The following is a 56033-nucleotide window of genomic DNA, read 5'->3' on the forward strand; positions in this document are numbered from 1 at the left end:
CCTGCTGCTGCGCGACCCGCAGGTGCTGCTGCTGGACGAACCCACCGCGTTCCTCGATGCCGATACCGAAGCGGCGCTGCTGCGCAGCCTGGCCGCCTATGCACGTGGCCGCAGCGTGGTGGTCGCCACCCACAGCCCGGCGGTGATCGCCTGGGCCGATCGTTGCCTGCTGCTGCCGGAAGGCCGCCTGGTGGAACCGGCACAGGCGGTGCGCGCATGAGCCGTTCACCTGATTCGTTGCGTGCGGTGTTCCTGCGCCATCGGCCGCGCCTGCTGCTGACGATCCTGCTGTTGTGGACCACCATGCTGGCCGGCACCGCACTGCTGGGCCTGTCCGGTGGTTTCCTCACCGCCGCTGCATTGGCCGGTGCGGCCGGCCTCGGCCAGGGCTTCAACTTCTTCTCGCCGTCCGCGGGTATCCGCGGGCTGACCATGGCGCGCATCGTGTCGCGCTACTTCGAAAAGCTGGTGGGCCACGACGCCACCCTGCGCATCGCCCGCGACCTGCGCGTGTGGTTCTTCCGCCGCGCGCTGCCGCTGGCACCGGCACGGCTGGGGGCGACGCGCACCGGCGATCTGCTGGCCCGCCTGCTCGGTGACATCGGTGAAGTGGACGGCCTGCTGGTGCGTGCGATCGGGCCGCTGGTGGCGCTGGGTGCGCTGACGCTGGTGGCGGTGGCCTCGGCGGCGCTGATCCTGCCGTCGGCAGCGGTATTGCTGGCAGTGCTGGCGCTGCTGATCGCTTTCGGCGTGCCGTGGCTGGGTGTGCGCGGTCGTGACGATGAAGAGGCGGACCGTGCCGCGCATCGCGCCGCACTGCGCACCGCCGCCTTTGAAGGGTTGGAGGGCGCGGGCGATCTGGCCGCGCTGCATGCCGATGCGGCGTGGCAGCTGAAGGTGCGCGTGGCCGCCAAGCAGCTGGCTTCGCGGGATCGTCGGCGCCGCTGGCGCCTGATCGCGGCCTCGACCCTGCATGGCCTGGTCGCAGGGCTGGGGCTGGTGGCGATGCTGGCACTGGCGCTCCACGCGGCCGAACAGCAGCGTATCGCGCCGGAAATGGCCGCGGGCCTGGTGTTCCTCACCGTCGCGCTGATCGAACTGTGGGCCGGGATGGGCTTGGCGTGGCAGTCACTGCAGTCCGGGCGTATCGCCGCCGATCGGTTGCAGGCCATCGTCGAGCAGCCGCCGACGGTGGAGGATCCCGCCGTGCCACAGCCGGTACCGCAGGCTGCGCGCGTGCACTGGGACGACGTGCATTTCCAGTGGCCGGGCGCCGCGCGACCGGTGCTGTCCGGCCTGCAGTTGACCCTCGCGCCGGGCGAACGAATCGCCATCCGCGGCGACAGCGGCAGTGGCAAGACCACGCTGTCCAGCCTGCTGCTGCGGCTGTGGGATCCGCAGCAGGGGCGAATCACCTATGGTGGCATCGACCTGCGTGATTTCAGCCAGGCCGACTGGCATCGGCAGCTGGCCTGGTTGCCGCAGAACGCGCCGGTGTTCGCCGGCACCGTGGCCGAGAACCTGCGCCTGGGGGATCCCGATGCCAGCGACGCCGCCTTGTGGGCAGTGCTGCGCCGCATGCGCCTGGGCGAATGGGCCGAGCGCAACGGTGGCCTGCAGGCCTGGGTGGGCGAGAACGGCGCGACGATGTCGGCCGGCCAGGCGCGGCGGCTGGCGCTGGCCCGTGCACTGCTGCGCAATGCGCCGATCCTGCTGCTGGACGAACCGACCGAAGGCCTCGACGTGGATACCGCACGTGCGCTGCTGCAGGACCTTTCCGGGTTGCTGGACGGGCGCAGCCTGTTGATGATCACCCACGACGACCTGCCTGAAGGCGTGGTCGATGCGCAGTACCGGTTGCGCGATGGGGCGCTGGTCCGCGAACTTTGACCGATGCACATCCGCGCCTGGCGTGGATCTACTGTAGAGCCGAGCCCATGCTCGGCTGCCTCTGTACGGAGCCGAGCATGGGCTCGGCTCTACAGGTTGGCTATCGCGAGAACTCGCGCAGCATCACCGCGATCGAGGCCACGTTGGCCAGCACGCACAGCCAGAACACCCACTGGAACGAGGCTTTGCGGTGCTTGTGGCGGAACATCGCCTGGCCCAGCAGCGCGCCGGGCCAACCGCCGGCAAAGGCCAGCAGCTGTAATGTGCGCTCCGGAATACGCCACTGCTTTCTCTGCGCCGCGCGCTTGTCGTGGCCGTACAGGCCGAACGACACCGCGCTGGCGAGCAGGCACCACCCACCCAGCCACAGCGGCAGCACGCCGCTGACCGTCAGCGCGATCAACGCGCCGAACGCGGCCAGCGCGAGATTACGCCGCCATGCCACCTACAGCGCGTCGAGAAAGCCGCGCACGGCCGGGCCGAAACGCTCGAAATCGACGAGGAAGGCGTCATGGCCCTGTGGCGATTCCAGGCCGATGAAGCGCGCATCGGCGCCGCCGGCGCGCAGGCCGTCGGCGACCTGTTGCTGCTGCTGCACCGGGAACAGGATGTCGGTGTTGGCGCCGATCGCCAGCGCCTTTTCCACCCGGATCTTCGCCAGCCCGGCCAGCACGTCGCCGTCGGCATATTCAGCCAGGTCGAACCAGTCCATCGAGCGGCTCAGGTACAGGTAGCAGTTCGGATCGAAGAAACGCACGAAGCGCCGTGCGTGGCCTTCCAGATAGCTTTCCACCTGGAACTCCAGGCCGAACGGATCGTCGTCGGTCTGGTCCGAATCCAGCCGCACGCGGCCGAAGCGGCCATCCCATTCCAGTGCGGAGCGGTAAGTGATCACGCCCAGCTTGCGCGCCATGCGCATGCCGGACTCGGGGTATTCGGCATCGTCGTAGTGGCCACCATTCCAGCGCGGATCAAGACGGATCGCCTCGCGCTGCAGCGAACGGATCGCGATCGAGAACGGCAGCGCCTGCGCACTGCCGGAAATGTTGACGTGGCTGCGCGCGATGCCCGGCTGCAGCATCAGCACGGCCAGTGCGGTCATGCCGCCCATCGAATTGCCGACCACGCAGGCCAGCTGCTCGATGCCCAGGGCGCGCACGACCTCGATGGCGGCGCGTGCGCCGTCTTCGATCGACAGCTCGGGGAAGTCGAGGCGATACGGTTCGCCCGTGGCCGGATTGAGCGAGGCCGGACCGGTCGAACCCTTGCAGCTGCCCAGCGAGTTCACGCAGACCACGAACCAGCGGTCGGTATCGATCGGCTTGCCGGGGCCGACCATGCCTTCCCACCAGCCCGGTGCCGGATTGGCGTCGTTGGCCGCGGCATGCGCATCCGGCGAGAGGCCGGTGACGATCAGGATCGCATTGCTGGCGTCGGCCGCCAGTGTTCCCCAGGTTTCGTAGGCCACGCGCGCGCCGTGCAGGGCGCCCCCGCGCTTGAACGGGAAGGGCGAGGGCAGGGCGTGGAAGCGGGTGCCGGGCGGGATGAATTCGGTCATGCAGCCATTCTAGCGGGGCCGCATGTGGAGCTGGCGACACGCTGGTTTCCAGCAGCGGTTGGACGCGGACCGGACCGTCGTATCCACGCATGGCGTGGATCTGCTGTAGAGCCGAGCCGATGCTCGGCTGGCGGGCGCCGGCAACCCAATCGCAGCCGAGCGTGGGCTCGGCTCTACAAGTCAGGGAAACCGCAGCTCAACCACGCCGTCATGCGGCAGCGTCACCCGCACCACGTCGCTTTGCAGGTCCCCCTCGCTGCGATTGGCGCTACCAGTACGCGAGATGCGTGCCAGCACTTCCACGTCGCGATGTGCCGACAGCGGCGCGGTCGGCATCGGGCTGTCAGCGTCGCCCAGCCCGACCGTGGCCGGGAAACCGGCCAGCGGCAGCTTGCGTGCGGCCACCGGCATCGGCGGTCCACCCACGGCGCGGGCCAGCACGAATACCCGGGTGCTGGCCGGCCACTCGGCATTCTCCAGCGCAGGCAGCTGCACGCGTACCTGCAGCAGCGCCGCTGGTGCTGCAGGGGCGGCATCGGGTGCCAGGCCTGCGGCTTCGCGGGCGATGGCGATCTGCGCCTGCAGCGCCTGCGCGGCGCCGGGCTCAAGCCGTGGCAGCAGGCCGCTCCACACATCCGCGGCCTCGGCATTCTTTCCGCGCTGGCGCAGGGCGATGCCCAGCAGCCAGCTGGCGCGCTCGGCATCGGGTGCCTGTGCACGCGCCTGTTGCAACCAGGCCATCGCGGTGTCATCGAACTGCTTGCCGGCATCGGCCTGCGCACGTGCCTGCGCCGCTTCCACCAGCACGCCGGGGTCTTCCGGGGCGAGAGCGGCGGCACGTGCGAAGGCGTCCGCCGCGGCTGCGGCGTTGCCCAGTTCGGCCTGCGACCGGCCCAGCAGTGCCCAGCCATCGGCCCGCTGTGGGTCACGCTCCAGTGCATCCTGCAGGGCCTGTACGCCATCGCGCAGGGTGGCTACCGACGGCGTCGGTTGCACCTGTGCTGCACGCGGATCACCGACCAGCAGATACAGGCAGGCACCGGCCACGCCCAGTGCGAACACGCCGACCGCGAAACCGCGACGACCGTGGTGGCGCAGCGGCCACAGCACCAGCGCTGCCATCAGCGCAGCAACCAGACCGGCCAGCACCGGCAGCCAATGGCTCACCATCCGTCTCCTTCATCGGCCTTGCCGGCCGGTGCTGCGCCGACCGTACGGCCACGACGGCGGACAATGCCCAGCACCACCAGTGCGCCGGCGCCGAGCATCAGCAGGGGACCGCCCCACAGCAGCCAGGTGCCCGGCTGCAACGGTGGTTGATAGAGCACGAACTCACCGTAGCGGGCGACCAGGAACTGCTTGATCTGTGCATCGTCGTGGCCCTGCTGCATCAGCTGCAGCACCTCGCGGCGCAGATCCTGCGCGATCTGCGCGTTGGAATCGGCCAGCGACTGGTTCTGGCACTGCACGCAGCGCAGCTGCGCGGCCAGGTCATGGAAGCGGCGTTCTTCGGCGCCATCGCGGAACTGCAGCGGCTGCGGATCGTGCAGCGGCTGCTGTGCCACTGCGGCCAGCGGCAGCATCAGAAGCAGCAACGCCAGCAGCCAGCGCATGGGCTCAGGGCGCCGTGTGCAGCGTGCTGCCGGCATTGCCCTGGGCCTTCTCGATCTTTTCCAGCGCCGGGATCAGCTTCTCGTCGACTACGCGCTGGGTCATCGCACCGCTGTACTTCCAGCGCACGATGCCGCTGCCGTCGACAAGGAAGGTCTCCGGTGCAGCGGTCACGCCCCAGTCGATGGCGGTGCGGCCTTCAACATCACTGAGCACGACCATGAACGGGTTGCCCAGCTGCTCCAGCCAGTGCAGGGCATCGGTCGGCTCGTCCTTCCAGTTGTAGCCGATCACGCGCACGCGCTTGCTCTCGGCGAAACGGGTCAGCACCGGGTGTTCCTCGCGGCAGGCCGCGCACCAGCTGCCCCATACGTTCAACAGGTAAGGCGCGCCGCGCAGTTCGTCGCTGTGCACGATCATCTCCGGGTCGTGCAGCACCGGCAGGGCGAACGCCGGCGCCGGCTTGTCGATCAGCGCCGAGGGCAGCACGTCGCGCTGCGGATCACCCGATTTCATCACCCCGTAGATCATCAGCCCGAGCAGGCCGAAGAAGAACAGCACGCCGATCACGATGGCTACCGGCGGCAGCGGGCGGGAGGGGCGCGGGGCGGGGGACTCGGACATGGAAACTCCTACGGACGACGGAAACGGCGGTCGGCGGCGGTGATGAATCCGCCCAGGGCCATCAACAGCGCGCCCAGCCAGATCCAGCGCACGAACGGCTTGATGTGGACCCGGACCGCCCATGCATTGTTGCCCAGCGGCTCGCCCAATGCCACGTAGACGTCGCCGTCGAAGCGTGCATCGATGCCGGCCTCGGTCATCACCTGACCACCACTGGCGTACTGGCGCTTCTCCGGATGCAGCAGGGCCAGTTCGCGGCCGTTGCGGAACACCCGCAGGTGACCGCGGTCGGCGATGAAATTGGGACCTTCGCGATGGTCCACGCCCTCGAAGCGCACTTCGTAGCGGCCGACCACCAGTTGCTGGCCAGGTGCCAGCGCCACTTCGCGCTGCACGTTCAGGGCTTCCACCAGCAACGCACCGGCCAGGAACACGGCGATGCCTGCGTGGGCGACGATCATGCCGAGCATCTCGGCGGTGAAGCGACCATTGCCACGCAGGCGCTGCCAGACGAAGCGTGCGGTACCGAATCCGACCCAGGCCGCGGCGGCGACACCGAGACCGGCCTTCCAGCCGTTCTGCGGCGCCTGCCACCAGGCCAGCGCGCCCAGCAGCACCGCCAGCCCCAGCCAGGGCGCCAGCAGGGCGAATGCACGCGAAGGTTGGTCGCGCTGCCACTTCACCAGCGGGCCGAACGGCAGCAGCAGGATCATCGGCGCCATCAGCAGCAGGAACAGGCTGCCGAAGTAGGGCGGGCCGACCGAGATCTTGCCCAGCGACAGTGCATCTGCCAGCAGCGGATACAGCGTGCCGAGCAGGACCATCGCGCAGGCGGTGGCCAGCAGCAGGTTGTTGGCCAGCAGCAGGGTCTCGCGCGAGGTGGCGGTGAAGCCACGGCGCGGGTCGTCGGCGTCCACGCTGAGCTGGCTGGCGCGCAGCGCGTACAGCAGCAGGCTGCCGCCGATCAGCACCGACAGGAATACCAGGATGAACAGGCCGCGCGACGGATCGGCGGCAAACGAATGCACGCTGGTCAGCACGCCGGAGCGCACCAGGAACGTGCCCAGCAGCGACAGCGCAAAGGCGGCGATCGCCAGCAGCAGGGTCCAGCTGCCGAACGTGCCGCGCTTTTCAGTGACGGCCTGCGAATGGATCAATGCCGCACCGACCAGCCAGGGCATGAAGCTGGCATTCTCCACCGGGTCCCAGAACCACCAGCCGCCCCAGCCCAGCTCGTAGTAGGCCCACCAGCTGCCCAGCGCGATGCCCAAGGTCAGGAAGCCCCAGGCGACGTTGGTCCACGGCCGCGTCCAGCGCAGCCAGCGCGCATCGATGCGCCCCTCCAGCAGGGCCGCCACCGCGAATGCGAACGGAACGGCAAAGCCCACGTATCCGATGTACAGCATCGGCGGATGAATGATCAGCCCTGGGTCCTGCAGCAGCGGGTTGAGGTCGCGGCCTTCCAGCGGCGCCGGGTTCAGGCGCAGGAACGGATTGGAGGTGAAGATCAGAAAGGCGAGGAAGCCGACGCTGACCACGCCCATCACCGCCAGTACGCGCGCCTGCACGTGTGCCGGCAGGTGCCGCGAGAACAGCGCCACCGCGCCGGTCCACAGCGCCAGCACCAGCGCCCACATCAGCAGCGAGCCCTCGTGGGCCCCCCACACCGCCGAGTAGCGGTAGATCATCGGCAGCAGCGAATTGGAGTTCTCGGCCACGTAGCGCACCGAGAAATCCTGCTGCACGAACGCGGCGGTCAGCACCGCGAACGCGCCGGCGAGCAGCAGCAGCTGTGCGAAGGCGGCCGGCCGTGCCACCGCCATCCATGCCGTATTGCTGCGATGCGCGCCGACCAGCGGCAGGCCGGCCTGCAGCAGCGAGGCCAGCAACGCGCACAACAGCAGGATCTGACCCAGTTCGGGCAGCACTCAGCGCACCTCGGGTGCCGTCACCGGCACGTCATGCTTGCGATGGGCATCGCCCATCTTGTCGGCCACTTCCTTCGGCACGTACTTTTCATCGTGCTTGGCCAGCACTTCGTCGGCAACGAAGACACCATCCTGCAGGCGGCCACTGGCGACCACCGCGGTGCCTTCGGCAAACATGTCCGGAAGAATCCGCGACGTGGTCACCGCCAGCTGGGCATCGCCGTCGGTTACTTCGAAACGTGCTTCCAGCGAACCGACCGGGCGGTTGAAGGAGCCCTTCACCACCATGCCGCCCAAGCGGAACCGCGACTGTGCATCGACATCCCCGCGCAGCACTTCCGAGGGCGTGTAGAGGTAGGCGATGTTGCGTTCCAGCGCCATCGCCACCAGTGCGGTGGCCAGCCCGGAGGCGAGCAGGGCCAGCAGTACCCAGGCCAGGCGGCGGCGTTGTACCGGCGTCATCGTTCCAGCTCCGTCGACAGCGGCGCCGCAGCTTCCTGTTTGACGGCGCGGGTCTGCTGCCGCTGCTGGCGTGCCAGCGCCAACCGGCGTGCCATGCGCAGGCGCAGCCACGAACCGATGGCATCGGCGCCGAGCACCAGCACGAACACGGCGTACGCGCCGATCACATAGGGCAGGTGGGTCATGGCTGGGCCTCCCCGGCCGCGCGTGCGGCATCGACCCGGCCACCGACCCAGGCCTTGCCGGCCTCGCGGTCGAGATTGTCGGCGCGGGCCTTGGCCAGCACCGAACCGGCGAACCAGAACTTGGTGCCGATGACCATCCACCACAGTGGCGCGATCATCGCGCTGCTGATTGCCGATTCACCGAACACGTTGATCGACTGGCGCTGATGCAGGCCGCCCCACCAGTCCACCGAATAGCGGATCACCGGCAGCAGGCTGACACCGACGATGGCCAGCAGGCCGGCCGCGCGCGCGGCGCTGCGGCGGTCCTCGATGGCGTGGTACAGGCCGATCACGCCCAGGTACAGGAACAGCAGCACCAGTTCACTGGTCATGCGCGGGTCCCAGTCCCACCAGGTACCCCAGGTACCCTTGCCCCAGATGCTGCCGGTCAGCAGGGTGATCAGGGTGAAGCCGGCGCCCATCGGCGCACAGGCCATGGCCAGGATCTCGCAGACCTTGATCCGCCAGATCAGGGCGATGGCGGCATACAGCGCCATCAGCGCGAACACGAACAGGCTCATCCAGGCACTGGGCACGTGGATGTAGAGGATGCGGAAGCTGTCCAGCTGCTTGGCTTCCGGCGGCACCACCAGCAGCGCCTGCCACATGCCGACCAGCAGCACCGGCACCGCCGCGAGGTAGAACACCCGCGACCAGCGGGCAGCGAATCGGTCGAACGTGGGGGGCGAACCGAGTTGGTGGAACCAGCGGACAATCGGATTCATGCGTGGCGGCTATCCAGCAGGGGTGGATTGGCTCTCAGCTCGGTCAACTCAGAGAAATACGTATTGCAGCGGCGGTGGCCAACGGCGCCAGCACCAGCGCGACCAACAGGCCGGCGCCCAGCATCAGCAGCGCACCGACCGGATCCTGTCCGCGTCCGGCTGCCGCCAGACTGCCTGCGCCGAACACCAGCACTGGCACGTACAGCGGCAGCGACAGCAACGCCACAAGAATACCAGAGCGTCGGATGCCTACGGTCAGCGCGGCGACCACGCCACCAATCAGGCTCAGCAACGGCGTTCCCAGCAGCAACGATGCCAGCAACATCGGCAGCTGGTCATGCGGCAGATGCAGCATTTCGGCCAGCAGCGGACTGACCACGATCAACGGCAGGGCGGTGGTGGCCCAGTGCAGCAGCACGCGCACCAGCACCAGCCAGGCCAGCGGCACCGGCGCCAGCAGCCATTGTTCCAGCGAGCCGTCTTCGGCATCGGAGCGGAACAGTGAATCCAGCGACAGCTGCCCGGCCAGCAGCACCGCAAGCCACAGCACTGCGCCTGCGGTGGCGGCCAGCAGTTGCGGCTCGCGACCCTGCGCCAGCGCGAACAGCACCACCACCAGCACCGCGAACAGCAGCGGCTGCAGCGCATCGCCGCGGCGGCGCCAGAGCAGGCGCAGGTCGCGCTTGAGCAGGGCGCCCGCGGTCTGCCACAGGCCCGGTTCGGTGCCTGGCGCGATCATGCGGCACCGCCGAGGTCGAGCTGGCGGGTACGCACCGGCGGTGCGGCATAGGCGCCATGGGTGGTGACCAGCGCAGCGCCACCGGCGCGCAGGTGCGCCGAGATCATCCGGTTGACCAGGGTGATGCCCTCCAGGTCGAGGTTGGCATAGGGTTCGTCGAGCAGCCATAGCGGCGCCGGCGACAGCCAGATGCGCGCCAGTGCCAACCGCCGCTTCTGTCCGGCCGACAGATGCCGTACCAGGGTGTCTTCGTAGCCGGCCAGGCCGACGATGGCCAGCGCGTTGCCGGGCATCTGCCGCGCACGGCGGCCGTGCAGGCCACACAGGAAGTGCAGGTTCTCCAGCGTGTCCAGATCGGGCTTCAATGCGGGCAGGTGGCTGAGGTAGGCGACGTAGCGCGCGCGCTCGGCATTGCCGGCCGGTCGGCCATCGATCTGCACCTGCCCGGCACCGGGCCGGGCCAGGCCGGCCAGCACGCGCAACAGCGTGGTCTTGCCGGCGCCGTTGCCGCCCTGCACCAGCAGGGCTTCGCCGGCGTCCACATGGAAGTCCAGCGGGCCGAACACCGGCTCGTCATTGCGGGAGAAGCTCAGGCCGCTGGCGGCCAGCAATGCAGGGGTGTTCAAGGGGCAGGGGTCTTCATGCCGGAGTGCGGCGGCAATTGTAGCGGTGAATGCTGTCCCGGTAGCGCCGGGCGATGCCCGGCGGCCGCAAGGCATATGCAAAGAGCCGCCGGGCATGGCCCGGCGCTACCGGCTGAACCCACAGTCGCAGCGTGGATTTCGTACACTTCTGGGCCTCGTTCCCCCAGATTCCAGGCCGATGCAACCCAACACCAAGCTGCCCAAGGTCGGTACCACGATCTTCACCGTGATGTCCCAGCTCGCCGCCGAACACGGCGCGGTCAACCTGGGCCAGGGTTTCCCGGACTTTTCCGCGCCGCAGCGCCTGATCGATGAGACGGCCAAGGCGATGGCCGCCGGGCTGAACCAGTACCCGCCGATGACCGGCGTGGCGCCGCTGCGCCAGGCCATCGCACAGAAGGCGCTGGACTGCTACGGCGCACAGGTCGATGCGGACAGCGAGATCACCGTCACCAGTGGCGGTACCGAGGCCATCTTCAACGCCATCCACGCCGTGGTGCGTGCCGGCGAAGAAGTGATCGTGCTCGACCCGGCCTATGACTGCTATGAACCGGCGATCGATCTGGCCGGTGCCAAGGCCGTGCATGTGTCGCTCGATCCGCAGACGTTTGCGGTCGACTGGGACCGCGTGCGTGCGGCGATCACCCCGCGCACCCGCATGCTGATCGTCAACACCCCGCACAATCCGTCCGGCGCGATGCTGTCGGCGCAGGACATGCAGGCGCTGACTGAGCTGCTGCGCGGCACGCAGATCTACCTGATCTCCGATGAGGTGTACGAACACATCATCTACGACGGCCGCCGCCATGAATCGGCGCTGCGCTACCCGGAACTGCGCGAGCGCGCGTTCGTCATCTCCAGTTTCGGCAAGACCTACCACTGCACCGGCTGGAAGATCGGCTATGCGATCGCCCCGCCGGCGCTGACCGCCGAGTTCCGCAAGGTGCACCAGTACAACACCTTCACCAGCTTCGGTCCGGCGCAGTATGGCTTCGCCGCGATGATCCGCGATGAGCCCGAACACCACCTCGAGCTGGGCGCGTTCTACCAGGCCAAGCGCGACCGTTTCCGCGAGCAGCTGTCCAGCACCCGCCTGAAGGCGCTGCCGGTCCCCGGCGGCTACTTCCAGCTGGTCGATTACTCGGCCATCAGCGACCTGCCGGACCACGAGTTCGTGAAGTGGCTGACCATCGAGAAGGGCGTGACCGCCATCCCGCTGTCGCCGTTCTACGAGAATCCGCCGGCCGGTCAGCGCCTGGTGCGCCTGTGCTTCGCCAAGAATGAAGCGACCATGGACGCGGCGATCGAACGCCTGCGCCTTCTTTGAGCGGAGCAGTGACCATGCAGGACCTGCGCATTTCCCTCGTCCAGGGCGACACCCGCTGGCATGATCCGGCGGGCAACCGTGAGTACTACGGCGCACTGTTGGCACCGCTGGCCGGCACCACCGACTTGGTGATCCTGCCGGAGACCTTCACCAGTGGCTTCTCCAACGACGCCATCGCCCAGGCCGAAGGCATGGACGGCCCGACCGTGGCCTGGGTCCGCGAGCAGGCCAGGGCCTTGAACGCGGCGGTGATCGGCAGCGTGCAGTTGCGTGATGGCGATGGCGTCTACAACCGCCTGCTGTTCGCCACGCCCGATGGCAACCTGGAGTACTACGACAAGCGCCACCTGTTCCGTTACGGCGGCGAGCACGAGCGCTATGCTGCCGGTCGCGACCGCCTGAGCGTGGAATGGAAGGGCTGGCGGATCAATCCGCAGGTCTGCTACGACCTGCGTTTCCCGGTGTTCTGCCGCAACCGCTACAACGTGGAGCGTCCGCAGCAGCTGGATTTCGACCTGCAGATCTTCGTTGCCAACTGGCCGTCGGCACGCGCCTATGCGTGGAAGACACTGCTGCGTGCACGTGCGATCGAGAACCTGTGCTTTGTGGCGGCAGTGAATCGCGTGGGCGTCGATGGCAACCAGCTGCATTACGCCGGCGACAGCGCGGTGCTGGATTTCCTCGGTCAGCCGCAGGTGGAGATTCGCGAACGCGAACAGGTGGTCACCACCACCGTCTCGGCCGAGGCGCTGGCAGCACACCGCGCGCGCTTCCCGGCCATGCTTGATGCCGATGCCTTCCATCTGGACGAGCAGGCCTGAGCGACGGCCTGAACGCCGCCGCACCAGCGCGCGCGCCTGCATTCAACGTGCACGTGCGCGCTGTTAGATTCGCCGCCAGTCCGACCGAACTGGAAGTCCCGCCATGAACAAGCCCTTCGCCCTGCTGCTGGCGCTGTCCGCCGCAGCGTTGGCCCCCGCCGCGCACGCTGCCGGCAACCTCGATTGCGAGCTGCGCTACAACCTGTCCGGCTGGTCGTTGATCTACAAGACCGCATCCGGTAATGGCACGGTCACCTGCAGCAACGGCGCCAGCCTGCCGGTGCGCATCCAGATGAAGGGTGGCGGCCTGACCGTCGGCAAGTCGAAGATCACCAACGGGCGTGGCAGCTTCACCGGCGCGGTCAGCGTCGACGAGCTGCTGGGCACTTACGCCTCGGTCGGCGCGCATGCCGGTGCGGTGAAGTCCAGCAACGCGCAGGTGATGACCAAGGGCGACATCTCGCTGGCCCTGTCCGGTACCGGCAAGGGCTGGGACCTGGGCGTGGACGGCACCGCGTTCACCCTCAACCGGCGCTGAGGCGCGACGGCGCGGCAGTTCCCCAGTTGATGCGGATGTAGTGCTGTTCGGAATCGCTCAACAACCGTTCAACACCGAAACCATTCTTCAGCAGCTGTGCGACCAGGTCTTCGACGAGCTGCTCGCTGGCCATCATCTGGCTGAAGCCGAACACGACGTAGCGGCGGCCATTTTCCGAGCCGATCTGGATGGCGTTGTCGAGATCGCGATAGAACAGTTCGATCGGGCGCTTGGCGGCATCGGCGTTGGCGCGGGCCTGTTCGGCGGTGATGGTGATCATGGGCATCTGCCTTGTGTGGGAGAGCGCGCACGATAGCCAGCGCGCTGATGTGAATTCCGGGCGTGGCGCACAATGCTCCGTGTTTGCAGCAATTCCTAACATGAGCTGGGGACGTCGAGACGCACCGGAAAAGTGCCGCGCGCCGGTGAGCATCCTGCATCGACATGAAGTCATCGGGAAGGGATAGGGGCCAACCGCAGTGGAGGCGCGCAACGCACCGCCCAGAGGGGGTTCTGCAGCTATCCGATGCTGTGGGCGCGCAGTGCATTTACGTTTCCTTGACCCTGCAGTAACCCCGCAATGCCTAACAGGGACGTCCCAGCGATTCTGCTGGGATGATTGGAGACGCTGGAATGGAGTTCAGAACGTCCGTGCTGCTCGTGGCCCTCATCGCCACGCCCGCCATCGCCCACGCCGAGGTCTGTCTGTCCGACAGCGGACTCGTTGTGCCCTGTCCTAGCCTGCTGCCGCATCCGGTAACGGCCAGATTCGAGATCGGGACTCTGCCGCGTGTGGCTGGCTCGCCGTCGGAAATCTACATCACAGGCGGCGGCCAGGTGGATGGAACGAGTAATTTCTCGGTCTATGCCAATGGTCAGTTCCTGTGCCGTACCAATGACAATTACGACGGTGGCAACACCACGCCCATCCGCCATTGCACCGCGACCATCGCAACACCCGGGACCTATGTGATCTCGGCGTCGCGCAACAGCCCTGGCAACTTCCTTGCGCCGATGGACGAAGTGATCAACGTGCAGTAATCGGCTGTTCGCTGATCCAGGCCCCGGGGGCAGGGACCCCGGGGCCCCTCCGCCCACAGGGCAGCAGGAAGGGGGCCTTCTTCGCCGCAATCCATGACCCGATCTTCCCTATTCAGCTGACCCGGTTCCGTTGCCGCTGCAGCCACAAGGCCAGCAGGCCGCACACGATGAGGGTCGGTGCCAGCAGCTGCACTGCACCGACCAGCGCCATTGCCGCACCGATCAGCAGGTAGTAGAGCAGGCCGAACAGCGCGCCTGCGCTGCCGAGACAGTGTGGATAGCCGCGCAAGGCCTGGCCGAGCACATTGGGAATGGCAAGGCCGAAGCCCGTCACCACCGGCACCATCGCCGCGACCAGGGCAGGGTGATCATGCAGCAGCGCGGCCAGCAGGCCTCCCGTCAGAACCAGTCCTGCGGCGACGCGGATGCGCGTGGTTGTGGCAACGCCTGCACGCAGCAGGCGGCCATTGCCCCACGCGCCCAGTGCCGAGCCCAGTGCCAACACCGCGCCGCTGGCGCCGAACCAGGTGGCTGGCCAGTGCAGGCGCGCAAACACGAAGGGGCCGAGCACATACCAGCTGTACATCGCCACGTTGAAGGCCATCACCAGCAACGCGTGTGACCAGATCCAGCGATCGCGCAGCAGTTCCCGCAGCAGCGGCAGCATGGGCGTGTGCGGGATATGTGCAGGACGGCTTTCGCGCAGGCCAGCCAGGCATGCGACTGCCAGCAAGGCAGCAACCAGCAGCAGGCCGGACTGTACGCCGGCATAGCCATGGGCGGCGACCAGCAGCGTGCCCAGTGCAAGGCCGATGGCCGGGCTCAGGGCCAGGGCCATGCCGATCCAGGAGAATGCCTGCGCCAACGCTGGACCCTGCAGATGGTCGCGCAGCACGGTCTGGGTCACCACCGAAGCGGCGGCGGCGCCGACTGCGGCCAACGCCTGGGCCAGCAGCACCTGGCCGAAGCTGCCAGCCATCAGCCCGCCCAGTGCAGCTACTCCGAAGACGCCGAGGCCACAGAGAAGGGCGGGGCGACGACCGATACGATCGGCCAGGCGCCCCCACAACAGCACGCCTGCAGCGAAGCCGAACAGGTACAGGCTCATGGCCTGGCTGGCGGCACTCGGCGGCAGGGCGAAGCGTTCGGCCAGATCGGCCAGGGCCGGGCTGTACAGGGTCTGTGCCAGCTGCGGAAACATCAGCAGTGCAATGGCGAGCAACAACAGGCGGCGCGACATGCGGGCGCTCCAGGAACAGGGCCGCGCATTGTGGTCGTGCCCGCAATGGCGCACCCTGTCTGTCCTGTCATCAAATGTATAAAATAGGACATGGCCTGGTTGCAGCCCGACGCGCACTTCGATGCCGATGCCTGGAGGGCTCCGGTGCTGGGGATCGCGGCCTCACTGGCGGATCACGACTCGGGTTGGCACCAGCATGCACGCGCGCAGCTGCTGTACACCCGACAGGGCTGTACGCGCCTGACCTACGGTGACCGCGTCAGCCTGTTGCCGCCCGCGCGCGCGGCGTGGATTCCGGGTGGGCTGCGCCATCGTGCGCAGATGCGCCAGGCAGTCGACTACCGTTCGTTGTACTTCGACGCCACCCTGTCGGCCCAGCTGCCCCGGCAGCCGGCGATCATCGGCGTTGGTCCGCTGCTGCAGGCCTTGCTGGAGCCGATCGCGCAGGCGCCGTTCGACCATGACTGGCAGTCGCCGCGCGCGCACCATCAACTGGCGTTGTGCGTGCTGGAAATCGCCGCTGCACCGGTGGCGCCGATGGACCTGCCTTTACCGCGTGATCCGCGGATCGCACGTTGCCTGCCGCTGGCCGAGCAGCTGCCGCCCGAACTGGGGGAGCTGGCCGCGCGCACGGGCCTGAGCGCGCGTACCGTCGGCCGGTTGATGCAGCGTGATACCGGCATGAGCTACCAGGCCTGGCGCCAGCAATGGCGACTGATGCGGGCCATGGAGTTGCTGCTGCTGGGTCATCGCGTCGCGCATGTGGCGCAGGACACCGGCTTCTCCGCCGAGAGCCCGTTCATCGCCTTCTTCCGCAGCATGACCGGCACCACGCCCGCCGCGTTCCAGCGCCACGCAAAAGGGGACGGAAGGGATTAAGTCGCTTTCGCCTCTTCGACACAGGCCGTGGCAAAAACGACTTAATCCCCTCCGTCCCCTTTTCAACGAAAAACCCCGGCCTACGCCGGGGTTTTTCATTTCAGGCGTGCCGGTGATCAGCCGCCGCGCGGGCCGCTGCGGCGCGGGCCGCCCGGACCGCGGTTGCCGCCGGGGCCACCCGGGCCACGGTTGCCACCCGGACCGCCGGGTCCGCGATTGCCGCCCGGACCACGGTTGCCACCACCCGGACCGCGACCGCCCGGACGGGCGCCCTGCGCCGGCTTGGGGCTGCCATACGGGTTGAAGCCCGGCGTGGCGTGGTCGGACGGGAAGCTCGGGGCATTGCCCGGATGGCCGTACGGGTGCTTGTTGCCCTGGCCCTGCGAGCGGTTGCCCGCACCGGCCGGACGACCCTGGCCGCCTGCGCCGCCACGGCCTTCACCGCCGAAACCGCCACGGCCCTGGCCGCCACCGGCGCCTGCGCCCGGACCCTTCGGCTTGCCATACGGACGGCCCTGGCCGCCTGCACCCGGACCACGGGCACCGGGGCCACGCGCGCCCGGGCCGGCATTGCGATGGCCGCTCGGGCCGGTGCTCACGCCATCCGGCACGTACCAGGTGCGGAACGCGGCCGGGTTGCCTTCCGGCAGCGAACGATCGTTCTTCTGGGCGCGCTGCTTGAACGGCTTCTGCGACTGCTTGGCTGCCGCTTCACCGCTGACCGTCAGGCCACCCTTGAAGCCGCCGCCCTTGCCGCCGCGACCACGGCCGCGGTCTTCGCGGACGTTATCGAAACGACGCAGCTCGCGGCCCTCGTCGGCGGTGTTGTGGCCGTTGACGTAGGCGTTGCCGCGGCCACCTTCGCGCACGCGCACGGTGGTCTTGGCGGCGCGGCGCTGGCCGATCACCGGCTGCAGCGTCAGTGCCGACGGCGCGCCTTCTTCCAGCTTCAGCTGCGCGCGCAGGGCTTCAACCTGCGTGGTGCCCAGTTCCACCGAATGGCCGCGGGCCAGTTCGCGCGGCAGGCTCACCTTGCCGTAGCGGGTACGCTTCAGGCGGCTGACCTGGCAGCCCTGCGACTCCCACAGGCGGCGCACTTCGCGGTTGCGGCCTTCCTTCACCACGACGCGGAACCAGTCGTGCGAGTCGGTGCCGCCGATGCGTTCGATCTCGTCGAACTTGGCCGGGCCGTCTTCCAGTGCCACGCCACGGGTGAGGCGGTCGACGATGGCGTCGGAGACCTTTTCCTCGCCTTCCGGCGCACGCACGCGGACCACGTATTCGCGCTCGACCTCGAACGACGGGTGCATCATGGCGTTGGCCAGTTCACCGTCGGTGGTGGCCAGCAGCAGGCCGGTGGTGTTGATGTCCAGGCGGCCGATCGCGATCCAGCGCGCGCCCTTCAGCGGCGGCAGCGATTCGAATACGGTCGGGCGGCCTTCCGGATCATCGCGCGTGGTCACTTCGCCTTCCGGCTTGTTGTAGACCAGCACGCGCGACGGCTCGGCCAGGGCGGTGGCGACGAAGCCACGGCCATCCAGCTCGATCTTGTCGCCACTCTTGACCGACATGCCGGTCTGCGCGACTTCACCGTTGACCTTGACCAGGCCTTCGGCGATGCGCTGTTCCAGCGCGCGGCGCGAGCCGAGGCCGGCCTGGGCCAGCACCTTGTGCAGGCGCTCTTCCAGCTTGAACTGTTCGGAGGTGGCTTCGCGCTTCAGCGAGAGCTTGTTACGGGGGGTGTCACTCATCAGTTTTGCTCCGGCCGACGGTTTCGAGGTCGGCCTCTGGTTCGGAATCGGCTTGGTCAACAGCCACGGTCGTCATCGCGACGGCGTTGTCTTCGCGTTCGTTCACTGGCACCGCGCGCTCGCCCGGCGCGGAATCGGGGTGCCCATCATCGAGGGGCGAAGGTGCTTGCTCATCGATAGCCGCCGCAGGAGCTGCGTCGGCGGAATCGGGGGTGTCACTGCCGGCCAGGCCGGCATCATCGTTCGCGGCAGCGCCTTCGTCGCCGGCCGAGATGTCAGGACCGTCGGCGCTTGCTGCTGCGGGCGCATCGCGGTCCAGGGACAGCTGGGGTTCCAGCTCGCCCAGGTCCTTCAGTTCCGACAGAGGCGGCAGCTCATCCAATCGCTTCAGGCCGAAATAATCCAGAAAGCCCTTGGTGGTGCCGAACAGCGCAGGCTTGCCGGGCACATCGCGGTGGCCGACCACGCGGATCCACTCGCGTTCTTCCAGCGCCTGGATGATGTTGCTGCTGACCGCCACGCCGCGTACCTGCTCGATCTCGCCGCGGGTGATCGGTTGCCGGTAGGCGATCAGCGCCAGGGTTTCCAGGGTGGCGCGGGTGTAACGGGTCTTGCGTTCGGTCCACAGCCGGCTGATCCAGCCATGCACTTCGCCGGTCACCTGGTAGCGGAAGCCGGAGGCGACCTCGACCAGTTCCACGCCGCGGCCTTCGCAGGCTTCGCGCAGGCGTTCCAGCGCGCGTTCGATGCTGCCCGGCGGTGCCGGTTCCTCTTCCGGGAACAGGTCCTTCAGCTGGGCCAGGGTGAGCGGCTGACTGGAGGCCAGCAAGGCACCTTCGACAATGCGGTTGATCAGCAGTTGATCCATCGGCAGTCAGCGCTCACTCGTCTGCATTGGCGGCGTCGTTGTCGTCGAACTCGCTGCTGAACTGCAGCGGGGCATTGGTGTTGCCGGCGGCCAGCGATTTCACGTAGATCGGCGCCAGTGGTTCTTCCTGGACGATGTCCAGCAGCTGTTCCTTGGCCAGTTCCAGCACCGCCAGGAATGTGACCAGCACGCCCAGCTTGCCTTCTTCGACCGTGAACAGCCCTTCAAAACGATAGAACTTGCCATCTTCCAGGCGTCCCAGCACTTCGCCCATGCGTTGCCGCACGCTCAGTGCCTCACGCTTGATGGCGTGACCGCTGAACAGCTCGGCGCGCTTGAGCACGTCGTGCAGGGCCAGCAGCATCTCCTTCAGGTCCACCGGCGGCGGCAGCTTCACCGTGGCGCGTTCGGGCATGAAGGCGTGCGCCACCGTAGTGTCGCGGTCCTGCCGGGGCAGGGCATCGATGTCCTCGGCGGCCTGCTTGAAACGTTCGTACTCCTGCAGCCGGCGCACCAGTTCGGCGCGCGGGTCGGCTTCATCGCCTTCCTCGCTGACCGGGCGCGGCAGCAGCATGCGCGACTTCACCTCGGCCAGGATCGCTGCCATCACCAGGTACTCGGCGGCCAGCTCGAAGCGCAGCTCGCGCATCACGGTGATGTATTCCACGTACTGCCGGGTGATCTCGGCTACCGGAATGTCCAGGACATCCAGGTTCTGGCGGCGGATCAGGTACAGCAGCAGGTCCAGCGGGCCTTCGAAGGCATCCAGGATGACTTCCAGCGCGTCCGGCGGAATGTACAGGTCCTGCGGAATCTGCAGGACCGGTTGCCCATGCACCACGGCCAGCGGCATTTCCTGCTGCTGTGGGGCGGGCGGCCGGGTTGGCGGGTTCGCGTCGAGCGCGAGTTCGGAAGTCATCTAATGGACATCAGGATTGCAACGGACCAGTCGCGGCACCGGGTTCGCCGGGCCAACGCCACGGAGCCCCAGGGCACCAGACACGCCGGGATCGGCGCGATTCCACACATATCAAACAGCAGGACGCGCCGCACGAAACGGCGGCGACGGAACTACGGGGAGGTCGTCTACGTGGCCCGGCCAGGTGGACCGGTTTGAAGCAGCGGGACGGTCGTCGGGGGCTGCGTTGGCCGCAAAAACCGACGGGCTGCTGCATCCAGCCACGTGCAATGGAGTCTAGGGTAAGCCTTTGTTGCGCCAGTGTCCAGCCGGGCCGGGGCAGGGGGCGCATTGGCTAGAATCTGCGGACCCGACAACGCAAGCGAGGAAATGCCGGTGTGGTATGTGATCGAAGGGTATGACGGCCAGGATGTGCTGGCGCAGCGGCTGCAGGCGCGGCCGGAACACCTGGCGCGGTTGCACGCGCTGCGCGACGAGGGACGCCTGCTGCTGGCCGGCCCGTGCCCGGCGGTGGACAGTGAAGACCCGGGCCCGGCCGGTTACAGCGGCTCGGTGGTGATCGCGCAGTTCGAGTCGCTGCTGCAGGCCCAGGCCTGGGCCGACGCCGACCCGTACGTGGCCGCCGGCGTCTACACCCGCGTGCAGGTGCGACCGTTTCGCAAGGTGTTGCCGTGAGCGCGGAACGGATCTCGCGAATGCGTGATGCGCTGCAGCATGCCCTGGCGCCGAGCGTGCTCGAGATCGAAGACGACAGTCATCGCCACGCAGGCCATGCCGGTGCGCGCGATGGCCGCGGCCATTTCAACGTGCATGTGGTGAGTGAACGCTTTGCCGGACTGGGCCCGCTGGCCCGGCATCGCGCGGTGTACGCCGCGCTGGGGGCGATGATGGAGACCGACATCCACGCGTTGTCCATCCGCGCGCAGACCCCGTCAGAACAGGGCTGAGCCCTTGTCCCACGCTGTCCTGGCGGGTCCCCGCGGGGGCTCGCTGCAGACAGATTTCCATGTCCATTTCGGGACATTCGCCTAACGGACTGTTTACAAGCCCAGATGGAAACGCTTACATTCCGCGCCAATGCTGGTAGGTCCAAGCCGTGGAGGGCGGCTTCGTGAACAAGGCAGCTATCACAATCAAAGACGTCGCACGCGAAGCCCGGGTCTCCGTGGCCACGGTTTCCCGCGCGCTCAACGGGCATGAAAATGTCGCCGAACCGGTCCGCCAGCTTGTGCTGGAGGTCGCCGCACGGCTGCGTTACACCCCGCACGCCGCCGCCCGCAGCCTGAGCAGCCGCCGCACCAACACGGTGGGCGTGGTGCTGCCTGACCTGTACGGCGAATTCTTCTCCGAGCTGATGCGTGGCATCGACAATGTCGCCCGTAGCCGCCGCCAGCACCTGCTGGTGTCCAGCTACCACGGTGACCAGGAGCAGCAGGGTGCGGCCCTGCGCGCCATGCGCGGCCGCGTCGACGGCCTGCTGGTGCTCTCGCCCTATGCCGAGAGCCCGGGCTTCCTGACCGACAACCTGCCGCAGTCGTTGCCGACGGTGTTGATCAACACCTATCTGCCCGGGCAGGACCACCCGGTGCTGAGCATCGACGACCATGCCGGTGCGATGGCGATGACCCGTCATCTGCTTGACGCTGGCCACCGTCGCATCGCTTTCATTTCTGGCCCGGATCTCAACTTCGACGCGCGCGAGCGCCTGCGCGGCTTCCGTGACGCGCTGGTAGCGTTTGGCAGTGGCGCCGAGGGCATCGAGTTGCCCGGTGATTTCGACGAAGCTTCCGGCCATCGCGCCGGTCAGGAGTTGCTGGCAGCCGGAGCGCTGCCTGATGCCGTGTTCGCCGCCAACGACATGATGGCGCTGGGCTGCCTGTATGCGTTCACGCAGGCAGGGGTCCGTGTCCCGGCCGATGTGGCCCTGGCGGGTTTCGATGATATTCCACTGGCGCGTTTCGTCCACCCGTCGCTGACCACCATGCAGGTCAGCATCGCCGAGCTCGGCGACCGGGCCATGACGCGCCTGCTGCAGTTGATGGACGGCACCTCCACGGACGGGACAGGGGATAAGCAGACCCTGGTTCCCCGCTTAATAGTTCGCGATTCCACCACTCCGCCATCGGGCCGTTGAAGCCAGAGGCGTTCCTTCTTTTTTGATTGATCGCAGGTACCGCGCGAGCGGTTACCGCCACCCGGAGATTGAGTTGATGATGCACACCACCTTCCGCACGCCGGCGCGCCGGCTGCTGAGCACCGCACTGGTCAGCTGCCTGATGCTGGCCGCCGCCCCGAACGTCATGGCGCAGTCGGCCAATGCCAGCCTGCGCGGCCAGGTGTCCGGCGCCCAGGCCGGCGCCGAAGTGACCGCCACCAACATCGCCACAGGCACCGTCCGTCGCGGCACCGTCCGTGCCGATGGCAGCTACTCGCTGATGGGCCTGGACCCGGGCACCTACGACGTGGTCGCCAACGGCCAGTCGCAGAAGGTCACCGTCACCGTGGCCTCGACCGCGACGCTGAACTTTGCCGGCGCTGCCAGCAGCACCCCGGGTTCGACCGCGGCCACCAACCTGGACACCGTCAACGTCGTCGCGCCGACCCTGCTGCAGGAAGTGCGCACGTCCGAAGTCGGCAAGACCGTCAGCCTGCAGCAGATCCAGACCACCCCGCAGGTCTCGCGCAACTTCCTGGAGTTCGCCGACGCGGTGCCGGGCATGATCTTCACCCGCGATGCCAAGGGCAATACTTCGCTGCGTGGCGGCGCGACCAACTCCGACGGTACCAACGTCTACATCGACGGCGTGGGCCAGAAGAGCTACGTCAAGGGTGGCGGCATTTCCGGCCAGTCCGGCAGCGCGGGTAATCCGTTCCCGCAGCTGGCCATCGGTGAGTACAAGGTCATCACCGGCAACTACAAGGCCGAGTACGGCCAGGTGTCCAGCGCCGCGATCACCGCCGCGACCAAGTCGGGTACCAACGAGTTCAAGGGTGAGACCTTCTACCGTTATACCAACGAAAGCATGCGTGCGATGACCCCGGCCGAACGCCAGCCGGGCAAGAGCAAGGAAGACTCGGCCGAGAAGGAGTACGGCTTCGCGCTGGGTGGCCCGATCATCAAGGACAAGGCCCACTTCTTTGTCACCTATGAAGCCAAGCGCTTCGACCTGCCGGTGACCATCGCGCCGGATGGTGCGGTGAGCTCGGCGGCCGCCAAACTGCCAGCCGATGGTCTCGCGGGTCTCGGCCCGGCCAGCCAGCCGTTCCAGCAGGACCTGATCTTCGCCAAGATCGACTTCGAGCCGACCGACAACGATCGCATCGAACTGACCTTCCAGGACCGCGACGAAACCCAGCAGCAGTTCAGTGACCAGACCGCCAAGGTGCACGGCAAGGTGGTGGACAACACCGATCGCCGCTACGCCCTGCGCTGGAACCACAGCGGCGAGCGGTTCTACAACGAACTGATGGTCACCCATGAAGATGCGTTCAATAATCCGCTGCCGCTGACCTACGGCAACGGTATCGTCTACACCGCGCCGGACTTTGGTGACAAGAACCGGAACACCCCGCAGGAAAAGACCCTCGTCCAGATCGGCGCAGCCGATGCGTTCGCCTCTCAGGTGAAGGGCCAGAAGGGCTGGGCGATCGAGGACAACCTGACCCTGGACGGCCTGCAGTGGGCCGGCGACCACACCATCAAGATGGGCGCCAAGTACAAGCAGATTGATCTGTACGCCTCGGATGCGGCGCAGATCAATCCGCAGTTCTTTTACACCATCGACAACCCTGCCTTCTCCTCCGGCACCCCCTACAAGGCTCAGTTCACCAAGGCCAGTACTGGTGTCACCGGCGTGCAGTCCGAGGTGCGCGCCAAGGTCAAGCAGATTGGTCTGTTCATCCAGGATGACTGGCAGGTCAACGATCATCTGCAGCTGAACATCGGCCTGCGCTGGGATTACGAAAAGAACCCGGTCTATACCGATTTCGTGACCCCGCCAGAGGTTGTGAACGCATTGTTCTCGCAGGACAGGCATGCGCCTCCGGGCCAGACCTATGCGCAGACGCTGGCGCTCAGTGGTTTGAACGTCAACGACTACATCAGCACCGGCCACAATCGCAAGAATTTCAAGAATGCCTGGCAGCCGCGCCTGGGCTTCTCGTATGACGTAAACGCCGATGAGCAGCACGTGTTCCATGGTGGCGCCGGCCGGTCCTATGATCGCGACCTGTTCGACAACCTGGCACTGGAAACCACGAAGCTGGCACTGCCGCAGCCGACCGTGTTCTTCCGCAACCCGGCCACCGGTAGCTGCATGTACGGGCAGACTCCGTGCTTTGACTGGAATCCGAACCTGATGAACGGCATCGAGAACGTGCAGGCACTGCTGGGTTCCACCAGCAATGAAGGCATGGAAGTCGATCTGCTGAACAACAACATGAAGGTGCCGTACTCCGACCAGTTCAGCCTCGGCATGAGCAACCAGATCGGCGAGTGGCTGACCGATGCCACGATTTCACGCACGCTGACCTACGATGGCTTCGCCTACACGTTGGGCAACCGTTTCAACAACGGCAATTTCTTCGACAACCAGATGCTGTGCGGCGCTGACGAGCCGACCTACGGGCAGCCGTGGGGCTGCAGCATTCCGGGCTTCGGCAGCCTGATCATCGGCCAGCAGGGCATCAAGACCCGCTCCACCCAGATCCTGCTGTCGGCGCAGAAGCCGTACAGCAAGGAGAGCGGCTGGGGCACCTCGATCGCCTATACCTGGACCAATGCTCGCCACAACCGCAATATCAACGAGCACTATTCGTTCGATCGCGGCACCATCGGTGAGTACCCGACCATCAAGTCCAACGGCGCGCCGCGTCACCGCCTGGTGGTCACCGGCTCGTATGACGGTTTCTGGGGCATCACTTTCGGTGGCAAGCTGACCCTGGCCACGCCGACCCCGGGTAACGACTGGTCCTGCATCGCGCAGGCCGGCAACTCGAACTGCATGCCGACCCCGGCTGCCGGTACACCGTCGGGCAATGGCCACTTCCTGCTCGGCGGCAAGATCTTCGGCTACCGCTCGTTGGATCTGCAGGCGACCAAGACCTTCAAGCTGGCCGGCGATACCGAGCTGTATGCTCGCATCGACATCATCAACGTGCTCAACTTCGACAACTTCTCCAAGCTGAACTACGTGAAGAGCGACGGCAAGCTGCTGGTGAGCTACAACGAGACCGGCGACATCATTGGTACTCCGCGCCAGATCAAGGCCGAAGTGGGCTTCCGCTTCTAAGCCCGGATGTAGATGCACGACCCGATGCCGCCGTTCCGCCGGCGGCATCGGCTGCTTGAAAACGGCAATGGCCGGCCCCGCGCCGGTCCATTGCCCATGCCGCTGCCGGCCAGGGGGCAGCGGCATGGGCAATGATCGCGGTGTCAAACCACGTTTTTCGTGGTTTTTTCAGAACGCATCTTGTAAACGATTTCAGATCATTGGACGGTATGCTTTCCCATCGATCAGACCACCGGAGAAATCGCGCCATGCAGGCACGCCATCTGTTGTCCGCCGCAGCGTTGAGCCTGGCCGTGGCCGCCTGCCAGCCGGCCCAGCAGGAACCTGCCAAGCCGCGGCCGCCGGTGATCCTGATCGAGGCCGACGCACCGCCGCGGCCGATGAAGCCGGTGCTGCCGCCGTTGTTCGATGACATCGAGCGTCGTACCTTCCAGTTCTTCTGGGATACCACCAACGAGATCAATGGCCTGACCCCGGATCGCTATCCGTCGCGGCCGTTCGCCAGCATCGCCTCGGTCGGCTTCGCACTGACCGCGTACCCGATCGGCATCGAGAACGGCTGGGTCAGCCGCAACCAGGCGATCGACCGCACCCTGACCACGCTGAAGTTCTTCCGCGACGTGCCGATGGGCCCGCAGCGCACCGGCAAGGCCGGCTACAAGGGCTTCTACTACCACTTCCTGGACATGCAGGAAGGGCGTCGCTACGACAGCTGGGTTGAGCTGTCCTCGGTGGATACCGCGCTGCTGATGATGGGCGTGCTGTTCGCGCAGTCGTACTACGACGGCGACGATCCGCGTGAGAAGGAGATCCGCCAGATCGCCGACACGTTGTACAAGAAGGTCGACTGGCCGTGGCTGCAGCAGCGTGCACCGCTGATCTCGATGGGCTGGTTCCCCGAGAGCGGCTTCATCGACCACGACTGGATGGGCTACAACGAGGCGATGATGGTCTACATCCTTGCCCTGGGCTCGCCGACGCACCCGGTCAGCCCGGATGCGTGGACGGTGTGGACGCGTACCTATGACAACGACTGGGGCGTCTACCAGGGCCAGGAATACCTGTCCTTCGGCCCGCTGTTCGGCCACCAGTACAGCCACGTCTGGATCGACTTCCGCGATATCCAGGATGCGTACATGCGCGAGCGCGGCAGCACCTACTTCCTCAACAGCCGCTCGGCCGCACTGGCCCAGCGCGAGTACGCCATCGCCAACCCGATGCAGTGGAAGGAGTATGGCGAGAATGTGTGGGGCCTGACCGCCAGTGATGGACCACAGAACACCACCCAGGACTATCGCGGCGAGCAGCGCCAGTTCCGCCATTACTCCTCGCGCGGCGCCGGCCTGCGCGAGAACTTCGATGACGGCACCATCGCTCCCACCGCTGCGATCGCGTCGGTGGTGTTCGCGCCGGAGCAGGTGATTCCGGCCACGCTGGAGATGCACAAGCGCTTTGGCGATTACATCTACTCCAGCTACGGCTTCCTGGATTCATTCAACCCCAGCTTCAACTACGACATCCCGATCAAGACCGGCCGCCTGGTGCCGGATCGCGGCTGGGTCGCCAGCGATTACATCGCCATCGATCAGGGCCCGATCCTGACCATGATCGCCAACTACCGCGATGACTTCGTCTGGGAAGTCATGAAGAAGAACCCGTACATCCGCAAGGGCCTGGAACGGGCCGGGTTCAGTGGTGGCTGGCTGGCACCGGAAGGTTCGTTCCAGCCGCTGGAACTGCAGAAAGACGAAAAGGCCGCGGCGGCACGCGCGGTGGGTATCGCCGAATCACGCGCGGCTGCCGCGCAGGAACAGAAGAACAATGCCAACCGCACCACAGGCCAGGGCAAGTAACCCGATGCCGAACTGGATCGACCGCCTGCGCCGCTGGGCGCTGCCTGCCTTGGCCGCATTGGCCGTGGCCGGCTGCGCCCGTACCGATCCGGGCACCACCACCGTACGTTTCTGGGCGATGGGCCGCGAGGCGGAGGTGGTCAGCGAGCTGATCCATGAGTTCGAGGCCGAGAATCCGGGCATCAAGGTGGATGTGCAGAACATCCCGTGGACGGCCGCGCACGAGAAGCTGCTGACCGCGTTCGCCGCCGACGGCCTGCCGGACGTGTGCCAGCTGGGCAACACCTGGGTACCGGAGTTCGCCGAGCTTGATGCGCTGACGCCGCTGCAGCCGTTCGTGCAGCGCTCGGCCGTGGTCGACCCGAAGGACTACTTCCAAGGCATCTGGGATACCAATGTGATCCACGGCGCGCTGGTGGGCGTGCCGTGGTATGTCGATACGCGCCTGATCTTCTACCGCAAGGATCTGCTGGCCAAGGCCGGTTACGACCACCCGCCGCGCACGTGGCAGGAGTGGGACGAACAGATGGCGGCGATCAAGCGCATGCAGGGCCCGAACCGCTATGCGGTGCTGATGCCGATCAACGAGTTCGAGCAGCAGCTGTCGCTGGCGCTGCAGCAGCCCGATCCGCTGCTGCGCGACGATGACACCCGCGGCAATTTCGCCAGCCCGGGGTTCCGCCGCACGCTGGCCTTCTACGCCAACATGTTCGAGCAGGGCTGGGCGCCGAAGATGTCCGAGACGCAGATCTCCAACGTCTGGGACGAGTTTTTCCGTGGCTTCAATGTGTTCTACATCTCCGGCCCCTGGAACATCCGCGAGTTCAAGAAGCTGCAGCCCAAGGAGCTGGAAGGGCAGTGGGGCACGGCCGCGTTGCCGGGTCCGGACGGTCCGGGCGCCGGTATTGCCGGTGGCACCAGCCTGGTGATCTTCCGCAAGTCGCAGCAGAAGGAAGCCTCCTGGAGGCTGATCGAGTTCCTGTCGCGCCCGGAAATCCAGGCCCGCTTCCATTCCATCATCGGCGACCTGCCGCCGCGTCGCAGTACCTGGAACGCACCGTCGCTGGCCAATGATCCTCTGGCCGCTGCGTTCCGTGACCAGCTGGAGCGGGTCAAGCCGACGCCGAAGGTGCTTGAGTGGGAGCGCATCGTGCAGGAAATGCGCATCGTCACCGAGAAGGTGGTGCGTGGTGGCCTGGCGCAGGACAAGGCCGTGGAAGAGCTGGACCAGCGCGTGGACAAGGTGCTGGCCAAGCGCCGCTGGATGCATGAACAACAACGCCTGCAGCAGCGCGTGCCGTCGCCGCAATCGAGCAGTGCCGTGGCCGCCGGGAGCGCGCAATGAAACGTACTTCGCTTGCCGGCTGGATTTTCGCCGGTCCCTCGCTGATCGTGCTGGGCATGTTCTTCGGCCTGCCGGTCGCCTCGGCGCTGGCGCTGAGCGTGACCGACTTCGACCTCTATGCACTGGCTGACAGCAGCAACCTGCGGTTCGTCGGCCTCGGCAATTACATCGACCTGCTGCAGACGCCGATGTTCTGGAAGTCGCTGTGGAACACCACCTACTTCGTGTTGATCGGCGTGCCGTTGTCGATTGGCGTGTCGCTGGGTGCGGCGATGCTGCTGAATGCACCGGCCGCACGCTTCAAGGCGCTGTTCCGCACCGCCCTGTTCGCGCCGGTGGTGACCACGCTGGTGGCGGTGGCGGTGATCTGGCGCTACCTGTTCCATACCAGCTACGGCCTGGTGAACTACGGCCTGGGTCATCTGGGCATCAGCCCGATCGACTGGCTGGGCGATCCCAACTGGGCGATGCCGACCATCATGCTGTTCGCGGTGTGGAAGAACTTCGGCTACAACATGGTGATCTTCCTGGCCGGCCTGCAGGCCATCCCGCATGACCTGTACGAGGCGGCCCGTATCGACGGTGCTTCGCGCTGGAAGCAGTTCCTGCACATCACCCTGCCGATGCTCGGCCCGGTGCTGCTGGTGGTCGGCGTGATCACCGTGTCGGGCTACTTCCAGCTGTTCGCCGAACCGTACGTGATGACCCGCGGCGACCCACTGCAGAGTACCGTCAGCGTGCTGTATTTCATGTTCGAGGAAGGCTTCAAGTGGTGGAACCTGGGGCGCGCCTCCGCAGTGGCGTTCCTGCTGTTCCTGATCATCCTGGCGGTGACCACCGTGATGCTGCGTTTCGGCCGCAAGAGGCAGTTGGTATGAGTCGTGAAATCGGCCAGTCGCGCTGGTACCCGTGGTTGATCAATGGTGCGTTGCTGGTGCTGGCGCTGGTCAGCCTGGCGCCGCTGCTGTGGATGCTCTCGGTCTCGTTCATGCCGCAGGGCGAGGCGACCCACTTCCCGCCGCCGCTGCTGCCATCGAGCATCACCACGCGCAACTACCATGAGTTGTTCGCGCGCACCGGCATGGGCGGCAACTTCGCCAACAGCCTGCTGGTGTCGGTCGGTATCACGCTGGGTTCGCTGCTGCTCAACACGATGGCCGGCTATGCCTTCGCCAAGCTGAACTTCGTCGGCCGCGAGCGCCTGTTCCAGGTGCTGATGGCGGCGCTGGTGATTCCGGCGCAGGTGGCGATGCTGCCGCTGTTCCTGCTGATGAAGCAGCTGGGCCTGGTCAACAGCTTCGGCGGCGTGATCGTGCCGGCGCTGGCCAGCGTGTTCGGCATCTTCCTGGTGCGGCAGTACGCGCGTTCGATTCCGGACGAGCTGCTGGAAGCGGCCCGCATCGACGGGGCAGGGGAGCTGCGCATCTTCTTCCAGATCGTGCTGCCGATGCTCAAGCCCGTGCTGGTGACCCTGGCGATCTTCACCTTCATGGGGGCATGGAACGATTTCATGTGGCCGTTGATCGTGTTGACCGATCAGGAGCACTACACTTTGCCGGTGGCGCTGGCCACCCTCTCGCGCGAGCACATCATGGACGTGGAAATGATGATGGCCGGCGCGGTGGTCACCGTGGTCCCGGTGCTGGCGCTGTTCCTGGTGCTGCAGCGGTACTACATCCAAGGTCTGTTGCTGGGGAGCGTCAAGGGATGAAGCGAGCGATCGCCGTTGGACTGGGCCTGTTGTGGACCTCCCTGGCGATCGCCGCACCCCCGGCGCTGCCGGCACCGAAGGTGCTGGACGACTTCGACGACATCGCGGCCTGGAAGCTGGTGCTGTCCGACCAGGTCAGCGGTTCGCTGCGGCCGGTCAGCGGCGCTGGTGGTGGCCGCGCGCTGTGCCTGGACTATGACTTCCACGATGTCTCCGGCTACGTCGGCATCCGTCGCGCGCTGAACATCGAATACCCGGTCAATTACCGCTTCGGTTTCCAGCTGCGCGGTGATTCGCCGGGCAACGACCTGCAGTTCAAGCTGATCGATACCAGTGGCGACAACGTTTGGTGGGTCAACCGGCCCGGCTACAGCTTCCCCAGGGCGTGGACGCCGGTCCAGTACCGCCGCCGCCAGATCGACAAGGCGTGGGGTCCCTCGCCCGAGAAGGAGATGGCACGCAGTGCTGCGGTCGAGTTCACGATCTACAGCAAGGTCGGCGGCCGCGGCACGGTGTGCTTCGACAAGCTGACCCTGCAGGGCCTGCCAGCTCAGGATGATTCGGCGCTGGTGCCATCGGTGATTGCCGATACCGCCACCGCGCTGCAGGACCGCATGATCGACGGCAAGAGCGATACGTTCTGGATCAGTGGTGGCGTCAAGCAGCAGACCATCAGCCTGGACCTGCACAAGAGCCGCGAGATCGGCGGTGCGGTGATCGACTGGCTGCCGAATCTGGAAGCCCGCCGCTATACCGTGCGCACTTCCGAGGATGGCCGTGACTGGCGTACCGTGCGTGAAGTGACCAGTGGTGCCGGTGGCCGCGACTGGCTGGCGCTGCCGGACACCGATGCGCGCTACGTGCGCTTCGATCTGCAGGACGGGCCGAACTGGCGCTATGGCATCCGTGACATCACGCTCAAGCCGCTGGCCTTTGCCGCCACCCCGAACGCTTTCCTCTCCTCGGTCGCCGCCGACCTGCCACGCGGCTCGCTGCCACGTGCCTATGTGGGTGAGCAGCCGTACTGGACCCTGCTCGGCCTCGATGGCGGCCAGGAACAGGCGCTGATCAGCGAGGACGGCGCACTGGAGCCGGCCAAGGGCAGCTTCAGCATCGAACCGTTCATCCGCCTCGATGGCAAGCTGCTGGACTGGTCGAAGGTGGCGATCACCCAATCGCTGCAGGATCATTACCTGCCGATCGCCAACGTCGATTGGGTGCATGAAAAGGTTGGCCTGGCGGTGACCGGCTTCGTGCAGGGCACGCCGGAGCGCGCGCAGCTGATCGGCCGCTACCGGCTGAGCAATCCGGACAAGGTCGCACACGAATACACCCTGGCACTGGCGATCCGTCCGTGGCAGGTCAATCCGCCCACGCAGTTCCTCAACACCGTCGGTGGCTTCAGCCGCATCGATGCACTGGATGTCGGCGAGCAGCTGGTGCGGGTCAACGGCGAGCCGCGCCTCTATCCGCTGCAGGTGCCGGACGCGCGCTTTGCCAGTACGTTCGATGGCAAGCTCGATGCGATGCACCTGGCGGACGGCAAGTACCCGGCTGAGACCGCGGTGAAGGACAGCACCGGCATGGCGTCGGGCGCGTTGATCTATACGATCAAGCTCGAGCCTGGCCAGAGCCGCGAGGTGGCGGTGGTGCTGCCACAGACCGGTGGCTGGGCGCCGCAGGCGCTGGACGTGGCCAAGGCGCAGGCGCAGGTGGCCGAACAATGGCGCAAGAAGCTGGGCGTGGTCACGCTGCAGGTGCCCGCTGCAGGCCAACCGCTGGTCGATACCCTGCGCACGGCGGTCGCGCACATGCTGATCTCGCGGGTCGGGCCGCGGCTGCAGCCGGGCACGCGTTCGTATGCGCGCAGCTGGATCCGCGATGGCGCGATGATTTCCGAGGGCCTGCTGCGCATGGGCCGCAGCGATGCGGTGCGTGACTACATCAACTGGTATGCGCCGTACCAGTTCGAGAACGGCAAGGTGCCGTGCTGCGTCGATGCGCGCGGCAGTGATCCGGTGCCGGAGAACGACAGCCATGGCGAGCTGATCTACAGCATCGCCGAGTACGGGCGTTACACCGGCGACAGCACCTTCACCGAGCTGATGTGGCCGCACGTGCAGGGCGCTTACACCTACATGGAGCAGCTGCGCGCCAGCGAGCGCACTGAAGAGAACCGCGCGCGCAACCCGGCGTTCTACGGGATGATGCCGGCCTCGATCAGCCACGAAGGCTATTCGGCCAAGCCGATGCACTCGTACTGGGACAACTTCTGGGCGTTGCGCGGCTACAAGGACGCGGCGCTGCTGGCGACCCAGCTGGGTAAGGTCGAGGCGATGCAGATTGCCGAATCGCGCGATCAGTTCAGGGATGACCTGCAGGCCTCGCTGTTGTCGGCGATGCAGCAGCACAGCATCGACTACCTGCCGGGCTCGGCCGAGCTGGGCGATTTCGATGCGACCTCGACCACGATCGCACTGGCGCCTGGCGGCGAGCAGGGCCGACTGCCGCAGCAGGCCCTGGAGGCGACCTTCGAACGCTACTGGAACGAGTTCGTCGCGCGGCGCGATGGCAAGCGCGAGTGGAAGGACTACACCCCGTACGAATGGCGCAACGTGGCCGCGTTCGTGCGCCTGGGCTGGCGCGACCGCGCCTGGCAGGCCACCGAGTTCTTCTTCAAGGACCGCGCACCGCAGGCCTGGAACCAGTGGGCCGAAGTGGTCTCGCGCACGCCGCGCAAGCCGTTCTTCGTCGGTGACCTGCCGCATGCCTGGGTGGCCTCGGACTTCGTGCGCTCGGCCTTGGACATGTTCGCCTACAACCGTGACATGGACGATGCGCTGGTGCTGGCCGCCGGCGTACCGAGCGCGTGGCTGCAGGGTGAGGGTGTCGCGGTGCAGGGCCTGCGTACGCCACAGGGCCAGCTCAATTACCGCCTGCAGCGCAGCGACAAGCAGCTGGTGCTGGAGGTGCAGCCGGGCCTGGTGCCGCCGGTGGGGGGCGTGGTGCTGCCATGGCCGTACGCGGGTGATCCGGGCGAGGTGACGGTCAACGGCGAAGCCGCCGAGTGGATCAACAAGGAACTGCACGTGCACCAGCTGCCGGCGCGGATCGAGATCGAAGTGCCGAGCGCGGTGCGCCGCGCCGAGCGCAAGGGACAGTAACGATGAAGCAGCAGGGGGCGAGGGTGCGCACATCGGTGCGTGCCCTGGGGCTGGCCATTGCATTGACATTGCCGGGCGTGTTGATGGCGGCCGAACCGGCTGCCACGACCGCGGCGCCCGACGTTGCCAGCGCGCCGGGCATGAGCATGGTCACCTTCAACCTGCATCATGACCGCGAAGACTGGCCGAGCCGGCGCCGCACCATTCTGGCCGAACTCAAGCGGCTGCAGCCGGATGCGGTTGCCCTGCAGGAGGTGATCCAGCGCCGCAACGTGCGCAACCAGGCGCAATGGCTGGCCAGCCAACTCGGCTACAGGTACGTGTTCGTGTCCACCGATCCGGTTGGGGCGCCCAAGCGCTACGGCAATGCGCTGCTGACGCGGCGGCCGATCCTCGCCCAGGGGGATCATCTGCTGCAGCCGTTGGACGACTACCGAACGGTTGCTCACCTACGCATCGACGTCGATGGCACGCCGGTGAACGTCTATGCCACGCACCTCAACGAGCGCAGTGACGAGAGCGGGCAGCGCATCCGCCGCAGCCAGGTCGAGGACCTGCTACGCTTCATCACTGCAACGTCGGCCGGTGCTCCGGTGGTGATCGCCGGCGACTTCAATGCGCTGGTGGATGCTGGTGACCTGAGCGAGCTGCGCAGCCACTACGGCGACAGCTACGGCAGCGTGCACGTCAACACTGACCTGGCCGGGGTCAGTACATTGAACCGGCACTACTACCAGGCACCCTCGCGGATCGACCACATCTTCTTCCAGCAGGACGAGATGGTCGCGCGTGAGGCCAAGCTCCTGTTCGACCAGCCCGATGACAGCGGTCGCTGGGCCTCGGACCACTACGGCGTGTGGACCCGTCTGCAGTTCGCGCCGAAACCCTGACGGAGCACGCTTCGGTAGGTGCCAACCTTGGTTGGCACGGACGTGTCCGCGTCCGCTCCAACAACGGCGCCGACCAAGGTCGGCCTTTTCCAGAGCGCTGCACGCGCCGGAGGCACAAACAAAAACGGCGGGGATCATTGATCCCCGCCGTTTCGTTTTCATGCGATCAAAGAGCGATCAGTTCGCCGGCGGCGTGCGCTTGGCAGTCTCTTCGTCTTCTTCGTCGGCCTTGGCTTCTGCAGCCTGGGCTGCAGCGTCGGCATGGCCATCGGCGACCGGGTCGATCAACGGCGTCACCACCGCTTCGGCGACCGGGGCAGCGGCTTCGATCGGCGCGGCTTCCACCGCCACCGGAACGACCGGCTGTTCGGCGGCCACGACGGGCTCAACGACCGGCTTGGCTTCAACCACCGACGCAGCCTCAACGGCCTCCGGATTGGCTTCAACCACCGGAGTGGCTTCGACGATCTCCGGCTTGGCTTCAACCACCGGCGCAGCTTCGACCGCCGCCGGCTTCGCTTCGATCACCGGAGCGGCTTCAGCCACCGGGGCTGCTTCAACCGCGACCGGCTGTGCTTCGGTCACCGGCGCAATGACTTCGATCACCGGCGCGGCAGCGGCTACCGGCTGGGCCGGGGTCGCGGCGTCGATGGCATCGAGCATGCTGGTCTGCACCGGCGAGGACACCGCTTCGGTCTTCGCAGCAGCTTCGACCGGGGCCTGCACTTCAGCCACGACCGGGGCGGCGGCTTCGACCACGGCGCTGCTCACCACGGCAACCGGTGCGGCGGCAACGGCGGCGGCAGCACGGACCGGCTTCGAGGCGTCGGCAACGACCGGCTCGACTTCGTCATCGAAGTCGAACTCCGGCTGCGAACGGGCCGGCTGCGCAACAGCGACCGGCGCAGTGCCGGCAGTACTGTCGACGTTCGGCTCGGCGCCGTCGGCGTCATCACTGTCATCACCCTCGTCCTGGTCATCACCCAGAGCGTCGCTGCCGGCGGCGTTCTCGGCGCCACCGCGACGACGACGACGGCCACCACGACGGCCACGGCGACGGCGGGTCGCGCCTTCGCCTGCCTGCTCGCCATTGGCGTCGGTTGCGGCCTCGTCACCGGCAACCGCAACCACCTCGGCCTCGTTGGCACCGGTCTCGACCGCTACTGCGGCGTCCACCGGAGCGGCGGCCACCGGGGCGACCGGTGCAGTGGCTTCCTGTGCGGTCACCCCATTGGCGGCGGCGGCCGTGGCGGCCACGGCTGCTGCCGCGGTCACGGCGTCGACCGGTGCATCGGCGGCACCGCGCTGCGGCTTCTCGGCCGGCTTGTCACCGTCCTGCTGCTGCGGACGCGGCTGCTTGGGCTGCTTCAGCTTCGGCTGCTGCTGGTTCTGGTTCTGGCCCTGCTGCTCGTTGCGCGGCTTGTTCTGCTGCTGCGGCTGCTGCTGGCCATCCTTCTGCTGCGGCTCCTTCTGCTTGCCCTGCTGCGGCTGCGGCTGGGCATTGCCGTTGTTGCCGTTGCGGCCATCCTTGCGCTGCTCACCGCGGTCCTTGCGGTTGCCGCCGTCCTTCTGCTGCTGCGCGTTGCCGTTGCCACGATTGTCGTCGCGACGGTCCTTGCGGTCCTTGTTGCGATCCTTGTTGCGGTCCTTGCGGCCACCGTCCTGCGACTGACGCGCCGCCGGAGCGGCCGGCGCCGGCGCCGGGGCCGGCTCGCCACCAAACACGCGCTTGAGCCAGCCGATCACGCCGCCGCTGGGGGCCGGGGCCGTCGGTGCGACCGCGACCGGGGCCGGGGCTGCCTTGGCCGGCTCCACTTCCTCGCGCACCGGGGCGGGGGAGGTGTGCTTGACCTGGGTCACCGCCGGCGGCGGGATGTTCAGCTGGCCCTTGGTCAGCGCGTGCACCGGCAACTTGCGCGGGGTGCCGCGCTGGTAGCTGGGCTTGTTGCTCTCTTCACCCAGCTCGTTCTCGCGCAGGCGGGTGACGGTGTAGTGCGGGGTGTGCAGTTGCTCGTCGGCGACGATCACGATCGGCGCCTCGTGGCGCTGCTCGATCTCGCGCAGGGCGCTGCGCTTTTCGTTCAACAGGTAGTTGGCGATCTCCACCGGGGCCTGGACCAGCACCTGCCCGGTGTTTTCCTTCATCGCATGTTCTTCGGCGACGCGGATGATCGACAGCGACAGCGACTCGACGCTGCGCATGCGGCCGTGGCCGTCGCAACGCGGGCAGACGATCTGGCTGGACTCGCCCAGGCTCGGGCGCAGGCGCTGGCGGCTCATTTCCAGCAGGCCGAAGCGCGAGATGCGGCCGACCTGAACGCGCGCGCGGTCGTACTTCAGCGCGTTGGCGAGGCGGTTCTCGACTTCGCGCTGGTGCTTGTTGGAGGCCATGTCGATGAAGTCGATCACCACCAGGCCGCCCAGGTCACGCAGGCGCAGCTGGCGGGCCACTTCTTCGGCCGCTTCCAGGTTGGTCTGGAACGCGGTGTCCTCGATGTCGCTGCCCTTGGTGGCGCGCGAGGAGTTCACGTCGACGGCGGTCAACGCTTCGGTCTGGTCGACCACGATCGAGCCGCCCGACGGCAGGCGCACGTTGCGCTCGTAGGCGCCTTCGATCTGCGATTCGATCTGGAAGCGGTTGAACAGCGGGATGTCGTCCTTGTAATGCTTGAGCTTGCGCAGGGTCTGCGGCATCACCTGCTGCATGAACTCGCGGGCGTGCTCGTACATCTCCTCGGTGTCCACCAGGATCTCGCCGATGTCGGCGCGCAGGTAGTCACGCAGGGCGCGCACGATCAGGCGCGATTCCTGGTAGATCAGGAACGGGGCCGGCTTGCTCAGCGCGGCTTCGGCGATGGCACGCCAGACGTTGAGCAGGTAGTCCAGATCCCACTGCAGCTCTTCCGCATCGCGGCCGACGCCGGCGGTACGGATGATCACGCCCATGTCGTCGGGGATGTTCAGCTTGTCCAGGGCGTCCTTCAGGGCGGCACGGTCTTCGCCTTCGATGCGACGGGACACGCCGCCGGCGCTGGGCGAGTTCGGCATCAGCACCATGTAGCGGCCGGCCAGCGAGATGAACGTGGTCAGGGCAGCGCCCTTGTTGCCACGCTCTTCCTTGTCGACCTGGACGACGATCTCCTGGCCTTCCTTCAGCAGTTCGCGGATGCCGGCCTTGTTGTGGTCGACACCGGCCTGGAAGTAGTCGCGGGAGATTTCCTTCAGCGGCAGGAAGCCATGGCGGCCACCACCGTACTCGACGAAGGCCGCTTCCAGCGAGGGCTCGATGCGGAAGATCCGGCCCTTGTAGATGTTGGACTTCTTCTGTTCCTTCGACGGCTGTTCGATGTCGATGTCATACAACGACTGGCCATCCACGATGGCAACACGCAGCTCTTCAGCCTGCGTGGCGTTGATCAGCATTCGCTTCATTGTTGCGTTCCTCGCAAGCGGCTACCGCGCGGAACGCCATGGGGTTTCGCCTCTGGACACGGTTCGCCGCCCATTCGCGCAAGCGCGGGGAGGGCGGCTTGGGTTTCCAGCGCTACGACACCACGGCAGGCCGCGGGAGCGCTTCACTCTTATGGGTTTTGGGGTGTTACAGGCCGCAGGCAGCTGTCAGCCAGGCTGGAGCGCCACGCGGGACATGTTCAGCACGGTTGCGTGTCAGGCATCCGGCGATGGCCGGGAAGGCCGGTGAGCCGCTAACATGGCCGCCCCGCGGGCGGTGGTCGCGCACTGTGCCGGATTCGTCGGAAGCTGGGCTTCTGGCCCTGAGTAACTTCCAACGAAATCAATCCCTTATCTCGCCCCCCGAGTGTAACAGAATAAACAGCCTGATGACCGCCCAAGACCCGACCAAACCCGCTGGCGACAAGCCTTCCGTGCGCATGATCACCGTTCCCGCCGACCGCGCCGGCCAGCGCCTGGACAACTTCCTGCTTGGCCAGCTGAAGGGCGCCCCGCGCAGCCTGGTCTACAAGCTGGTGCGCAGCGGCCAGGTACGGGTGAATGGCGGCCGTGCCAAGGTCGAACGCAAGCTGGAGGCGGGTGACGAGGTGCGTGTGCCGCCGGTCCGTCTCAGTGAGGAGGGAGACAGGGCCGGCCCGCCGGAGGCGTTCATGCGCCGCCTGGAGCAGGCCATTGTCTTCGAGGACGCCCGCCTGCTGGCCCTGAACAAGCCCACCGGCGTGGCCAGCCACGGTGGCAGCGGCATCAGCTTCGGCGCCATCGAGACCCTGCGCGCGCTGCGCCCGGGGCAGACCCTGGAGCTGGTCCACCGGCTGGATCGCGACACCTCGGGCCTGTTGATCGTGGCCAAGAAGCGGTCGGCGCTGAGCGAACTGCAGGCGCTGCTGCGTGAAGACCACGGTGCCGGCATCCGCAAGCGCTACCTGACGCTGTTGGCCGGACGCATGCCCGACGGCGTGATGACGGTTGACGCGCCGTTGCATGTGGGCCTGCGCCAGGGCGGCGAGCGCCATGTGCAGGTCAATGCGATCGGCAAGGAATCGATCAGCCACTTCCGGGTACTGGAACGTCGTGGCGGCCATTCATACTGCGAGGTGCGTATCGAGACCGGCCGCACCCACCAGATCCGCGTGCATGCCCAGCATCTGGGGCATCCAGTGGCCGGTGACGACAAATACGGCGATCCGGCGGTCAACAAGCGGCTTCGTGAGCAGATCGGCCTGAAACGCCTGTTCCTGCACGCGGCTTCGCTGGAGTTCGCGCTGGACGACGGCAAGACCCCGTATGTGCTCAATGCGCCGCTGGCCGATGAGCTGGCCGAGGCGCTGGACCGCCTGAAGTAAGGAACCCTTGTAGAGTCGGGCCATGCTCGACTGGCGTTCCGCGCGAGCCGACCGGAGAGCAGTCGAGCGTGGCTCGACTCTACAGGGCGAGCCGGGAGTCCCTCACCACTTGAACAACACCAGGCTGATCGCCAGGGTGCCCATGCCGGCCACCAGGCCATACACGGTTTCGTGGCCCTTGGCATAGCGCTTGGCCGCCGGGAGCAGCTCATCCAGCGCAAGGAACACCATCACGCCGGCGATCAGTCCGAACACCCAGCCAAACGTGGCGTGCGACAACGATCCTGACAGCAGCCAGTAGCCCAGCGCCGCGCCCACCGGTTCGGCCAGGCCGGACAGCAGGCTGGCACTGAACGCATAGAACTTGTTCTGGGTGGCGAAGTACACCGGCACCGCGATCGCGATGCCCTCGGGAATGTTGTGGATGGCGATGGCGAAGGCCAGTGGCATGCCCACCGATGGGCTTTCCAGTGTGGCAAAGAAGGTTGCCAGCCCTTCCGGGAAATTGTGCGCGGTGATCGCGACCGACGTCAGTAGTGCGACCCGCTTCAGGTACTCGCGGCTGTTCTCGCGGAACGCGGGGTCTTGCTTGTCCAGGCTGTCGTGCGGATTGGGAATGAAGTGGTCGATCAGCACGATCACGATCACGCCCAGCAGGAAGGCCAGGGTGCCGTAGGTGAAACCGGTACGTTCGCCATAGGCCAGCGCGAACGAAGCAATGGACTTGTTGAGGATCTCCGACAGCGACACATAGACCATCGCGCCGCCGGCGAAGGCCAGGCCGAATGCCAGCAGGCGCGGGTTGGGGCGCCGTGAGAACAGCACCAGCAGGCTGCCGATGGCGGTGGCGAGGCCGGCCGCAAGAGTGACCGCCAGTGCGATCCAGATGTTTTCGGGAGGAATCTGCAGCATGTACCGACGCGGTCCTGGTCAATAGACAACCGCCCCGGGCAAGGCCGGGGCGGCGAGGGCGAGGCGGGCGTCGGCTGGCCTCGTCGGGGCGCGGGCGATCAGCCGCCGCGGCGCAGGCGTTCTTCGATGGCGAAGCACTGGTCCGGCTTCGGCTGCGGCGGGTTGAAGCTGACCGGTACCTGGATGGTGGCCGGCACTGCAGCACCGTTGCGGGTGGCGGCCTTGAACTGCCAGCCCTGCACGGCGGTCCTGGCCAGTTCGTCCAGTTGCGGGTTGCCGGCCCCGGTCAACAGCGCGACCTCGCTCGGCTTGCCGTCGGCGCCGATGGTCACCTTGAAGGTGCTGGTGCCGCCCACGCCCATGCAGGCCAGCTCAAGCGGGTACTGCGGCGGCGGCGTCTTCACCGCGGCCACCTCGGTCGGCGGCGGCGGTGGTGGTGCCGGTGGTTCGGACGGGCCACAGCCGGCCAGGCCGGTCGCAGCGATCAGGGACAGGCTCAGCAAACGTACGTTCATGGCAGTTGCTCCGTCAGGGCCGAAGTCTTTGCCGCGCAGATGAAGTCGTTCTCGCTCAGGCCGCCCACATCGTGGGTGGAGAAGCGCACGACCGCGCGGTCGTAGTGCACGCCCAGGTCCGGATGGTGGTCCTCGTGATGGGCGATCCAGGCCAGCGCGTTCACGAAGGCCATGGTGGCGTAGTAATCCTTGAAGCGGAAGGTGCGCGTCAGGGCCTGCCCGCCCTCGCTCAGCTCCCAGCCGGGAACCTGCGGCAGCAGTTCGGCCAGGCGGGCCTCGCCAAGCTTGTGGTCGCTGCCTTTGCGCGGCACGCAACGGGCCTGGGCCAGTGGAATCAGGTCGGCCATGGGAATCTCCACCTCGTGTTGACTGAACAATGCGCCGGACGGTGTATAAACCGAATGAGCGGCTGACGCTTACTTGGCTAGAATAGCCTGATGATCCAGATCTCCGACACTGCTCAGACCCATTTCCGCAAGCTGATCGAACGCGAGGGCGTGCCCGGCATGGGCGTGCGCCTGAGCGCGGTCGACCCCGGTACCCCGCGCGCCGATGCCCGGCTGGAATTCGCCGAACCGACCGACCTGCTCGGTGACGAGTGGGCGGTGGACTGCGATGGCTTCACCCTCTACGTCGATGCGAGCAGCGTCGGCTGGCTCGACGGCGCCGAGATCGACATCGTCGCCGGCACCGCCGGTACCCAGCAGCTGACCATCAAGGCACCGCGCATCAAGGGCGAGGCCCCCGGCGATGCCGCGTCGCTGGTCGAGCGCGTGCACTGGGTGGTGGAGAACGAAGTCAATCCGCAGCTGGCCTCGCACGGCGGCAAGGTGGCCGTGCAGGAAGTTTCGGCCGACGGCGTGGTGCTGCTGCGCTTCGGTGGTGGCTGCCAGGGCTGTGGCATGGCCGACGTGACGCTCAAGCAGGGTATCGAGAAGACTCTGATGGGCCGCGTGCCGGGCGTGACCGCCGTGCGCGATGCGACCGACCACGACAGCGGCCACGCGCCGTACATCCCGCGCGGCAACGTCGCCTGACCGCTGACGCGTGCCTCTGACCCGGGCCGAGCAACTCATCGAACTGCTGCTGGCCCGCCAGCAGCCACGCGCCGTCCTCGAGAAGTCTACGCGCCTGCCCTATGGCTGGGCGCTGTGGCTGCGCTCGCTGGGCCCGCTGCCGCGGCCGTTCCACGCCCGCGAAGTGATTGCGGTATTGCTGCCGCGCCCGCTGCCTGGGCCGCCGGGTCAATCGCCCCGGCTGTCACCGTGGCAGTCGCTGCGACGGCTGTTCTGGCAGGACTGGGACGCTGCGCCGCGCGATCAGCGCTGGATGCGCTGGACCTCGGCGTTTGCCAGCGCGCTGCTGCACCTGCTGTTTTTCATGCTGCTGCTGTGGGTTGCGGTGATCCGCACCACGGCACCGGAAGCAGAGGGCGCCGAAGGCGAGCGTGTGCAGGTGGAATTCGTCGGTCGCGCCAGCCAGGAAGGTGGTGGCGATCAGCCGGGTGCCGAAGCGGCTGCGGCTGCACCGGCGGGTCAGGTTGCCGCCGGCCAGGAGGCAGGGGCAGCGACGGCACCTGAGCCACGTCCTGCGGCCGCGTCGGCGCCTGCACCCGCGCCGGCTCCAGCACCGACAGCCAGCGTGCCGTCGCCGCCGGCCGAAGCCGAGCCGGCCCCGCTTGCGGCCCCGCCACCCTCGCCGGTGCAGGCCACCGAAGTAGCGCAGGCTAGTACGGATTTCGTGGTGCCACCGGTGAGCGTGCCGCGCACGGAGGTCAGCATCGTGCCGCGTGACACCACGCCCGCAGTGCGCGAGCGCAGCGTGCAGCCGGTGCAGGCGCCGCCAACCCCAACCGCACTGCGTGCGCCGGAAATCGCGGTGCGGACGCCGCAGCTGCGTGACATCCAGGTGCAGGAGCGCGAAGTCAGTACGGTCGATGCACCGGCGGTGTCGCAGCCGCTGCGCACGGCCGATGTGCAGGTGCGGGTACCGCAGCGCGACGTGCAGGTGCGCGAGCGTGAAGTGCAGGCGGTGGTCGATCCGCAGGTGCGGATGGCAACCGTTGCCGGTCGTGATCCGGCGGTGCGTGCGCCGGCGGGTCGTGACGTACAGGTGCGCGAGCGCGAAGTAGCCTCGGCACCGGCCGCAGCCCCTTCGTCTTCCAGTGGGAATGCACCCGCGGCAACACCCGCGCCGGCAGCCAATGGCAGCGCGACGCAGGCGAGCAGCAGCACTGCGCGGCCTGCTGCATCCAGCACGACCCCGGCTCAGGCAGGAGCGCGCCCGGCCCCCAATCCGGGCAACTGGGCCACCCCCGCCAAGGGTGATGACTGGGGTGCATCGAGCCGCAACCATGACGGCGCCGACAAGGGCGCCCGCCAGGCCAGCGCCACCGGCAAGGGCAGTGGCCTGTTCAATGCCGATGGCAGCGTGCGTGTGCCGGGCCAGGAAGGCGAGGGTCGTGCCGAGCGCGGTGCGCCCGGGGGTGCCAACGATGGCTGGAGCAAGGAACGCATCGCGCAATCGGGCACCTGGTTGAAGCGACCGCCTTACGACTACACGCCCACTTCGTTCGACAAGTACTGGGTCCCGCAGGAATCGCTGCTGGCCGAGTGGGTGCGCAAGGGAGTCAAGGCAATGGAGATTCCATTGCCGGGTACCAGTACGAGGATCTCCTGCGTGATCTCGATCCTGCAGGCCGGTGGTGGCTGCGGCCTGACCAATCCGAACATGCAGGACCAGCCGGCCGTGGCGCGACCGCCGCCGGACATCCCGTTCAAGAAGGAACTGCAGGAAGACAACGGGAGCCGCTAGGCAAGGCGGGCGCGCCACACAGTGGCCGGCTCGCGCTTGGGTAGGTGCCAACCTTGGTTGGCACAGAAGCGCCGACCAAGGTCGGCCTCTACCAGGGCACTGACCTTACGCGCTCTGCGAGAGGAACACCCAGAACGGCACGTCGCGGCCGACCCAGTCGCGGCTGGCTTCGTCCATCACGTCCAGCAGGGTGTCAAAGTCCTTCTGCGTGGAGGCGCGCAACGTGTCCACGTCGGCCAGGAACAGCGCGTAACCGTTGGCTGGCAGCCACTGCAGGTCGCGCAGGTTGTCCGACAGCGCATCCCAGTTGCCGCCGAAGCCGGTCGGGAAATCCAGTTGCGCGGCCAGCCGGGCGAGCAGGGTGCGCTTGTCGCCCACGCCTTCCAGATCGATGCGGATCACCTTCAGCCCGGCATCGCGCATCGCTGCGGCAAGTGCGCCGATGTCGTCGCTGTCGATGGCGTAGACGCCAGCATTGTTGATGTCATGCAGGCCGAGGCCGAAATCATCGTGGCTCATCACTGCGCTCCCTGGGCCGGTACGGTGAAGCTGCGGAACGATTCGTAGTGGTCGTCGGTGTAGTACCACGCCTCCGGCGGATCGCCGCCGGTGACGATGCGGCGCGTGCCACGGGTGCGGGCGCCGGGGGTATCGACGGTGTATTCGCGGTAGTAGCCGCGCGGGCGTTGCGGCAGCTGCTGCTCGCGGTTGCCGAACGTGCTGCCGTCCTGGCGGTGCGGGAACGGGCCGCCACGCTGGATCAGGGCGATGGTCTGCCGGGCTTCAGCGGGCAGGAACGCGGGAAGTCCGCTGTTCTTGCCGGGCGAGGCGGTGGCCGGCGCGCGCGCGGCAGGCGCACCCTGCAGGTCCGGCGCGAACTGCGGCGCCGGCGGGCGCTGCATGAAATGGTTGACGACCAGGCCGAGCAGCAGCAGGGCGATGGCGGTGATCAGCAGCCGGGGGTTGCGCATGGGCAAGGAGCGGGCGAGGGCGGTGCAGGCACTGTAGCGCCTGTGCGCTGCACGGTGCATGAGGATGGCATCGCGTCACTGCTGCGTAACAATTGCCGTCGTGCTCACTGGCAGGACGCAATTTCCTTTACATCCCCCTTGGTAATCTTGCGGTCTGTCCCCATCATTCACCGCGCAACGCCCGACACCGTCGGGTGCCCTCGCAATCAGGAGATGCATCATGGCCTATACCCTGCCCAAGCTGTCCTACGCCTACGACGCGCTGGAACCGCACATCGATGCGGCGACGATGGAAATCCATCACACCAAGCATCACCAGACCTACATCAACAACGTCAACGCGGCGCTGGAAGGCACCGAGTACGCTGACCTGCCGGTCGAAGAACTGGTGAAGAAGCTCAAGTCGCTGCCGGAGAACCTGCAGGGTCCGGTGCGCAACAACGGTGGCGGCCATGCCAACCACTCGCTGTTCTGGACCGTGATGGCTCCGAATGCTGGCGGCAACCCGGTGGGCGACGTGGCCAAGGCCATCGACAAGGACCTGGGCGGCTTCGACAAGTTCAAGGACGCCTTCACCAAGGCTGCGCTGACCCGTTTCGGCAGCGGCTGGGCCTGGCTGAGCGTGACCCCGGACAAGAAGGTCGTGGTCGAGAGCACCGGTAACCAGGACAGCCCGCTGATGGAAGGCAACACCCCCATCCTCGGCCTGGACGTGTGGGAACACGCGTACTACCTGAAGTACCAGAACCGCCGTCCGGAATATATCGGCGCGTTCTTCAACGTCATCGACTGGAACGAGGTCGAGCGCCGTTACCAGGAAGCGATCGCCTGATCGCGGTGATGGGATGAACGGAGAAGGCCGGGGAAAACCCGGCCTTTTTTGTTGCAGGAGTCATTCGGTAGCGGCGGTATCACCCTGCAGGCGCAGGGTGGCCATCACGCCCAGGCGCAGGCCGGGCAGGTCGCCGTCGGCCGGCAGCAGGATCGGCTGCTGGCGGATGCCGCCGAAGTGCTTGACCTGGAACAGCACATCCAGGCCATGACCGCTGCTGCCGCCGCCACTGGCCGCAGGCGCCTCGACGCGACCGCCGGGATTGCGCCGGGCGGGCTGGAACCCCGGGGTGCTGCGCACGAGCTCGACGGTGGTTGCCGAGAAATCGCCGGCGATCAGGCTGGGCATGCCCTCGGCGGTGGCGCCGATCCAGGTCATCAGGTCGCTGGTCTGATGCTGGCGGGCGGTGGCCTCGTCCGGGTCCGGGCGCAGCCGTGCCACATAGATGTTGACCAGTGCCTCGCCCAGCTTCAGCCGCATCATGCCGGCGGCGCTGAAGGTGCCGGGTGGGTGCAGCAGGGTCACGCCATCCTCGCTGACCGGCAGCCGGGTCAGCATCGCGTTGCCATGCCGCAACGGCTGGCTGGGCGGATCGGCAGTAACGAAGTCGCAGCTGTAGCGCAGCCGGGTGGCGAGCCAGCAGGCCGGGTTGCGGCCCTGCTGCTGCAGCACCTGCTGCACCGAGATCACGTCCGGTTGCAGGTCGGTCAGCAACTGTGCGACCTGTTCGCGGCGCAACTTCCATTGCGCATCATCGCGGCTGGGTAGCTCCAGCGCGGCCACGGTCAGTTGGCGGGGCTCGCTTTCGCTGGCCGTTGTGGCCGGTGCCTGCGGCCGCGCCTGCGCCTGCAACGCCATCAGCAGCACCAGGCAACTGAGCAGGAGACGGGCGGGGGCGAGGGGGCGCATAACGATAAGTTTACGCTTTTGTCGTGCAGGTGCCGTGACTTCCGGCATGGCATGCGGTGTCTGCCATGGATTGGCACCGTTGTCATGCAGCCCTGCAGCGTGCTTCGCAAGCCCTGCTTCCGGTAATCTTGCGCCTTTCGCTTTGCAGGATTGCCTTACAGGATGAGCCACGACGCAGTTGCCCCCATCGCCGGCCAGGGAAAGATGCCGCGCCAGATCCCGTACATCATCGGCAATGAGGCCTGCGAGCGGTTCAGTTTCTACGGGATGCGCAACATCCTGGTGCAGTTCCTGATCACCTCGCTGCTGCTGCAGGAAATCACTGCGGAAGGCCGTGCCGGTGAAGCCAAGGACATCATGCACAGCTTCATGATCGGCGTGTATTTCTTCCCGCTGCTCGGAGGCTGGCTGGCCGACAGGTTCTTCGGCAAGTACCACACCATTCTCTGGTTCAGCCTGGTCTACTGCGCCGGCCACTTGTGCCTGGCGTTGTTCGAGAACAGCCGCGAGGGCTTCTTCCTCGGCCTGGGCCTGATCGCGCTCGGTGCCGGCGGCATCAAGCCGCTGGTGGCCTCGTTCATGGGTGATCAGTTCGACCAGAGCAACAAGCACCTGGCCAAGATCGTCTTCGACGCCTTCTACTGGATCATCAACTTCGGCTCGCTGTTCGCCTCGCTGCTGATCCCGCTGGTGCTGAAGAACTGGGGCCCGCAGTGGGCGTTCGGTATCCCGGGCATCCTGATGTTCATCGCCACCTTCGTGTTCTGGCTGGGCCGCAAGCGCTACGTGCTGGTGCCGCTGCCGCCGAAGGATCCGCATTCGTTCGCCAACGTGGTGCGTACCGCACTGACCACGCGCGTGACCGGCCAGGGCCGTCCGGGCCTGGTGATCGCCGTGCTCGGCCTGGTGCTGGCAGCAGCCTCGTTCAGCCTGGTCGGCTCGCTGGGCATCGTCATCTGCCTGTGCCTGGCGCTGGTGTCGGTCCTGGCGGGCATCGGCGGCGGCACTTGGCTGCAGCTGGAGCGTGCCCGTGGCCAGCATCCGGCCGAAGCCGTGGAAGGCGTGCGCTCGGTGCTGCGCGTGCTGGTGATCTTTGCGCTGACCACGCCGTTCTTCTCGCTGTTCGACCAGAAGGCCTCGACCTGGGTCCTGCAGGGCCAGCAGATGCAGATGCCGAGCTGGTTCACCGCCTCGCAGATGCAGGCGCTGAACCCGCTGCTGGTGATGATCCTGATCCCGTTCAACAATCTGGTGCTGTACCCGGCCCTGCGCCGCTTCGGCTTCGAGCCGACCGCGCTGCGCCGCATGACCGCCGGTATCGCCTTCAGCGGCCTGGCCTGGATCGTGGTCGGCGGCATCCAGGTGGTGATGGACGGGGGCAACGCCATGTCGATCTTCTGGCAGATGCTGCCGTACGCGCTGCTGACCTTCGGTGAGGTGCTGGTCTCGGCCACCGGCCTGGAGTTCGCCTACAGCCAGGCGCCGCAGGCCATGAAGGGTGTGGTCATGAGCTTCTGGAACCTGACCACCACCATCGGCAACCTGTGGGTGCTGCTGTCCAATGCAGCCGTGCGCAATGACGTGGTGACCCACAAGATCGCCAGTACCGGCCTGAGCGAGGCGGCATTCCTGATGTTCTTCTTCGCCGGTTTCGCCTTCGTCGCGGCGTTGGCCTTCGGTTGGTACGCAAAACGCTATCGTATGGTCGACAACTACCGTAGCGCCTGAGCCTGACATGACCCCCGTCAATCTGCTGTTGATCGCCATCACCGCCATCCTGTCGTGGATGGCGTTCAACAACCGCAAGCTGGCCGACCGCCTGATCCTGTGGCCGCCGGCCATCGACCGTCACCGCCAGTACGACCGGCTGGTGACCTATGGCTTCATCCATGCCGACTGGTCGCACCTGATCTTCAACATGATCACCCTGTTCTTCTTCGGGGGATTCATCGAGAGCGTGATGGTGCAGCTGACCGGCAGCTACCTGACCTACCCGGCGTTCTACATCGGTGCGCTGCTGGTCTCGATCCTGCCCAGCTACCTGAAGAACCAGAAGAACCCGAACTACCTCAGCCTGGGTGCGTCCGGGGCGGTGTCGGCGGTGCTGTTCGCCTTCATCCTGATCAAGCCGTGGTCGATCATCCTGGTGTTCTTCATCCCGGCGCCGGCCATCGTCTACGCCGCGTTCTACGTCGGCTACAGCATCTGGATGGACAAGCGCGGCGGTGACCGCATCAACCACAGCGCCCACCTGGCGGGCGCGGCGTTCGGCGTGATCTTCATGCTGGCCATGCAGCCGAGCATCTTCACCCACTTCCTGCGCGAGCTTTCCAACCCGACCTTCCGCCTCGGCGGCGGTTGATGGCGGGAGCGGGGCGGATCGGCAGCGATCCGCCCCGGCAGGCTCAGATCGCGGTCTGCTGGCCGTAGGTGTCCAGCAGGCGGGCGAACACTTCCTCGCCGATGCGCTGGAAATCCTGGTCTTCGGTCTGCCCTTCCACCGCCAGTTGCAGCAGGCCCTCCAGCAGGGCGCGGTCGGTATCGGAATGGGGATCGCTGGGGTGCATCGGTGCCTCCGCGGTGGTGCGCATGATCAACGGTCGCAAGGGCCGTGCCAGCCTGGCCGTACCCCTCCACAGGCGATAGCGGCCGCCGGCCCTCCAGCTTGAGGGTCGAAAACTGACGTGAACGGACTGGACTTGCCCCTGTTCAGGCTTCACGCGATCATGGCGCCCGGCTGCGCACCATCCACGCAGTCGCCGCAGGAGACAGTTCCATGGCTTCGGTCACGCCCCCCGGTCTGGCCTACGAGGTCGAACACGACTTGGCCAACCATCGCTTCACCGCCCGTGTGCGCGGACAGCTGGCGGTGCTGGATTACCAGATCAAACGCAGGCGCATGGTCATCACGCATACCGAGGTGCCCGAGCCGATCGCCGGCCGGGGCATTGCCGGTGAGCTGACCCGTGTGGCGCTGCGTTTTGCCCGTGAGCAGAAGTACAAGGTGGTGCCGGCGTGTTCCTACGCCGAGGCCTTCCTGCAGCGGCATGAGGAGTACCACGACCTGCTCGTTGGCTGAATGCCAGCGGGCCACGCTTCAGCCATGGCAGGCGATGATGTACAAACATGAACAGGGGATCCCGATGAAGATTGGAAACAACCGGCCATTGCACGGCAGCGTGCTGGCCGGCGTGGTGGGCGTGCTGTTGCTGGCCGGTTGCCAGCGTGAGAGCGAACCGGCACCGGTGGCCGACGGGGCACCTGCCGCCGAGACCACCGCCGCAGGCGAAACGCCGGCCACGGAAGCGCCGCTGGACCTGCGCGACGTGATCGAGAACAACGAACGCGAAGTGGTGGGCATCAGCTACCCGGCCGGCATCGACCGCTACCCGGGCCTGGCACGCGCGCTGCAGGACTATGCCACCAGCGCTCGCAGCGACCTGCAGCAGGCACTGGACGGGCTGGGCAATGACAAGCCGACCATGCCCTACGAGCTGTCGCTGAGCTTCGAGAAGCTGCTGGAAACGCCACAGCTGGTGGTGGTCAGTGCCGATGGCAGCCGCTATACCGGTGGCGCCCACGGCGAGCCGCTGGTGGCGCGTTTCGTGTGGCTGCCGGCGCAGCAGCAGATGCTCAGCGCCGACAAGCTGGTGGCCGATGCCAAGGGCTGGAAGGCGATCAGTGATTTCGTTGCCGACCAGCTGCGCGAACGCGTGGCCACGCGGCTCAGCGGCGAGGACATGGACCCGGCCCAGCTGCAGGAATCGCTGCGCAACGCATCGCGCATGATCGCCGACGGTACCGGCCCGCAGGCCGACAATTTCAGCCAGTTCCAGCCGCTGACCGACGACAAGGGGCAGATCACGGCACTGCGCTTTGTTTTCCCGCCCTACCAGGTGGGTCCATACTCGGACGGCACCCAGACCGCCGATGTTCCGGCGGCGGTGCTGTTGCCGCACGTGGCCAAGGACTACGTGGAGCTGTTCGCACGCGGTTGACCGCAGTCGAGGAGGTGGCGTGGATACAGGGTTGCAGGAGCGGGTCGCCGGCCTGCTGCAGGAAGCCGGGGTCCGCATCGGCGGTACCCAGCCACAGGATATCCAGGTGCATGACCCGCGCTTCTTCGCGCGGGTCATGGGCCAAGGCTCGCTCGGCCTCGGCGAGAGCTACATGGAGGGTTGGTGGGATGCCAACGTCCTGGATGATTTCCTCGTCCACCTGATGCAGGCGCACCTGGACGAACGGGTGCACGGTTGGCGCGAAGTGGCCGATGCGCTGAAGGCGCGCCTGTTCAACCTGCAGGTGGGGCAGGGCAGCTACGAAGTCGGCCGCCGCCACTACGACCTCGGCAACGATCTCTACCAGGCCATGCTCGGCCAGCGCCTGGTCTACAGCTGTGGCTACTGGCGCAATGCCGACGATCTCGACACCGCGCAGGAAGCCAAGCTCGACCTGGTGTGCCGCAAGCTGGGGCTGCGCCCGGGTCAGCGTGTGCTGGACATCGGCTGTGGCTGGGGCGAAGCCCTGAAGTTCGCAGCCGAGCGCTACGGCGTCAGCGGCGTCGGCGTGACCATTTCGCAGGAACAGGCCGAGTTTGCCCGCGAGCTGTGCGCGGGGCTGCCGATTGAAATCCGCCTGCAGGACTACCGGGAACTGGACGAACCGTTCGATGCGATTTTCTCGATCGGCATGTTCGAGCACGTCGGTGACAAGAACTACGCCAGCTTCTTCGAGGTGGCCAAACGCTGCCTGTCGCCGCGTGGCCTGCTGCTGCTGCACAGCATCGGCACCAACATCTCCCGGCATCGCACCGATCCGTGGATCGCGCGCTACATCTTCCCCAACTCGATGCTGCCGTCGGCAGTGCAGATCACCCGGGCGTTCGAAGGCCGTTTCGTGCTGGAGGACTGGCACAACTTCGGTACCGATTACGACCTGACCCTGCAGGCCTGGCGACGCAACGTGGAAGCGGCGTGGCCGCAGCTGGACACGCGTTACGACGAGCATTTCCGCCGCATGTGGCGGTTCTACCTGGCCGGATCGATGGCCACCTTCCGCTGCCGGCATGCGCAGTTGTGGCAGCTGGTGCTGTCGCCGGAAGGCGTGCCGGGCGGGTACGTGGCGCCACGCTGATCTGCAAGAGCATCCACGCCATGCGTGGATGACCCAACAAAAAACCGCCCGGTTTCCCGGGCGGTTTTCGTTTCAGGCTGCCGCAGCGGCGATCAGTTGCCGGCGCCGGTCAGGCCACGCTTTTCCAGCAGCGGTTCGATCTGCGGCTCGTGGCCGGCGAAATCGCGGAACAGCTGCATGGCATCCACGCTGCCACCCTTGGACAGCAGCGTGGCGCGGAAGTGGTCGCCGTTCTTGCGGCTCAGGCCGCCGTTGTCCTTGAACCACTTCTGGGTGTTGGCGTCGAGCACTTCGGACCAGATGTAGGCGTAGTAGCCGGCCGAGTAGCCACCCATGATGTGGCTGAAGTACGGGGTCTTGTAGCGCGGCGGAACCGGCGCGTAGTAGATGCCGTCCTTCTCCAGCGCGGCGCGCTCGAAGGCCATCACGTCCTTGGCGGCCGGCACCTGGTCGGCGCCGATCTGGTGCCAGCGCTGATCAAGCATGGCTGCACCCAGGTACTCGGTGGTGGCGAAGCCCTGGTTGAACTTGGCCGCCGCCAGCACCTTGTCCAGCAGCGCCTGCGGCATCGCCGAACCGTTCTGGTAGTGCTTGGCGTAGTTCTTCAGGATGACCGGGTTGTCGGCCCACATCTCGTTGACCTGCGAGGGGAACTCGACGAAGTCACGCGGCACCGAGGTGCCCGAGAAGTACGGGTACTTCACGTTGGAGAACATGCCGTGCAGGGCGTGGCCGAACTCGTGGAACGTGGTGTTCACCTCGTCCCAGGTCAGCAGGGTCGGCTGGCCGGCCGGCGGCTTCGGAATGTTCAGGTGATTGGCGACCACCGGCTTGAAGCCGGTCAGCTTGGACTGCGAGACGTAGGAGTTCATCCACGCGCCACCGCGCTTGGAGGCGCGTGCATACGGGTCGAAGATGAAGATCGCCAGCTGGCTGCCGTCGGCGTCGAACACGTCGTAGACGGTGACGTCATCGTGGTAGACCGGCAGGTCGGTGCGCTGCTTGAAGGTCAGGCCGAATTCCTGGCCCGCGGCGTAGAACACGCCGTTCTCCAGCACGTTCTTCATTTCGAAGTACGGCTTCAGCTGCGACTCGTCGAAGTTGTACTTGGCCTGGCGCACCTTCTCGCTGTAGAAGGCCCAGTCCCACGGTTCCAGCTTGAACGTCGGCTTGCCAGCGGCCTTCTGTTCCTGGTCGATCATCGCCTGCAGGTCGGCGGCTTCACGCTTGGCGTTGGCCACCGCGGCCGGGGCCAGCTTGCCCAGCATCGCGTTGACCGCTTCGGGGGTCTTGGCGGTCTGGTTGGTCAGGTTGTAGGCGGCAAAGTTCGGGAAGCCCATCAGCTTGGCCTTGTCGGCGCGCAGCTGCATGATGCGCGAGACCAGCGCGGTGTTGTCGAACTCACCGCCGCGGCTGCCGCGGCTCACCGATGCTTCGTAGATCTTCTGGCGCAGGGCGCGGTTGGCCAGGTTGGTCAGCGGCGGCTGGCCGGTGGTGTTGAGCAGGGTGATCACGTACTTGCCGTCCTGGCCGCGGACCTTGGCGGCTTCGGCAGCGGCGGCGATCTGCTCCTTGGACAGGCCGTCCAGCTCCTTGACGTCGTCGACGGTGATTGCCGAAGCGTTCACTTCCGACTGCACGTTCTGGCTGAACTTGGTGCCCAGGTTGGCCAGCTCGGCGTTCATTTCCTTCAGCTTGGCCTTGTCGGCGTCGGACAGCTTGGCGCCGGCGCGCACGTAGTTGTCGTAGTACTTCTCGACCAGGCGCACGCCTTCGGCGTCCAGGCCCAGCTGGCTGCGGGTGTCGTACAGTGCCTGGATGCGCGCGAACAGCTTGCCGTTCAGCGCGATCGCATCGCTGTGCGCGGCGAACTTCGCCGAGTAGTCGGCCTGCAGCTTCTTGCGGGTGTCGTTGGTATCGGCGCCCACCAGGCTGAAGAACACGGTGGTCGCGCGGTCGAGGATGTCACCGCTCTTTTCCAGCGCGATGATGGTGTTGTCGAAGGTCGGCTTGGCCTTGTTGTTGGCGATGGCCTCCACTTCCTTCAGCTGCTGCGCCATGCCGGCGTCGAAGGCCGGGGCGAAGTCGCTGTCCTTGATCTTGTCGAACTGCGGGAAGTGCAGCGGCAGCGGGCTTTCGGCGAAGAACGGATTGGCCTGCTGGGCTTGGGTGCTGGCAGCCGGGGTGGCGGCGCCGGCGGAGAAGGCGGGCAGGGCAAGGCCGAGGGACATGGCCACGGCAAGGGCAAGGCGAGTGGTCAAGGTAGGAACTCCGGTAAGGCAGACAAGGGCCCGAGGTTAACCCGGCCGGCCGCGCCCGCACTTGTGTCAAAAGGCATGCTGGTGGGGCCGGGCGCGGGTACCATGCATTCACCGCCCACGGCCCGCCATCATGACCAGCGCCTACGATTTCAGCTTCCGTGACCTCGACGGCCAGCCGCAGGCGCTGGATCAGTACCGGGGCCGTCCCTTGTTGCTGGTCAATGTCGCCAGCCGTTGTGGCTTCACCCCGCAGTACACCGGGCTGGAACAGTTGTGGCAGGACTACCGTGAGCGTGGCCTGGTGGTGATCGGCTTCCCATGCAACCAGTTCGGCGCGCAGGAGCCCGGCGACGCCGCGCAGATCCGCCAGTTCTGTTCGCTGGATTATCCGGTCAGCTTCCCGCTGTCGGAGAAGATCGAGGTCAACGGCGAGGGGGCTGATCCGTTGTGGGCCTGGCTGTCACGCGAGAAGCGCGGCCTGCTCGGTAGCGCCCGCATCAAGTGGAATTTCAGCAAGTTCCTGGTCGATCGCCAGGGGCGGGTGGTGTCGCGGCATGCGCCCACCACCAGGCCGGAGCAGCTGCGCGACGAGATCGAAGCGCTGCTGTAACACGCCTTGTTCGCGCAGGAGGCGATGTACGTAGTCAGTGCCCCAGCGCTGCTGCGCCTGCCTCGCGGTTGCGCACTTCTTCGGGCAGTGCATCGATCACCTGTTGCATGATCTGCGGCAGGCTGGCCTCGCTGTAGCCGCGGTGGGCATGGGCGACGGTGCCGTCGCGGCCGACGATGAACATGTGGGGTACTGCGACGATGCCGAATTGCTCGGCCAGCGCGCCGCCGGGATCATGCAGGTACTCCAGCTTCGGCCAGTCGCGCTGACGGATCAGACGGCTGACTTCCAGTCGGGGTTCGCCCCAGTTGACCGCGTAGACCTTCAACGCGTCCTCGCCGACCACCTGTTGCAGATGGGCCAGGATCGGAAGTTCCTTGCGGCAGGGGCCGCACCAGGAGGCCCAGAAGGTCACGATCACGACCTTGCCGCGCTGCTCGGCCAGATTGACCGGATTGCCCTTGCGGTCGTTGCCCAGTGCCTGCGGCGGCACGTCGCCACGGGCGGGCGGCGCAGCCCACGCCGGAGTCGCCGCCAGCAGAAGACCGGCAATCGCCCACGCCCGCATCCGGTGCGGGATCCATGTGTCCATCATCCGTGTATTCCCCAGGAGGGCCATCGGCCCGTGTGTGGCGGACCATGCCGGCAATGCGCAGGGTATGCAACAGGTCGGGTGCAGAGGCGGGGTCGGTGCCCCGCGCTTTACTTCTCGACGAACGCGCGCTCGAAGACATAGTGGCCCGGCTGGCCGATGCGCGGCGAAACCTGGAAGCCACGCGCGTCGAGCACGGTGCGCAGGTCGGCCAGCATCTGCGGGCTGCCGCAGATCATCGCGCGGTCGTTTTCCGGGCTCAGCTCCGGCAGGCCGAGGGTGCGCTGCATCTCGCCGCTCTCCATCAGCTGGGTCAGGCGGCCCTGGTTGGCGAACGGTTCACGGGTGACGGCCGGGTAGTACAGCAGCTTGTCGCCGATCATCTCGCCCAGGAACTCATGCTCACGCAGTTCCTTCTCGAAGTAATCGCGGTAGGCCAGGTCCTTTTCGTAGCGCACGCCGTGGCACAGGATCACCTTCTCGAAGCGCTCGTAGGTTTCCGGGTCCTTGATGACCGACAGCCACGGTGCCATGCCGGTGCCGGTGCCCAGCAGATACAGGTTCTTGCCCGGGTGCAGGTCGCTGATCAGCAGGGTGCCGGTGGGTTTCTTGCCAACCAGCACCTTGTCGCCCGGCTTGATGTGCTGCAGGCGCGAGGTCAGCGGGCCGTCCTGCACCTTGATGCTGAAGAACTCCAGATGCTCTTCCCAGTTGGCGCTGGCGATGGAATAGGCGCGCAGCAACGGCCGCGCCTCGGTTTCCAGGCCGATCATCACAAACTGGCCGTTCTCGAAGCGGAAGCCGCTGTCGCGGGTGGTGGTGAAGCTGAAGTAGGCGTCGGTCCAGTGACGGACCTCAAGCACCGTTTCGGCGCCGAAAGCGGAGGACATGGGCGTATCTATCGAAAGTCGTCGGGGGTGATTCTATCTCAAATGAGACAGGTTCTCATTAGGCGGAACGAGAGGCGTTCTCAGCGGTAACCCGCCGCCTGCAGCTCGAACAGCTCGGCGTACCGTCCTCCCTGGGCCATCAGCTGCTCATGGGTGCCGCTGGCCTCGATGCGGCCATCGGCCAGCACCAGGATGCGATCGGCCATGCGTACCGAGGAAAAACGGTGGGAAATCAATACAGCGGTGCGATTATCCGCCAGTTCCCTGAACCGCTGGAACACTTCAAACTCACTTCGGGCATCCAGCGCTGCGGTTGGCTCATCCAGGATCATCACCTGCGCATTGCGCATCCACGCGCGGGCAATGGCGATCTTCTGCCATTGGCCGCCGGACAGGTCCACGCCCTGCTTGAAGCGGCGGCCGATCAGCTGGTCGTAGCCGCCGGGCAGGTCGTCGATCACGTCGTCGGCCATGCCGCGCCGCGCGGCGTCGGCGATGCGTGCCTGGTCGTCCATCGCCTCGACCTGGCCGACGCCGATGTTCTCGCCGGCGCTGAGGTTGTAGCGCACAAAGTCCTGGAAGATCACCCCGAGGTTGGCGCGCAGGTCGTCCAGGTCGTAGTCGCGCAGGTCACGGCCATCGAGCAGGATGCGGCCCTCGTCCGGTTCGTACAGCCGCGCCAGCAGCTTCACCAGCGTGGTCTTGCCCGCTCCGTTCTCGCCGACCAGGGCCAG

Annotated in this window: 55 protein-coding genes (2 of these 55 running past the window's edge); 27 read left to right on the forward strand and 28 right to left on the reverse strand. The window is 66.6% G+C overall.

Translation table 11 applies throughout. The features are described from left to right. Together cydD and cydC are read left to right on the forward strand one after the other, a co-directional pair. On the forward strand, window positions 1–220 hold the 3' portion of the coding sequence (cydD, locus tag N5D45_RS07915; protein WP_057503875.1) for a thiol reductant ABC exporter subunit CydD. 1526 nt of this gene lie to the left of the window's left edge; the window shows 220 of its 1746 coding nt (coding positions 1527–1746); its start codon lies off the left edge, out of view; the stop codon is at window positions 218–220. Next, complete coding sequence (cydC, locus tag N5D45_RS07920) at window positions 217–1890, forward strand: thiol reductant ABC exporter subunit CydC (protein ID WP_049453052.1); 1674 nt, start codon at window positions 217–219, stop codon at window positions 1888–1890. The genes cydD and cydC overlap by 4 nt, the downstream gene beginning before the upstream one ends. Before the next feature lie 100 nt (window positions 1891–1990). On the opposite strand, the gene N5D45_RS07925 is transcribed toward cydC, so the two are convergent. The 11 genes from N5D45_RS07925 to ccmA form a co-directional block, all read right to left on the reverse strand. Continuing rightward, window positions 1991–2335, reverse strand: a complete 345-nt coding sequence (locus N5D45_RS07925) for a DUF1294 domain-containing protein (protein ID WP_019336390.1) — start codon at window positions 2333–2335, stop codon at window positions 1991–1993. Further along, window positions 2336–3448, reverse strand: a complete 1113-nt coding sequence (locus tag N5D45_RS07930; RefSeq protein ID WP_049408994.1) for a homoserine O-acetyltransferase — start codon at window positions 3446–3448, stop codon at window positions 2336–2338. A gap of 180 nt (window positions 3449–3628) precedes the next feature. Beyond that, complete coding sequence (locus tag N5D45_RS07935) at window positions 3629–4618, reverse strand: hypothetical protein (RefSeq protein ID WP_057503874.1); 990 nt, start codon at window positions 4616–4618, stop codon at window positions 3629–3631. Further along, a complete protein-coding gene (locus tag N5D45_RS07940) occupies window positions 4612–5061 on the reverse strand; it encodes a cytochrome c-type biogenesis protein (RefSeq protein ID WP_019336393.1) in 450 nt (149 codons plus the stop codon). The genes N5D45_RS07935 and N5D45_RS07940 overlap by 7 nt, the downstream gene beginning before the upstream one ends. A gap of 4 nt (window positions 5062–5065) precedes the next feature. Beyond that, window positions 5066–5683, reverse strand: coding sequence for a DsbE family thiol:disulfide interchange protein (locus N5D45_RS07945; protein WP_005410345.1), 618 nt, complete (start codon window positions 5681–5683; stop codon window positions 5066–5068). An 8-nt stretch (window positions 5684–5691) separates the two neighbouring features. After that, complete coding sequence (locus N5D45_RS07950) at window positions 5692–7611, reverse strand: heme lyase CcmF/NrfE family subunit (protein WP_049482339.1); 1920 nt, start codon at window positions 7609–7611, stop codon at window positions 5692–5694. Continuing rightward, window positions 7612–8073 carry a cytochrome c maturation protein CcmE gene (gene ccmE / locus N5D45_RS07955; RefSeq protein ID WP_100446247.1) on the reverse strand — a complete coding sequence of 154 codons (462 nt, stop codon included), beginning with the start codon at window positions 8071–8073 and terminating at the stop codon, window positions 7612–7614. Beyond that, window positions 8070–8258: a heme exporter protein CcmD gene (locus N5D45_RS07960; RefSeq protein ID WP_010486686.1), complete on the reverse strand. Its 189-nt coding sequence runs from the start codon at window positions 8256–8258 to the stop codon at window positions 8070–8072. The genes ccmE and N5D45_RS07960 overlap by 4 nt, the downstream gene beginning before the upstream one ends. Next, window positions 8255–9025 carry a heme ABC transporter permease CcmC gene (gene ccmC / locus N5D45_RS07965; protein ID WP_010486688.1) on the reverse strand — a complete coding sequence of 257 codons (771 nt, stop codon included), beginning with the start codon at window positions 9023–9025 and terminating at the stop codon, window positions 8255–8257. The genes N5D45_RS07960 and ccmC overlap by 4 nt, the downstream gene beginning before the upstream one ends. A 43-nt stretch (window positions 9026–9068) precedes the next feature. Next, window positions 9069–9764, reverse strand: coding sequence for a heme exporter protein CcmB (gene ccmB, locus N5D45_RS07970; RefSeq protein ID WP_006456616.1), 696 nt, complete (start codon window positions 9762–9764; stop codon window positions 9069–9071). After that, the gene (gene ccmA, locus N5D45_RS07975; protein ID WP_019336398.1) at window positions 9761–10390 is read right to left on the reverse strand and encodes a heme ABC exporter ATP-binding protein CcmA; all 630 of its coding nucleotides are present in this window, start codon (window positions 10388–10390) and stop codon (window positions 9761–9763) included. Before ccmA ends, ccmB begins: the two co-directional genes overlap by 4 nt. A 196-nt stretch (window positions 10391–10586) precedes the next feature. On the opposite strand from ccmA, the gene N5D45_RS07980 reads away from it, so the two are divergent. From N5D45_RS07980 to N5D45_RS07990, 3 genes are all read left to right on the forward strand, one after another. Further along, window positions 10587–11735, forward strand: a complete 1149-nt coding sequence (locus tag N5D45_RS07980; protein WP_049482344.1) for a pyridoxal phosphate-dependent aminotransferase — start codon at window positions 10587–10589, stop codon at window positions 11733–11735. A gap of 14 nt (window positions 11736–11749) precedes the next feature. Continuing rightward, window positions 11750–12556, forward strand: coding sequence for an amidohydrolase (locus tag N5D45_RS07985; protein ID WP_279938720.1), 807 nt, complete (start codon window positions 11750–11752; stop codon window positions 12554–12556). A gap of 103 nt (window positions 12557–12659) precedes the next feature. Further along, complete coding sequence (locus N5D45_RS07990) at window positions 12660–13094, forward strand: hypothetical protein (protein WP_279938721.1); 435 nt, start codon at window positions 12660–12662, stop codon at window positions 13092–13094. Here N5D45_RS07990 and N5D45_RS07995 read toward each other — a convergent pair. After that, entirely contained in the window at window positions 13081–13374 is a 294-nt protein-coding gene (locus N5D45_RS07995) for a hypothetical protein (RefSeq protein WP_279938722.1), read from the reverse strand. The two genes, N5D45_RS07990 and N5D45_RS07995, sit on opposite strands and share 14 nt — an antisense overlap. Before the next feature lie 353 nt (window positions 13375–13727). Here N5D45_RS07995 and N5D45_RS08000 point away from each other — a divergent pair, with 353 nt between their 5' ends. After that, entirely contained in the window at window positions 13728–14135 is a 408-nt protein-coding gene (locus N5D45_RS08000; RefSeq protein WP_010486702.1) for a hypothetical protein, read from the forward strand. Window positions 14136–14247: 112 nt separating this feature from the next. Here N5D45_RS08000 and N5D45_RS08005 read toward each other — a convergent pair whose 3' ends face one another. After that, window positions 14248–15375, reverse strand: coding sequence for an MFS transporter (locus N5D45_RS08005; protein WP_279938723.1), 1128 nt, complete (start codon window positions 15373–15375; stop codon window positions 14248–14250). 90 nt (window positions 15376–15465) lie between these two features. On the opposite strand from N5D45_RS08005, the gene N5D45_RS08010 reads away from it, so the two are divergent. Continuing rightward, a complete protein-coding gene (locus tag N5D45_RS08010) occupies window positions 15466–16254 on the forward strand; it encodes a helix-turn-helix transcriptional regulator (RefSeq protein WP_057503459.1) in 789 nt (262 codons plus the stop codon). A gap of 116 nt (window positions 16255–16370) precedes the next feature. On the opposite strand, the gene N5D45_RS08015 is transcribed toward N5D45_RS08010, so the two are convergent. From N5D45_RS08015 to N5D45_RS08025, 3 genes are read right to left on the reverse strand one after another with little or no spacing between them, the layout of a single operon-like run. Then, a complete protein-coding gene (locus N5D45_RS08015) occupies window positions 16371–18005 on the reverse strand; it encodes a pseudouridine synthase (protein ID WP_049408982.1) in 1635 nt (544 codons plus the stop codon). Continuing rightward, a complete protein-coding gene (gene scpB, locus N5D45_RS08020; protein WP_019336635.1) occupies window positions 17998–18873 on the reverse strand; it encodes an SMC-Scp complex subunit ScpB in 876 nt (291 codons plus the stop codon). The genes N5D45_RS08015 and scpB overlap by 8 nt, the downstream gene beginning before the upstream one ends. 13 nt (window positions 18874–18886) lie before the next feature. Continuing rightward, on the reverse strand, window positions 18887–19792 hold the full coding sequence (locus N5D45_RS08025; RefSeq protein ID WP_134959019.1) for a ScpA family protein: 906 nt from the start codon (window positions 19790–19792) through the stop codon (window positions 18887–18889). 375 nt (window positions 19793–20167) lie between these two features. On the opposite strand from N5D45_RS08025, the gene N5D45_RS08030 reads away from it, so the two are divergent. The 10 genes from N5D45_RS08030 to N5D45_RS08075 all read left to right on the forward strand — a co-directional run bounded on the left by N5D45_RS08030 (window position 20168) and on the right by N5D45_RS08075 (window position 34046). Next, a complete protein-coding gene (locus N5D45_RS08030) occupies window positions 20168–20467 on the forward strand; it encodes a YciI family protein (RefSeq protein ID WP_029550673.1) in 300 nt (99 codons plus the stop codon). A 20-nt stretch (window positions 20468–20487) separates the two neighbouring features. Continuing rightward, on the forward strand, window positions 20488–20739 hold the full coding sequence (locus tag N5D45_RS08035; RefSeq protein ID WP_010486717.1) for a BolA family protein: 252 nt from the start codon (window positions 20488–20490) through the stop codon (window positions 20737–20739). 149 nt (window positions 20740–20888) lie between these two features. Continuing rightward, window positions 20889–21926: a LacI family DNA-binding transcriptional regulator gene (locus tag N5D45_RS08040; protein ID WP_197656631.1), complete on the forward strand. Its 1038-nt coding sequence runs from the start codon at window positions 20889–20891 to the stop codon at window positions 21924–21926. 76 nt (window positions 21927–22002) lie between these two features. Further along, window positions 22003–25083: a TonB-dependent receptor gene (locus N5D45_RS08045; protein ID WP_057503457.1), complete on the forward strand. Its 3081-nt coding sequence runs from the start codon at window positions 22003–22005 to the stop codon at window positions 25081–25083. 248 nt (window positions 25084–25331) lie between these two features. Then, window positions 25332–26936 carry a glucoamylase family protein gene (locus N5D45_RS08050; protein ID WP_010486724.1) on the forward strand — a complete coding sequence of 535 codons (1605 nt, stop codon included), beginning with the start codon at window positions 25332–25334 and terminating at the stop codon, window positions 26934–26936. 4 nt (window positions 26937–26940) lie between these two features. Beyond that, window positions 26941–28281 (forward strand): sugar ABC transporter substrate-binding protein, encoded by a 1341-nt coding sequence (locus N5D45_RS08055; RefSeq protein WP_057503456.1) that lies wholly within the window; start codon window positions 26941–26943, stop codon window positions 28279–28281. Further along, window positions 28278–29159, forward strand: a complete 882-nt coding sequence (locus tag N5D45_RS08060; RefSeq protein WP_006378065.1) for a sugar ABC transporter permease — start codon at window positions 28278–28280, stop codon at window positions 29157–29159. Before N5D45_RS08055 ends, N5D45_RS08060 begins: the two co-directional genes overlap by 4 nt. Then, entirely contained in the window at window positions 29156–29992 is an 837-nt protein-coding gene (locus tag N5D45_RS08065; RefSeq protein ID WP_006378064.1) for a carbohydrate ABC transporter permease, read from the forward strand. Before N5D45_RS08060 ends, N5D45_RS08065 begins: the two co-directional genes overlap by 4 nt. Continuing rightward, a complete protein-coding gene (locus N5D45_RS08070; protein ID WP_057503455.1) occupies window positions 29989–33156 on the forward strand; it encodes a discoidin domain-containing protein in 3168 nt (1055 codons plus the stop codon). Before N5D45_RS08065 ends, N5D45_RS08070 begins: the two co-directional genes overlap by 4 nt. A gap of 2 nt (window positions 33157–33158) precedes the next feature. Next, complete coding sequence (locus N5D45_RS08075) at window positions 33159–34046, forward strand: endonuclease/exonuclease/phosphatase family protein (RefSeq protein WP_019336628.1); 888 nt, start codon at window positions 33159–33161, stop codon at window positions 34044–34046. A 177-nt stretch (window positions 34047–34223) separates the two neighbouring features. Here the strand turns inward: N5D45_RS08075 and rne are convergent, their stop codons facing one another. Then, on the reverse strand, window positions 34224–37478 hold the full coding sequence (gene rne, locus N5D45_RS08080; protein ID WP_057503454.1) for a ribonuclease E: 3255 nt from the start codon (window positions 37476–37478) through the stop codon (window positions 34224–34226). A gap of 407 nt (window positions 37479–37885) precedes the next feature. Between rne and N5D45_RS08085 the strand changes: the two genes are divergently transcribed. Next, complete coding sequence (locus tag N5D45_RS08085; protein WP_279938726.1) at window positions 37886–38860, forward strand: RluA family pseudouridine synthase; 975 nt, start codon at window positions 37886–37888, stop codon at window positions 38858–38860. Window positions 38861–38962: 102 nt separating this feature from the next. Here N5D45_RS08085 and zupT read toward each other — a convergent pair whose 3' ends face one another. The 3 genes from zupT to N5D45_RS08100 all read right to left on the reverse strand — a co-directional run bounded on the left by zupT (window position 38963) and on the right by N5D45_RS08100 (window position 40634). Then, on the reverse strand, window positions 38963–39772 hold the full coding sequence (gene zupT, locus N5D45_RS08090; protein WP_010486740.1) for a zinc transporter ZupT: 810 nt from the start codon (window positions 39770–39772) through the stop codon (window positions 38963–38965). Window positions 39773–39870: 98 nt separating this feature from the next. Beyond that, window positions 39871–40287, reverse strand: coding sequence for an energy transducer TonB (locus tag N5D45_RS08095; RefSeq protein WP_010486743.1), 417 nt, complete (start codon window positions 40285–40287; stop codon window positions 39871–39873). Next, the gene (locus tag N5D45_RS08100) at window positions 40284–40634 is read right to left on the reverse strand and encodes a 4a-hydroxytetrahydrobiopterin dehydratase (protein ID WP_005417612.1); all 351 of its coding nucleotides are present in this window, start codon (window positions 40632–40634) and stop codon (window positions 40284–40286) included. Before N5D45_RS08100 ends, N5D45_RS08095 begins: the two co-directional genes overlap by 4 nt. Before the next feature lie 90 nt (window positions 40635–40724). Here N5D45_RS08100 and N5D45_RS08105 point away from each other — a divergent pair, with 90 nt between their 5' ends. Continuing rightward, complete coding sequence (locus N5D45_RS08105) at window positions 40725–41324, forward strand: NfuA family Fe-S biogenesis protein (protein WP_010486746.1); 600 nt, start codon at window positions 40725–40727, stop codon at window positions 41322–41324. 10 nt (window positions 41325–41334) lie between these two features. Next, entirely contained in the window at window positions 41335–43101 is a 1767-nt protein-coding gene (locus N5D45_RS08110) for a hypothetical protein (RefSeq protein WP_057503452.1), read from the forward strand. Window positions 43102–43206: 105 nt separating this feature from the next. On the opposite strand, the gene N5D45_RS08115 is transcribed toward N5D45_RS08110, so the two are convergent. Further along, on the reverse strand, window positions 43207–43620 hold the full coding sequence (locus N5D45_RS08115; RefSeq protein WP_010486750.1) for a barstar family protein: 414 nt from the start codon (window positions 43618–43620) through the stop codon (window positions 43207–43209). Then, complete coding sequence (locus N5D45_RS08120) at window positions 43620–44072, reverse strand: ribonuclease domain-containing protein (protein ID WP_029380094.1); 453 nt, start codon at window positions 44070–44072, stop codon at window positions 43620–43622. The genes N5D45_RS08115 and N5D45_RS08120 overlap by 1 nt, the downstream gene beginning before the upstream one ends. 220 nt (window positions 44073–44292) lie before the next feature. On the opposite strand from N5D45_RS08120, the gene N5D45_RS08125 reads away from it, so the two are divergent. Continuing rightward, window positions 44293–44904 carry a superoxide dismutase gene (locus N5D45_RS08125; protein ID WP_005410310.1) on the forward strand — a complete coding sequence of 204 codons (612 nt, stop codon included), beginning with the start codon at window positions 44293–44295 and terminating at the stop codon, window positions 44902–44904. 60 nt (window positions 44905–44964) lie between these two features. Here N5D45_RS08125 and N5D45_RS08130 read toward each other — a convergent pair whose 3' ends face one another. After that, window positions 44965–45813 carry an endonuclease/exonuclease/phosphatase family protein gene (locus tag N5D45_RS08130; RefSeq protein WP_197656626.1) on the reverse strand — a complete coding sequence of 283 codons (849 nt, stop codon included), beginning with the start codon at window positions 45811–45813 and terminating at the stop codon, window positions 44965–44967. 162 nt (window positions 45814–45975) lie between these two features. On the opposite strand from N5D45_RS08130, the gene N5D45_RS08135 reads away from it, so the two are divergent. Beyond that, window positions 45976–47541, forward strand: coding sequence for an oligopeptide:H+ symporter (locus N5D45_RS08135; protein ID WP_197656625.1), 1566 nt, complete (start codon window positions 45976–45978; stop codon window positions 47539–47541). Between the two features lie 7 nt (window positions 47542–47548). Next, entirely contained in the window at window positions 47549–48175 is a 627-nt protein-coding gene (locus N5D45_RS08140) for a rhomboid family intramembrane serine protease (protein ID WP_010486760.1), read from the forward strand. Between the two features lie 43 nt (window positions 48176–48218). On the opposite strand, the gene N5D45_RS08145 is transcribed toward N5D45_RS08140, so the two are convergent. Further along, window positions 48219–48404, reverse strand: coding sequence for a hypothetical protein (locus N5D45_RS08145; protein WP_049453088.1), 186 nt, complete (start codon window positions 48402–48404; stop codon window positions 48219–48221). A 185-nt stretch (window positions 48405–48589) separates the two neighbouring features. Between N5D45_RS08145 and N5D45_RS08150 the strand changes: the two genes are divergently transcribed. The 3 genes from N5D45_RS08150 to cfa are packed head-to-tail and all read left to right on the forward strand — an operon-like array spanning window position 48590 to window position 50946. Further along, complete coding sequence (locus N5D45_RS08150) at window positions 48590–48892, forward strand: GNAT family N-acetyltransferase (protein WP_006455911.1); 303 nt, start codon at window positions 48590–48592, stop codon at window positions 48890–48892. 37 nt (window positions 48893–48929) lie between these two features. Then, window positions 48930–49811 (forward strand): DUF3298 and DUF4163 domain-containing protein, encoded by an 882-nt coding sequence (locus N5D45_RS08155; RefSeq protein WP_049482644.1) that lies wholly within the window; start codon window positions 48930–48932, stop codon window positions 49809–49811. A 19-nt stretch (window positions 49812–49830) separates the two neighbouring features. Beyond that, complete coding sequence (cfa, locus tag N5D45_RS08160; protein WP_057503449.1) at window positions 49831–50946, forward strand: cyclopropane fatty acyl phospholipid synthase; 1116 nt, start codon at window positions 49831–49833, stop codon at window positions 50944–50946. A gap of 92 nt (window positions 50947–51038) precedes the next feature. Here cfa and N5D45_RS08165 read toward each other — a convergent pair whose 3' ends face one another. Beyond that, the gene (locus tag N5D45_RS08165) at window positions 51039–53207 is read right to left on the reverse strand and encodes a M3 family metallopeptidase (RefSeq protein WP_197656623.1); all 2169 of its coding nucleotides are present in this window, start codon (window positions 53205–53207) and stop codon (window positions 51039–51041) included. Window positions 53208–53337: 130 nt separating this feature from the next. On the opposite strand from N5D45_RS08165, the gene N5D45_RS08170 reads away from it, so the two are divergent. Further along, a complete protein-coding gene (locus N5D45_RS08170) occupies window positions 53338–53817 on the forward strand; it encodes a glutathione peroxidase (RefSeq protein WP_197656622.1) in 480 nt (159 codons plus the stop codon). A gap of 34 nt (window positions 53818–53851) precedes the next feature. Here the strand turns inward: N5D45_RS08170 and N5D45_RS08175 are convergent, their stop codons facing one another. The 3 genes from N5D45_RS08175 to N5D45_RS08185 form a co-directional block, all read right to left on the reverse strand. Beyond that, window positions 53852–54409: a TlpA disulfide reductase family protein gene (locus N5D45_RS08175; RefSeq protein WP_279938727.1), complete on the reverse strand. Its 558-nt coding sequence runs from the start codon at window positions 54407–54409 to the stop codon at window positions 53852–53854. Window positions 54410–54519: 110 nt separating this feature from the next. After that, window positions 54520–55299 carry a ferredoxin--NADP reductase gene (locus tag N5D45_RS08180; protein ID WP_010486777.1) on the reverse strand — a complete coding sequence of 260 codons (780 nt, stop codon included), beginning with the start codon at window positions 55297–55299 and terminating at the stop codon, window positions 54520–54522. Between the two features lie 80 nt (window positions 55300–55379). Beyond that, on the reverse strand, window positions 55380–56033 hold the final stretch of the coding sequence (locus N5D45_RS08185) for an ABC transporter ATP-binding protein (RefSeq protein WP_279938728.1). The gene runs 1218 nt beyond the window's last position; only the last 654 of its 1872 coding nucleotides appear in the window; its start codon lies off the right edge, out of view — the gene reads right to left on this strand; the stop codon is at window positions 55380–55382.

Source organism: Stenotrophomonas sp. GD03819 (assembly GCF_029841665.1).
Taxonomy (GTDB): Bacteria; Pseudomonadota; Gammaproteobacteria; order Xanthomonadales; family Xanthomonadaceae; genus Stenotrophomonas; species Stenotrophomonas geniculata.

Coding starts and splice junctions, on each gene's coding strand:
- N5D45_RS07940 (WP_019336393.1), bottom strand. CDS start 5,061: ATGCGCTGGCTGCTGGCGTTGCTGCTTCTGATGCTGCCGCTGGCCGCA.
- ccmE (WP_100446247.1), bottom strand. CDS start 8,073: ATGACGCCGGTACAACGCCGCCGCCTGGCCTGGGTACTGCTGGCCCTG.
- N5D45_RS08050 (WP_010486724.1), top strand. CDS start 25,332: ATGCAGGCACGCCATCTGTTGTCCGCCGCAGCGTTGAGCCTGGCCGTG.
- N5D45_RS08075 (WP_019336628.1), top strand. CDS start 33,159: ATGAAGCAGCAGGGGGCGAGGGTGCGCACATCGGTGCGTGCCCTGGGG.
- N5D45_RS08045 (WP_057503457.1), top strand. CDS start 22,003: ATGATGCACACCACCTTCCGCACGCCGGCGCGCCGGCTGCTGAGCACC.
- N5D45_RS08065 (WP_006378064.1), top strand. CDS start 29,156: ATGAGTCGTGAAATCGGCCAGTCGCGCTGGTACCCGTGGTTGATCAAT.
- N5D45_RS08025 (WP_134959019.1), bottom strand. CDS start 19,792: ATGACTTCCGAACTCGCGCTCGACGCGAACCCGCCAACCCGGCCGCCC.
- N5D45_RS08180 (WP_010486777.1), bottom strand. CDS start 55,299: ATGTCCTCCGCTTTCGGCGCCGAAACGGTGCTTGAGGTCCGTCACTGG.
- N5D45_RS08095 (WP_010486743.1), bottom strand. CDS start 40,287: ATGAACGTACGTTTGCTGAGCCTGTCCCTGATCGCTGCGACCGGCCTG.
- N5D45_RS08005 (WP_279938723.1), bottom strand. CDS start 15,375: ATGTCGCGCCGCCTGTTGTTGCTCGCCATTGCACTGCTGATGTTTCCG.
- N5D45_RS07990 (WP_279938721.1), top strand. CDS start 12,660: ATGAACAAGCCCTTCGCCCTGCTGCTGGCGCTGTCCGCCGCAGCGTTG.
- N5D45_RS08010 (WP_057503459.1), top strand. CDS start 15,466: ATGGCCTGGTTGCAGCCCGACGCGCACTTCGATGCCGATGCCTGGAGG.
- N5D45_RS08055 (WP_057503456.1), top strand. CDS start 26,941: ATGCCGAACTGGATCGACCGCCTGCGCCGCTGGGCGCTGCCTGCCTTG.
- N5D45_RS08140 (WP_010486760.1), top strand. CDS start 47,549: ATGACCCCCGTCAATCTGCTGTTGATCGCCATCACCGCCATCCTGTCG.
- N5D45_RS08115 (WP_010486750.1), bottom strand. CDS start 43,620: ATGAGCCACGATGATTTCGGCCTCGGCCTGCATGACATCAACAATGCT.
- N5D45_RS08000 (WP_010486702.1), top strand. CDS start 13,728: ATGGAGTTCAGAACGTCCGTGCTGCTCGTGGCCCTCATCGCCACGCCC.
- N5D45_RS08060 (WP_006378065.1), top strand. CDS start 28,278: ATGAAACGTACTTCGCTTGCCGGCTGGATTTTCGCCGGTCCCTCGCTG.
- cydC (WP_049453052.1), top strand. CDS start 217: ATGAGCCGTTCACCTGATTCGTTGCGTGCGGTGTTCCTGCGCCATCGG.
- N5D45_RS08015 (WP_049408982.1), bottom strand. CDS start 18,005: ATGAGTGACACCCCCCGTAACAAGCTCTCGCTGAAGCGCGAAGCCACC.
- N5D45_RS08085 (WP_279938726.1), top strand. CDS start 37,886: ATGACCGCCCAAGACCCGACCAAACCCGCTGGCGACAAGCCTTCCGTG.
- N5D45_RS08125 (WP_005410310.1), top strand. CDS start 44,293: ATGGCCTATACCCTGCCCAAGCTGTCCTACGCCTACGACGCGCTGGAA.
- N5D45_RS08100 (WP_005417612.1), bottom strand. CDS start 40,634: ATGGCCGACCTGATTCCACTGGCCCAGGCCCGTTGCGTGCCGCGCAAA.
- N5D45_RS07945 (WP_005410345.1), bottom strand. CDS start 5,683: ATGTCCGAGTCCCCCGCCCCGCGCCCCTCCCGCCCGCTGCCGCCGGTA.
- N5D45_RS08150 (WP_006455911.1), top strand. CDS start 48,590: ATGGCTTCGGTCACGCCCCCCGGTCTGGCCTACGAGGTCGAACACGAC.
- N5D45_RS07985 (WP_279938720.1), top strand. CDS start 11,750: ATGCAGGACCTGCGCATTTCCCTCGTCCAGGGCGACACCCGCTGGCAT.
- N5D45_RS07980 (WP_049482344.1), top strand. CDS start 10,587: ATGCAACCCAACACCAAGCTGCCCAAGGTCGGTACCACGATCTTCACC.
- N5D45_RS08175 (WP_279938727.1), bottom strand. CDS start 54,409: ATGGACACATGGATCCCGCACCGGATGCGGGCGTGGGCGATTGCCGGT.
- N5D45_RS08105 (WP_010486746.1), top strand. CDS start 40,725: ATGATCCAGATCTCCGACACTGCTCAGACCCATTTCCGCAAGCTGATC.
- N5D45_RS08120 (WP_029380094.1), bottom strand. CDS start 44,072: ATGCGCAACCCCCGGCTGCTGATCACCGCCATCGCCCTGCTGCTGCTC.
- N5D45_RS08130 (WP_197656626.1), bottom strand. CDS start 45,813: ATGCGCCCCCTCGCCCCCGCCCGTCTCCTGCTCAGTTGCCTGGTGCTG.
- rne (WP_057503454.1), bottom strand. CDS start 37,478: ATGAAGCGAATGCTGATCAACGCCACGCAGGCTGAAGAGCTGCGTGTT.
- zupT (WP_010486740.1), bottom strand. CDS start 39,772: ATGCTGCAGATTCCTCCCGAAAACATCTGGATCGCACTGGCGGTCACT.
- N5D45_RS08070 (WP_057503455.1), top strand. CDS start 29,989: ATGAAGCGAGCGATCGCCGTTGGACTGGGCCTGTTGTGGACCTCCCTG.
- N5D45_RS07960 (WP_010486686.1), bottom strand. CDS start 8,258: ATGACCCACCTGCCCTATGTGATCGGCGCGTACGCCGTGTTCGTGCTG.
- N5D45_RS07935 (WP_057503874.1), bottom strand. CDS start 4,618: ATGGTGAGCCATTGGCTGCCGGTGCTGGCCGGTCTGGTTGCTGCGCTG.
- scpB (WP_019336635.1), bottom strand. CDS start 18,873: ATGGATCAACTGCTGATCAACCGCATTGTCGAAGGTGCCTTGCTGGCC.
- ccmB (WP_006456616.1), bottom strand. CDS start 9,764: ATGATCGCGCCAGGCACCGAACCGGGCCTGTGGCAGACCGCGGGCGCC.
- N5D45_RS08145 (WP_049453088.1), bottom strand. CDS start 48,404: ATGCGCACCACCGCGGAGGCACCGATGCACCCCAGCGATCCCCATTCC.
- N5D45_RS07930 (WP_049408994.1), bottom strand. CDS start 3,448: ATGACCGAATTCATCCCGCCCGGCACCCGCTTCCACGCCCTGCCCTCG.
- N5D45_RS07995 (WP_279938722.1), bottom strand. CDS start 13,374: ATGATCACCATCACCGCCGAACAGGCCCGCGCCAACGCCGATGCCGCC.
- N5D45_RS08170 (WP_197656622.1), top strand. CDS start 53,338: ATGACCAGCGCCTACGATTTCAGCTTCCGTGACCTCGACGGCCAGCCG.
- ccmC (WP_010486688.1), bottom strand. CDS start 9,025: ATGAATCCGATTGTCCGCTGGTTCCACCAACTCGGTTCGCCCCCCACG.
- N5D45_RS08155 (WP_049482644.1), top strand. CDS start 48,930: ATGTACAAACATGAACAGGGGATCCCGATGAAGATTGGAAACAACCGG.
- N5D45_RS08035 (WP_010486717.1), top strand. CDS start 20,488: ATGCGTGATGCGCTGCAGCATGCCCTGGCGCCGAGCGTGCTCGAGATC.
- N5D45_RS08135 (WP_197656625.1), top strand. CDS start 45,976: ATGAGCCACGACGCAGTTGCCCCCATCGCCGGCCAGGGAAAGATGCCG.